The 57,671-nt window shown below is 57.9% G+C and carries 49 protein-coding genes (1 of these 49 running past the window's edge); 14 read left to right on the top strand and 35 right to left on the bottom strand.

All coding sequences use genetic code 11. The annotated features are described in order from the left end of the window. The 3 genes in view from ileS to murJ are tightly spaced (at most 50 nt apart) and all read right to left on the bottom strand, a layout consistent with a single transcriptional unit that may run on beyond the window. Positions 1-365, bottom strand: partial view of an isoleucine--tRNA ligase gene (gene ileS, locus FPL19_RS17335; RefSeq protein WP_150914575.1) — the 5' portion only. Its footprint begins 2,455 nt before the window's first position; 365 of the gene's 2,820 nt are visible here — the first part of the coding sequence; its start codon is at positions 363-365; its stop codon lies beyond the left edge, outside the window. A gap of 16 nt (positions 366-381) precedes the next feature. Further along, positions 382-1,338 (bottom strand): bifunctional riboflavin kinase/FAD synthetase, encoded by a 957-nt coding sequence (gene ribF / locus FPL19_RS17330; RefSeq protein WP_150914573.1) that lies wholly within the window; start codon positions 1,336-1,338, stop codon positions 382-384. Positions 1,339-1,388: 50 nt separating this feature from the next. After that, complete coding sequence (murJ, locus tag FPL19_RS17325; protein ID WP_150914571.1) at positions 1,389-2,969, bottom strand: murein biosynthesis integral membrane protein MurJ; 1,581 nt, start codon at positions 2,967-2,969, stop codon at positions 1,389-1,391. Positions 2,970-3,207: 238 nt separating this feature from the next. Here murJ and rpsT point away from each other — a divergent pair, with 238 nt between their 5' ends. Then, on the top strand, positions 3,208-3,477 hold the full coding sequence (rpsT, locus tag FPL19_RS17320; protein WP_150914569.1) for a 30S ribosomal protein S20: 270 nt from the start codon (positions 3,208-3,210) through the stop codon (positions 3,475-3,477). Positions 3,478-3,568: 91 nt separating this feature from the next. Here rpsT and proB read toward each other — a convergent pair whose 3' ends face one another. The 4 genes from proB to rplU form a co-directional block, all read right to left on the bottom strand. Then, positions 3,569-4,699, bottom strand: coding sequence for a glutamate 5-kinase (proB, locus tag FPL19_RS17315; RefSeq protein ID WP_263656810.1), 1,131 nt, complete (start codon positions 4,697-4,699; stop codon positions 3,569-3,571). Next, positions 4,686-5,876 carry an Obg family GTPase CgtA gene (gene cgtA, locus FPL19_RS17310; RefSeq protein WP_150914567.1) on the bottom strand — a complete coding sequence of 397 codons (1,191 nt, stop codon included), beginning with the start codon at positions 5,874-5,876 and terminating at the stop codon, positions 4,686-4,688. The genes proB and cgtA overlap by 14 nt, the downstream gene beginning before the upstream one ends. Before the next feature lie 136 nt (positions 5,877-6,012). Further along, entirely contained in the window at positions 6,013-6,273 is a 261-nt protein-coding gene (gene rpmA, locus FPL19_RS17305; RefSeq protein WP_150914565.1) for a 50S ribosomal protein L27, read from the bottom strand. 36 nt (positions 6,274-6,309) lie between these two features. Beyond that, complete coding sequence (gene rplU, locus FPL19_RS17300) at positions 6,310-6,621, bottom strand: 50S ribosomal protein L21 (protein WP_150914563.1); 312 nt, start codon at positions 6,619-6,621, stop codon at positions 6,310-6,312. Positions 6,622-6,873: 252 nt separating this feature from the next. Here rplU and ispB point away from each other — a divergent pair, with 252 nt between their 5' ends. After that, positions 6,874-7,842 (top strand): octaprenyl diphosphate synthase, encoded by a 969-nt coding sequence (gene ispB, locus FPL19_RS17295; protein ID WP_150914561.1) that lies wholly within the window; start codon positions 6,874-6,876, stop codon positions 7,840-7,842. On the opposite strand, the gene FPL19_RS17290 is transcribed toward ispB, so the two are convergent. Continuing rightward, positions 7,839-8,831, bottom strand: a complete 993-nt coding sequence (locus FPL19_RS17290) for a glutathione S-transferase family protein (RefSeq protein WP_150914559.1) — start codon at positions 8,829-8,831, stop codon at positions 7,839-7,841. The two genes, ispB and FPL19_RS17290, sit on opposite strands and share 4 nt — an antisense overlap. A 104-nt stretch (positions 8,832-8,935) precedes the next feature. Between FPL19_RS17290 and FPL19_RS17285 the strand changes: the two genes are divergently transcribed. Then, positions 8,936-9,844, top strand: a complete 909-nt coding sequence (locus FPL19_RS17285; RefSeq protein WP_150914557.1) for a LysR substrate-binding domain-containing protein — start codon at positions 8,936-8,938, stop codon at positions 9,842-9,844. Positions 9,845-9,908: 64 nt separating this feature from the next. Beyond that, positions 9,909-11,438: a WS/DGAT/MGAT family O-acyltransferase gene (locus tag FPL19_RS17280; protein ID WP_150914555.1), complete on the top strand. Its 1,530-nt coding sequence runs from the start codon at positions 9,909-9,911 to the stop codon at positions 11,436-11,438. Between the two features lie 31 nt (positions 11,439-11,469). Here FPL19_RS17280 and FPL19_RS17275 read toward each other — a convergent pair whose 3' ends face one another. After that, a complete protein-coding gene (locus FPL19_RS17275; protein ID WP_150914553.1) occupies positions 11,470-12,144 on the bottom strand; it encodes a DUF2057 family protein in 675 nt (224 codons plus the stop codon). 256 nt (positions 12,145-12,400) lie between these two features. On the opposite strand from FPL19_RS17275, the gene FPL19_RS17270 reads away from it, so the two are divergent. Further along, positions 12,401-12,604, top strand: a complete 204-nt coding sequence (locus tag FPL19_RS17270) for a DUF6316 family protein (RefSeq protein ID WP_150914551.1) — start codon at positions 12,401-12,403, stop codon at positions 12,602-12,604. Here FPL19_RS17270 and thiL read toward each other — a convergent pair. The 7 genes from thiL to glyA all read right to left on the bottom strand — a co-directional run bounded on the left by thiL (position 12,598) and on the right by glyA (position 18,699). Further along, complete coding sequence (gene thiL, locus FPL19_RS17265; RefSeq protein ID WP_150914549.1) at positions 12,598-13,551, bottom strand: thiamine-phosphate kinase; 954 nt, start codon at positions 13,549-13,551, stop codon at positions 12,598-12,600. The genes FPL19_RS17270 and thiL overlap by 7 nt on opposite strands. A gap of 3 nt (positions 13,552-13,554) precedes the next feature. Continuing rightward, on the bottom strand, positions 13,555-14,031 hold the full coding sequence (nusB, locus tag FPL19_RS17260; protein ID WP_150914547.1) for a transcription antitermination factor NusB: 477 nt from the start codon (positions 14,029-14,031) through the stop codon (positions 13,555-13,557). Further along, positions 14,031-14,507, bottom strand: a complete 477-nt coding sequence (ribH, locus tag FPL19_RS17255) for a 6,7-dimethyl-8-ribityllumazine synthase (RefSeq protein WP_150914546.1) — start codon at positions 14,505-14,507, stop codon at positions 14,031-14,033. The genes nusB and ribH overlap by 1 nt, the downstream gene beginning before the upstream one ends. Before the next feature lie 54 nt (positions 14,508-14,561). Then, positions 14,562-15,677 (bottom strand): bifunctional 3,4-dihydroxy-2-butanone-4-phosphate synthase/GTP cyclohydrolase II, encoded by a 1,116-nt coding sequence (gene ribBA, locus FPL19_RS17250; protein ID WP_150914544.1) that lies wholly within the window; start codon positions 15,675-15,677, stop codon positions 14,562-14,564. Positions 15,678-15,745: 68 nt separating this feature from the next. Beyond that, the gene (gene ribD / locus FPL19_RS17245; protein ID WP_150914542.1) at positions 15,746-16,861 is read right to left on the bottom strand and encodes a bifunctional diaminohydroxyphosphoribosylaminopyrimidine deaminase/5-amino-6-(5-phosphoribosylamino)uracil reductase RibD; all 1,116 of its coding nucleotides are present in this window, start codon (positions 16,859-16,861) and stop codon (positions 15,746-15,748) included. Beyond that, positions 16,858-17,376: a transcriptional regulator NrdR gene (nrdR, locus tag FPL19_RS17240; RefSeq protein WP_150914540.1), complete on the bottom strand. Its 519-nt coding sequence runs from the start codon at positions 17,374-17,376 to the stop codon at positions 16,858-16,860. The genes ribD and nrdR overlap by 4 nt, the downstream gene beginning before the upstream one ends. 66 nt (positions 17,377-17,442) lie before the next feature. After that, on the bottom strand, positions 17,443-18,699 hold the full coding sequence (gene glyA / locus FPL19_RS17235) for a serine hydroxymethyltransferase (RefSeq protein ID WP_150914538.1): 1,257 nt from the start codon (positions 18,697-18,699) through the stop codon (positions 17,443-17,445). A gap of 243 nt (positions 18,700-18,942) precedes the next feature. Here glyA and ettA point away from each other — a divergent pair, with 243 nt between their 5' ends. Together ettA and radA are read left to right on the top strand one after the other, a co-directional pair. Then, the gene (gene ettA, locus FPL19_RS17230; protein WP_150914536.1) at positions 18,943-20,604 is read left to right on the top strand and encodes an energy-dependent translational throttle protein EttA; all 1,662 of its coding nucleotides are present in this window, start codon (positions 18,943-18,945) and stop codon (positions 20,602-20,604) included. Then, a complete protein-coding gene (radA, locus tag FPL19_RS17225; protein ID WP_150914534.1) occupies positions 20,604-21,980 on the top strand; it encodes a DNA repair protein RadA in 1,377 nt (458 codons plus the stop codon). The genes ettA and radA overlap by 1 nt, the downstream gene beginning before the upstream one ends. 2 nt (positions 21,981-21,982) lie before the next feature. Here the strand turns inward: radA and FPL19_RS17220 are convergent, their stop codons facing one another. The 12 genes from FPL19_RS17220 to FPL19_RS17165 all read right to left on the bottom strand — a co-directional run bounded on the left by FPL19_RS17220 (position 21,983) and on the right by FPL19_RS17165 (position 37,830). Further along, positions 21,983-22,351, bottom strand: coding sequence for a PilZ domain-containing protein (locus tag FPL19_RS17220; protein WP_150914532.1), 369 nt, complete (start codon positions 22,349-22,351; stop codon positions 21,983-21,985). A 71-nt stretch (positions 22,352-22,422) separates the two neighbouring features. Continuing rightward, entirely contained in the window at positions 22,423-23,493 is a 1,071-nt protein-coding gene (gene hemE / locus FPL19_RS17215; protein WP_150914531.1) for a uroporphyrinogen decarboxylase, read from the bottom strand. After that, positions 23,490-24,908: a glutamate synthase subunit beta gene (locus tag FPL19_RS17210; RefSeq protein WP_150914529.1), complete on the bottom strand. Its 1,419-nt coding sequence runs from the start codon at positions 24,906-24,908 to the stop codon at positions 23,490-23,492. The genes hemE and FPL19_RS17210 overlap by 4 nt, the downstream gene beginning before the upstream one ends. Positions 24,909-24,986: 78 nt before the next feature. Then, positions 24,987-29,435, bottom strand: a complete 4,449-nt coding sequence (gene gltB, locus FPL19_RS17205; protein ID WP_150914527.1) for a glutamate synthase large subunit — start codon at positions 29,433-29,435, stop codon at positions 24,987-24,989. A 241-nt stretch (positions 29,436-29,676) separates the two neighbouring features. After that, the gene (locus FPL19_RS17200) at positions 29,677-31,110 is read right to left on the bottom strand and encodes an AAA family ATPase (protein ID WP_225314480.1); all 1,434 of its coding nucleotides are present in this window, start codon (positions 31,108-31,110) and stop codon (positions 29,677-29,679) included. 9 nt (positions 31,111-31,119) lie between these two features. Beyond that, a complete protein-coding gene (aroB, locus tag FPL19_RS17195) occupies positions 31,120-32,211 on the bottom strand; it encodes a 3-dehydroquinate synthase (RefSeq protein ID WP_150914525.1) in 1,092 nt (363 codons plus the stop codon). Next, entirely contained in the window at positions 32,204-32,770 is a 567-nt protein-coding gene (aroK, locus tag FPL19_RS17190; RefSeq protein WP_150914523.1) for a shikimate kinase AroK, read from the bottom strand. Before aroK ends, aroB begins: the two co-directional genes overlap by 8 nt. Positions 32,771-32,896: 126 nt before the next feature. Then, a complete protein-coding gene (gene pilQ / locus FPL19_RS17185) occupies positions 32,897-34,972 on the bottom strand; it encodes a type IV pilus secretin PilQ (RefSeq protein WP_225314479.1) in 2,076 nt (691 codons plus the stop codon). A 65-nt stretch (positions 34,973-35,037) separates the two neighbouring features. Beyond that, entirely contained in the window at positions 35,038-35,589 is a 552-nt protein-coding gene (locus FPL19_RS17180) for a pilus assembly protein PilP (RefSeq protein WP_150914519.1), read from the bottom strand. A 2-nt stretch (positions 35,590-35,591) separates the two neighbouring features. Continuing rightward, the gene (pilO, locus tag FPL19_RS17175; RefSeq protein WP_150914517.1) at positions 35,592-36,203 is read right to left on the bottom strand and encodes a type IV pilus inner membrane component PilO; all 612 of its coding nucleotides are present in this window, start codon (positions 36,201-36,203) and stop codon (positions 35,592-35,594) included. Beyond that, positions 36,200-36,766, bottom strand: coding sequence for a PilN domain-containing protein (locus FPL19_RS17170; RefSeq protein ID WP_150914515.1), 567 nt, complete (start codon positions 36,764-36,766; stop codon positions 36,200-36,202). Before FPL19_RS17170 ends, pilO begins: the two co-directional genes overlap by 4 nt. Beyond that, on the bottom strand, positions 36,766-37,830 hold the full coding sequence (locus tag FPL19_RS17165) for a pilus assembly protein PilM (RefSeq protein WP_150914512.1): 1,065 nt from the start codon (positions 37,828-37,830) through the stop codon (positions 36,766-36,768). Before FPL19_RS17165 ends, FPL19_RS17170 begins: the two co-directional genes overlap by 1 nt. Positions 37,831-38,054: 224 nt before the next feature. Between FPL19_RS17165 and FPL19_RS17160 the strand changes: the two genes are divergently transcribed. Further along, positions 38,055-40,517: a penicillin-binding protein 1A gene (locus tag FPL19_RS17160; protein WP_225314478.1), complete on the top strand. Its 2,463-nt coding sequence runs from the start codon at positions 38,055-38,057 to the stop codon at positions 40,515-40,517. 81 nt (positions 40,518-40,598) lie between these two features. On the opposite strand, the gene FPL19_RS17155 is transcribed toward FPL19_RS17160, so the two are convergent. Together FPL19_RS17155 and rpmE are read right to left on the bottom strand one after the other, a co-directional pair. Then, positions 40,599-41,864 carry a malic enzyme-like NAD(P)-binding protein gene (locus FPL19_RS17155; protein WP_150914508.1) on the bottom strand — a complete coding sequence of 422 codons (1,266 nt, stop codon included), beginning with the start codon at positions 41,862-41,864 and terminating at the stop codon, positions 40,599-40,601. Between the two features lie 226 nt (positions 41,865-42,090). Next, positions 42,091-42,312, bottom strand: a complete 222-nt coding sequence (rpmE, locus tag FPL19_RS17150; protein ID WP_007154619.1) for a 50S ribosomal protein L31 — start codon at positions 42,310-42,312, stop codon at positions 42,091-42,093. 215 nt (positions 42,313-42,527) lie between these two features. Here rpmE and FPL19_RS17145 point away from each other — a divergent pair, with 215 nt between their 5' ends. The 5 genes from FPL19_RS17145 to hslU all read left to right on the top strand — a co-directional run bounded on the left by FPL19_RS17145 (position 42,528) and on the right by hslU (position 49,045). Then, the gene (locus tag FPL19_RS17145; RefSeq protein WP_150914506.1) at positions 42,528-44,693 is read left to right on the top strand and encodes a primosomal protein N'; all 2,166 of its coding nucleotides are present in this window, start codon (positions 42,528-42,530) and stop codon (positions 44,691-44,693) included. A gap of 108 nt (positions 44,694-44,801) precedes the next feature. Next, the gene (gene argS / locus FPL19_RS17140; protein ID WP_150914504.1) at positions 44,802-46,487 is read left to right on the top strand and encodes an arginine--tRNA ligase; all 1,686 of its coding nucleotides are present in this window, start codon (positions 44,802-44,804) and stop codon (positions 46,485-46,487) included. A 2-nt stretch (positions 46,488-46,489) separates the two neighbouring features. Next, positions 46,490-47,086, top strand: coding sequence for an SPOR domain-containing protein (locus tag FPL19_RS17135; RefSeq protein ID WP_150914502.1), 597 nt, complete (start codon positions 46,490-46,492; stop codon positions 47,084-47,086). A gap of 88 nt (positions 47,087-47,174) precedes the next feature. After that, complete coding sequence (hslV, locus tag FPL19_RS17130; protein ID WP_150914500.1) at positions 47,175-47,705, top strand: ATP-dependent protease subunit HslV; 531 nt, start codon at positions 47,175-47,177, stop codon at positions 47,703-47,705. 11 nt (positions 47,706-47,716) lie between these two features. Further along, positions 47,717-49,045 carry an ATP-dependent protease ATPase subunit HslU gene (hslU, locus tag FPL19_RS17125; protein WP_150914498.1) on the top strand — a complete coding sequence of 443 codons (1,329 nt, stop codon included), beginning with the start codon at positions 47,717-47,719 and terminating at the stop codon, positions 49,043-49,045. Between the two features lie 44 nt (positions 49,046-49,089). Here the strand turns inward: hslU and FPL19_RS17120 are convergent, their stop codons facing one another. From FPL19_RS17120 to FPL19_RS17110, 3 genes are all read right to left on the bottom strand, one after another. Further along, the gene (locus FPL19_RS17120; RefSeq protein WP_150914496.1) at positions 49,090-50,334 is read right to left on the bottom strand and encodes a patatin-like phospholipase family protein; all 1,245 of its coding nucleotides are present in this window, start codon (positions 50,332-50,334) and stop codon (positions 49,090-49,092) included. Positions 50,335-50,447: 113 nt separating this feature from the next. Next, positions 50,448-52,772 carry a phosphoenolpyruvate--protein phosphotransferase gene (gene ptsP / locus FPL19_RS17115; protein WP_150914494.1) on the bottom strand — a complete coding sequence of 775 codons (2,325 nt, stop codon included), beginning with the start codon at positions 52,770-52,772 and terminating at the stop codon, positions 50,448-50,450. 15 nt (positions 52,773-52,787) lie between these two features. Next, positions 52,788-53,318, bottom strand: coding sequence for an RNA pyrophosphohydrolase (locus tag FPL19_RS17110; protein WP_150914492.1), 531 nt, complete (start codon positions 53,316-53,318; stop codon positions 52,788-52,790). Positions 53,319-53,488: 170 nt separating this feature from the next. Here FPL19_RS17110 and FPL19_RS17105 point away from each other — a divergent pair, with 170 nt between their 5' ends. Next, positions 53,489-54,145: a histidinol-phosphatase gene (locus FPL19_RS17105; protein ID WP_150914490.1), complete on the top strand. Its 657-nt coding sequence runs from the start codon at positions 53,489-53,491 to the stop codon at positions 54,143-54,145. Positions 54,146-54,216: 71 nt separating this feature from the next. On the opposite strand, the gene FPL19_RS17100 is transcribed toward FPL19_RS17105, so the two are convergent. Then, positions 54,217-55,413, bottom strand: coding sequence for a class I SAM-dependent rRNA methyltransferase (locus FPL19_RS17100; protein WP_150914628.1), 1,197 nt, complete (start codon positions 55,411-55,413; stop codon positions 54,217-54,219). A 79-nt stretch (positions 55,414-55,492) separates the two neighbouring features. Further along, positions 55,493-57,649 carry an acetyl-CoA hydrolase/transferase C-terminal domain-containing protein gene (locus FPL19_RS17095; protein WP_150914488.1) on the bottom strand — a complete coding sequence of 719 codons (2,157 nt, stop codon included), beginning with the start codon at positions 57,647-57,649 and terminating at the stop codon, positions 55,493-55,495. Positions 57,650-57,671: the final 22 nt, after the last annotated feature.

Raw genomic sequence — 57,671 nt, 5'->3', positions numbered from 1 at the left:
AAGGTCTTGAAATCCACTTTAACGCCGGCCTTGCCGATTTCCTGCTCTACCTTGTGCTCAATGGGCAGGCCATGACAGTCCCAGCCGGGCACATAGGGCGCGTCGTACCCCATAAAGCTGTGGGACTTGACGATCATGTCCTTGAGAATCTTGTTGACCGCGTGACCAATGTGAATGCTGCCGTTGGCATAGGGAGGGCCATCGTGCAGGACAAACTTCTCCCGGCCCTTGCGCTGGTCACGGAGCTGACCGTAAACGTTCAGTTCCTGCCAGCGCTTGAGCATGTCCGGCTCGCGCTTGGCAAGATTACCGCGCATCGGGAAGGCGGTTTCGGGCAGATTCAGGGTGTGCTTGTAATCGCTCATGGTCGTTGTGGGTAACTCAGGTTGTAGAATTGTCGATCCAGGCCCGGGCGTTTTCGAAATCCCGGGCAATCTGATGCTTGAGCTCGTCTACGGAATCAAACTTCTCTTCGCCGCGAAGAAAATGACGGAACACGACGTCGATACGCTGGCCGTAAAGTGTGCCAGCAAAATCCAGCAGGTGCACTTCCAGGGAGGGCTGCTTGCCGTCAACCGTGGGCCGCAAACCGATGTTTGCGACGCCATCCAACACACGTCCATCCTCAATTGTCGCGAAGACCACGTAGACACCGCGTAAAGCGGGCATCCGCGGCAACAGTACATTGGCTGTCGGCGCGCCAATCTGGCGACCGAGTTGCTGACCGTAGACTACCCGCCCGCGAATTCGGTATGGATGCCCGAGCAGGGCTTCCGCCTCTTCCAGACGGTTCTCCGTCAGCACCTGACGGATGCGGGTGCTGCTTACCCGGTCGCCGGCCACTTCGACCGTACGGGTGTTTTCAACATCAAAGCCTCTTTCCTCACCCACCCGGCGTAGCAGTGCAAAATCGCCGGCCCGGTCACAGCCAAAACGGAAGTCGTCACCCACCACCAGGTGATGAACGCCGAGACCATCAATAAGGACATCCTCGATAAAGCCCATGCCGGAGTAGCTGCGAAACTTCTCGTCGAAACGAAGGCACAACACGATGTCGATACCGGATTCCATCAGGGCTTCAAACTTCTGGCGGAACGGCATCAGGCGTGGCGGGGCCTCAGCGCCCTGGAAGAACTCACGCGGCTGCGGCTCAAACACCATGACAACGGACGGAACGCCCAGTTCCCTGGATTTCTCACGAACCTGATCAATGATGGTCTGATGCCCCAGATGCACGCCATCAAAGTTGCCGATGGTTGCCACACAGCCATTGGCCAGCGGCGCTTCCGGCTGCTGTGAAAAATGCTTCAGATTGGTCAGGCTCCGGATGAGACGCATGTAACGGCGAACCCTTGATTTCCAGCGGTGAGAAAACGCGCGATTATACCCTACCTGTGGCGGAAATGTCTTACCCGGACCCCGACTGCGGCCAGCGTCGCAAAATACGCCGAAATGCCGACGGCGACCAGAATGGCCATATCCGCTGACCGCTGAAAGCCGTCTGCACTGAGCCATTGTTCCAGGGGTGGTTGGAACCAGAGAATCACGCCCGCCAATGCCGCATTCGCTGCAGCAATGCGCATCAGGAACACCGGCCAGCCGGCCTGCCAACTCCAGGCACCCTCTTTGATCAGCCCGCGCCAGAGCAGCCCCGCGTTTAACCAGGCTGACAGAGACGTAGCCAGCGCTAGCCCCGCGTGGGCAAGGGGAAATACCAGCGCCAGGTTGAACGCCATATTGGCCACCATGGCAATAACACCGATCTTCACCGGTGTTCTGGTGTCCTGACGGGCGAAATACCCTGGCGCCAACACCTTGATCAGCATGAACGCCAACAGTCCAGCAGAGTATGCTTTCAGCGCCTGGCCGGACATCATCACGTCCCGGCTGGTTACCTCGCCATAGTAGAAGAGGGTTGCGATCAGCGGTTCTGCCAACAGCGCCAGTGCCAGCGCGGCAGGAAGCCCGATCAGCAGTACAGCACGCACCGCCCAGTCCAGAGTGGCCGCAAACTGATCACCCGAAGCATCCGCATGCTTGCGCGACAGACTGGGGAGAATCACCGTTCCGATCGCGATCCCGAACACGCCCAGAGGAAGTTCCGACAGCCGATCCGAATAGTAGAGCCATGACACGCTGCCGGTTTGCAGAAACGATGCAAGCACCGTATCCAGCAGCAGGTTGATCTGGCTGACGGAGACGCCGAACAGGGCCGGCAGCATCAGGGTCATGATTCTCCGTACACCCTCGTGCCGGTAATCCACACGGGGCCGGGGCATCAATCCCAGCTGCATCAGAAAGGGAAGCTGGAAAAACAACTGCAGGGCACCGGCAATAAAGACGCCCCAGGCCAGCGCGATAATCGGCGTCTCCATCAGAGGCGAGAGGAAAACCGCCGCGCAGATCATCGACAGATTGAGCAGTACCGGCGTGAAGGCAGGCACCGCAAATCGGTCATAGCTGTTGAGGATGGAGCCGGAAAAGGCAGTCAGCGATATCAGGAACAGGTAGGGAAAGGTAATGCGCAGCATTTCGCTGGCAAGCCCAAATTTCACCTCGTCGCCCACAAATCCGGGCGCGAATACGGCCGTCAGCAAGGGCGAGCCCAACACCGCTACGATGGTGACGCCCAGCACCACCATGCCCAGCACACCGGAAACGGCGTTGACCAGGCGGCGCACCTCGGTTACCGATTCCTTCTGTCGATAGGAAGAGAGTACGGGGACGAACGCCTGGGCGAAGGCCCCCTCCGCAAACAAGCGGCGGAGGAAGTTCGGTATCTTGAAGGCGACAAAGAAGGCATCGGCACCGGCACCGGCGCCAAAATAGCGGGCGATTACCATATCCCGCACCAGGCCAAGCACACGGGACAACATGGTCATCATGCCCACGAGTCCGGATGAGCGAAGCAGCCCCGGTGGCTTTGGGAGTGTTTTCTGCTGATCGGCCTGTTCGGGTTCGGTCGACATGACTGGCTCGTTTCGGTAATTCCGTAGGGTGTTCCGCGGGCGTCCCTGCAGATGTCGGTGGAAAGTGCGCGAGTTTAGCACAGCCCTTGCCGGGACTCGTGCTAAAAAGGTTTTAACCTTGACATTCGGGGGCTGTGGCGGCATAGTTCCGCGTCATTTAATTCGACGCGCTGGTTTAGCGCGCCCGCGATTTTTACGAATCGATTCACAACGAATTTCAGATCTCAGGAGTTTAACGGTGGCAAATTCCCCACAAGCCAAGAAGCGCGCACGTCAGAACGAGAAGAACCGCAAGCACAACGCTAGCCTGCGTTCCATGGCGCGTACTTACATCAAGAAGGTTCAGGCCAACATCGAAGCTGGCAAGCCGGAAGAAGCGAAAGCTGCTTTCGAAAAGGCTCAGCCGATCATGGACAGCATGGTTAACAAGGGCGTGTTCGCCAAGAACAAGGTTGCTCGTCAGAAGAGCCGCCTGAGTGCCCGCATCAAGGCTCTGAAAAGCGCGTAAAGCGTTTTTCGGAAGCTGATTGAAAGAACCGGCCTTATTGGCCGGTTTTTTTATGCCTGATTGTTATTCTGCTTCGGAACTGTGGAGTCGATCAGACAATAACCAGATTATCTCGGTGGACCATCTCTTCGTCGGAGATATAGCCCAGCACTTCAGTGATCTTCTTGCTTGAAAGACCGGCAATAGCCCTTGCTTCGTCGGCGTCGTAGTTGACCAGCCCCCTGGCGACTTCTTTACCGTTTTCATCGATGCAGGAAACCATTTCGCCGCGACGAAACTGGCCGTATATACCTTTAACGCCTACCGGCAAAAGGCTACGGCCGCCCTGGCAAAGGACTTTAACGGCGCCCTGGTCCAGAGTGAGCTTGCCGCGGGTCTGGAGGTGGCTGGCCAGCCATTGTTTGCGGGCTGCAATGCGACCCTGCTCGGGCAAGAGCAGAGTGCCTATTGTGTCGCCTTCTCGCAGGCGGGTGATCACCTGCTCTATTTTACCGCCGACAATAACGGTGAAAGCACCAGAGCGAGCGGCGAGGCGGGCGGCGCGGACTTTGGTCTGCATGCCGCCGCGGCCGAGGGCGCCCATTCCGGTACCGGCCATTATGTCAAGTTCGGGGTCATTTGCCTGTCGCTGCTCAACCAGTGCGGCATCCGGGTTCTTGCGGGGGTCTTTGTCGAAGAGGCCGACCTGGTCGGTAAGAATGATCAGGCCATCGGCTTCAACCAGATTCGCAACCAACGCTCCCAGGGTGTCGTTATCGCCGAAGCGGATTTCGTCGGTCACCACGGTGTCGTTTTCATTGACGATGGGGACGACGCCAAAATCCAGTAGTGCTCGCAGTGTGCTGCGGGCGTTCAGGTAGCGCTTGCGGTCGGACAAATCATCGTGAGTCAGCAGGATCTGCGCTGTATGCAGGTCATGGCGCTTGAACTGGGCTTCCCAGGTCTGCACCAGGCCCATCTGGCCGACGGCCGCAGCGGCCTGCAGTTCGTGCAACTGCTCCGGGCGAACGGTCCAGCCCAGGCGGCTCATGCCTTCAGCGACTGAGCCGGAAGACACGATGACAACCTCAACACCACTGCCAACCAGATCCGCGATCTGATCCACCCACAAACCAAGGGCGGCCACGTCCAGCCCCCGGCCGTCGTTGGTCAGTAGTGCGCTTCCGATTTTTACCACCAGGCGGCGGGCCTGGTGTAGTTGGGTGCGTTTACTCAGGGGCATAGACCACTTCTACGTCATAATCATCGTCGTCGAAGTCATCGTCATCATCCTGACGGGCCTCCCGACGTATTTGGCGCTCCGCCTCGATTCTTGCGCGGGCCTCTTCATCCATCTGGCGGCGACGGGCGGCTTCGCGCTCGGCAAATTCAGGGTTTTCCGCTTCTTCCCTCGCCTGATCCTCAATCCAGCGCATGACGGCCTGGGTCAGTGGCTTGGTGCCTTCGCCGCTAAGCGCGGAAATCCAGAACACCGGACCCTGCCAGCCAAGTTCATCCACAATGGCCTGGCAGTGCGCATCGCGATCTTCTTCAGACAGCATGTCCACTTTATTCAGCACCAGCCAGCGCTCACGATTGGCCAGGGTTTCGCTGAATTTCTCCAGCTCGTGCTCAATGGCGCGAACACTGTCCGCTGGCGAGGACTGATCGAAGGGCGCGACATCCACCAGATGCAAAAGCAAACGGGTGCGAACCAGGTGCTTCAGGAACCGAATACCAAGGCCCGCGCCTTCCGCAGCGCCTTCAATCAAACCGGGGATATCGGCGATCACAAAGCTCTGGTGGGCCTGAACGCTGACCACACCCAGGTTCGGCACCAGCGTGGTGAACGGATAGTCCGCCACTTTGGGCTTTGCCGCCGAGACCGAGCGGATAAAGGTGGACTTGCCGGCATTGGGCATGCCCAGCAGGCCGACGTCCGCCAATACTTTCAGCTCCAGGCGCAGATTACGAAGCTCACCCTCGGAACCTTTGGTGGTCTGTCGCGGCGCCCGGTTTACCGAGGACTTAAAGCGGGTATTGCCCAATCCGTGAAAGCCGGCCTGAGCCACTTTCAGTCGGTCACCCGCATGGGTCAGATCACCCAGTACTTCGTGGGTATCCATGTCGACAACGGTTGTTCCCACAGGCACCGGCAGAACCAGATCCTGGCCCTGGATACCTGTGCAGTTTCGCCCCGCACCCGGCTGTCCATTCTCGGCCTTGTGCTTGCGCTGGAAGCGGTAGTCAATCAGCGTGTTGAGCGCGCTGTCCGCTTCCAGATAGACAGATCCGCCGTCGCCACCGTCACCACCATCGGGGCCGCCTTTGGGCACGTACTTTTCGCGGCGGAAACTCAGGCAACCGTGGCCGCCTTTGCCTGCCTCAACAATGATGGTGGCTTCGTCTACAAATTTCATGTTCAACCCTTTGCGCATGGCGCATAAACGAAAAAGCCCCGCAGCCTCTGGGAAGCTATGCGGGGCTCCGGGCAGCTCTGACAGATTATCCTATCAGGGCCACCCAAGGTTCGACAGAACCTGAGATCGCCGCGGCTTACGCCGCTGGAACGATGCTCACAAACTTGCGGTTGTCGGGACCTTTCACTTCGAACTTGACCTGACCTGTCGCGGTTGCGAACAGAGTGTGGTCTTTGCCCAGGCCAACGTTATGGCCGGCGTGGAAACGGGTGCCACGCTGACGAACGATGATGCTGCCTGCAGGCACAGTTTCGCCGCCATAGCGCTTCACACCAAGTCGTTTCGACTCGGAATCGCGACCGTTACGGGTACTACCTGCTGCTTTTTTGTGAGCCATTACAAGCCTCCTTCAATAAGGGGTTATTCCAGAGCTTTAGCCCTTGATACCCGTGATCTTGACTTCAGTAAACCACTGGCGGTGGCCCTGACGCTTCATAGAATGCTTCCGACGACGGAACTTGATGATCTGGATCTTGTCGTGACGGCCGTGGTTAACCACTTCAGCGGTCACTTTGGCGCCGTCTACTACCGGTGAGCCAACCTGAACCTTGTCACCATCGGCAACCAGCAGAACGCGATCAAACTCAACGCTGCCACCAGTTTCCACTTCAAGCTTTTCCAGCTTCAGCGTTTCGCCTTCCTTTACCCGGTGCTGCTTGCCACCGCTAACAATAACTGCGTACATTAATCTTCTCCGCGATTGACCCATCCCTGCTCTTATCCACCTGGTTCTAAGGGAAGCGCTCTGGCGACCCTATAGCAGGGAGCGCAGGTTGGGATGAGTTGGGCGCGTGATTGTACGAAAAGACGAACGGCAACACAAGCCAAGTTGACACTGATCTGTCCAATACCTAGCATTGCGCGACCTGCCGGATTTAAGAACCAGTGTTACCAGCATCGCAATCCGCATGACCAGACAAGGAACCGGATCAGCCCCATGACAGCCCAGCGTATTTACGACACCGTCGCGGACGACTTCAGCCGGGTCAATGATCTGATCATAAAGCGACTTGCCTCAGACGTTCCACTGGTTGAAAAAATTGCCCAGTACATTATTGAAAGTGGCGGCAAACGGTTACGCCCCCTGCTGGTGCTGCTGTCCAGCCAGGCGGTGCGTTATAAGGGGGATGACCACCTGAAACTGGCCGCCGTCATTGAATTCCTCCATACCGCCACCCTGCTTCATGATGACGTTGTCGACACCTCGGACCTTCGCCGTGGGCGCAGCACTGCCAATGCCCGGTGGGGCAACGCGCCCAGCGTTCTTGTGGGTGATTTCCTCTACGCCCGGGCATTCGAGATGATGGTGGAGCTGCAAAACCTGCGAATCATGGATGTTCTGTCCCACGCCACGGCGGTTATCGCCGAGGGCGAAGTGCTTCAACTGATGAACGTGAAAAATCCGGATGTATCCGAAGACAAGTACATGGAGGTCATCCACAACAAGACCGCCATGCTGTTTGAAGCAGCGTCCCACACCGGCGCTCTTCTTGCCGGCGCGGATACTGACCAGGAGCGGGCATTGCGGGATTACGGCAAGCACCTGGGCCTGGCCTTCCAGCTGGTGGATGACCTTCTGGACTACCAGGGTAATGCAGATGAAATGGGCAAGAACGTCGGGGACGACCTGGCGGAAGGCAAGCCCACCCTGCCTCTGATCTACGCCATGACCAAAAGCTCGGAAGACGAAAAGCAGCTTATTCGCAAGGCTATCCGCAAAGGCGGACTGGATGACCTGCCGGCCATCCTGGACATTGTGAAACGCTCCGGCGCCCTGGAGTACACCATGGACCAGGCAAAAGCCCAGGCCCAGTCAGCACTGGATTGCCTGGAGCATCTGCCAGATTCCGATCACCGCAACGCCTTGGCGCTGCTTACAGAAGTAGCCGTGGCCCGGGTGAGCTAGCCTGGGCCCAGTGAATCCCGTTTGTGGGGAGCATCAAAATCCAGATCCGGCCCCACCGGCACAATTTGTGTCGGATTGATCGTGCGCTGACTGACGTAGTAATGACGCTTTATCTGCGAAATATCCACTGTCTCCGCAACGCCTGGCACCTGATACAGGTCCCGCACATAGCCTGATAATGCCGGAAAGTCCGAAATCCTCTGGCGATTGCACTTGAAGTGGCTGTAGTACACCGCATCGAATCGAATCAGAGTGGTGAACAGCCGCCAGTCGGCTTCCGTCAACCGGTTGCCCGCCAGATAGCGCTGACCTTCAAGGCGCGCTTCCAGCCAGTCAAGGGAATCAAATAACGCTCCGTAGGCTTCCTCGTACTTATCTTGCGCGGTGGCGAAGCCCGCCTTGTAAACGCCGTTGTTCACCGTGTGATAGACCCGCTCGTTCACTTCTTCGATCTCGCCTTGAAGCGCTTCGGGATAGAAGTCCAGATCTGACCGCACCCCGTCCAGCCCATCAAAAGCGGAGTTGAACATCCGGATAATATCCGCTGACTCGTTGCTGACAATGGTCTGCTTCTTCTTGTCCCAGAGCGTCGGCACCGTCACCCGGCCGGAATAATCCGGCGCGGCCTCCAGGTAGACCTCGTACATGAACCGCTTCCCGTTCACATCATCCCGGTGGGCGGGATCATCCGGTCGGAACTCCCAGCCGTTTTCCACCATATCCGGATGCACCACAGACACGGAAATATGCTTTTCCAGCCCCTTGAGGGCCCGGAAAATAAGCGTCCGGTGTGCCCAGGGGCAGGCCATGGACACATACAGGTGATACCGTCCTGACTCAGCAGCAAAGCCGCCCTCCCCGTCCGGCCCGGTTGAGCCGTCGGCGGTTACCCAATTGCGAAAGCGGGCCGCCTCGCGCTCGAACTTGCCGCCGGTCTTTGAGGTGTCGTACCACTGATCGTGCCATTGTCCGTCAACGAGAAGTCCCATAAAGCCCCCAGAATCTGATCGTAAGAAAGTGGAAGCAGAATACCGGCGACCCTGCTACGCTCTCAAACAATCAATTCTGGCCAACACAATCAGATAATTCGAACATGCACACAGCCATCACCATTGACGCCCTGAAAGTTCTCGACGCCATTGATCGCAAAGGCAGTTTTGCCGGCGCAGCCGGCGAGCTCTTCCGCGTGCCGTCAGCCATCAGCTACACCGTGCAGAAGCTGGAAGAAGACCTGAACGTGGTCATCTTCGACCGCACCGGGCACCGGGCCGCACTGACTCCGGCAGGGCGCTACCTGCTTCAGGAAGGCCGCAGCCTGCTGGAAGCGGCGGAAACCCTTGCTCACACCACCCAGCAGGTGGCAAAAGGCTGGGAAACACGGCTGCGCATCGGGTTTAACTCCCTTTTACCCGCCGAGTGCCTGTTCGATGCCGTCCGTGAGTTTTACGAACTTGGGGTACCGGTTGAGGTGCAACTAGTCGAGGAGGTGTTCGCCGGCTCCTGGGATGCGCTCCAAAGCCGAAGAATTGACATGATCGTCGGCGCCGACCAGATGAGCAAACCGGCCGGAGCCTTTACCACCAGCCCACTGGGCCGAATGTCCTTTGTTTACGCCGTAGCGCCGGACCACCCGTTGACCCAGGCCCAGCAACCGTTGTCGGAAGCGGCGATTGCAGCCTTTCCCGCGGCCGTGGCGGCAGACACCTCACGGTCTCTGCCTCCGGGTAATGCGGGTATTTTCCGTCGGCAGCGCACCCTGACCGTCGCCAACATCGACCAGAAAGTTGCCATACAGAAAGCCGGCCTGGCCGTTGGCTGGTTGCCGGAACCACGGGTTCGGGGGTTGCTTGAGACAGGCGAACTGGTCGCGCTGACGGTCCACGAACCACGCCAGCCCATCATGCTTCACCTCGCTCGCCATGCCGAAGACCAGGGCAAGGCACTGATGTGGTTCTGGGAAAGGCTGACCAGCTCCCCGGCAATGTCCGACTGGCTTAACTAGTGTCCCTCACGGCGCGTCGTTTATACTGCCCCGACGCGCATTATCTGAATGGAGCTCTCAAACCATGCGGCAGCTGTCGGAACTGGACGCCTCTTTTCTATATCTGGAATCCGAAACCGCCCCCATGCACATTGGCGGCATCTATCTTTTCGACGCTTCCGATCGCGACACCCCGCTGGCCTTCAGCACCTTCGTCGCCTATCTGCGAAGCCGACTTCACGTGGTTCCACTGTTCCGCCAGCGCCTGAAGGAAATTCCATTCAGGCTGGGGCGCCCCTACTGGATCGACGATTCCGATTTCAGCATTGAACGCCACCTCGCCTACGTAAATCTTGGCGAAAATGGCGATCAATCAAATCTGATGAAGCTGGCGTCGCGAATTCTGGAGCAACCCTTAAAGCGCGATCGGCCGCTGTGGCATATCACCTTCGTGGACGGTTTCCGCGCCTCGGAAGACGCTGACTCCCAGACCGGCTTCGCGCTGATTATCAAGCTTCACCATGCCGCCATCGACGCCTTCAGCGGCGAGGAAATCATTGCAAAGCTGCTTGAATACGGCCCGGAGCCGCGCCGCATTGACCCACCACGCAGCTGGGCGCCCGCCCCGGCACCATCCGATGAGCGGGTGATGCTGCAGGCGGGGGCCAACCTGGTACGCAAGCCCCTACAGATCACTTCCGTGGCCTTCAGCGCTGCAGAAGCAACCGCCCGCGGGGTCATCCAGAAGCAACTGCGCAAACTGCCCCTGCCATTTCCGTTTTTCTCTGCTCCGCACAGCCCCTTTAACCGGCAGATTACGGCGAATCGTCAGATTGTGGCAGGCAGCGTCGATCTGTCACGTTTGAAGGCGATAAAGGCCACGCTCGGCAATGTCACCCTCAATGATGTGGTGTTGGGGCTGTGCGCGGAAACCCTCAGGCGCTATATGCTGGCACAGGGAATGGAAACTGATCGCTCACTGGTGGCCATGACGCCCATTTCGGTGCGCTCGAGCAGCCTCCGCAAGGCAACGGGTAACCAGATGTCGGCGATGCTGCTGGATCTGGCCACCCAGGAAGCCTGCCCGGCCAGACGCATCCGCCGGATTCACTGGAACGCGGTGGAATCGGAGCCTTACCGGGAAGCGATTGCCGCCGATCGGTTGACCGAGCTATTGCCCTCAACCATGCTGGCGCTGTCCGCCAGGCTCTACTCTGAGCTGCAGATCGCCCAGCGCTACCAGCCGGTGTTCAACCTGCCCATTACTAATGTGCCGGGGCCCCAGGTTCCGCTTTATCTGCAGGGGGCGAGGCTGATCAGCCAGTTTAATACCGGCCCACTGTTCGACAGCATGGGACTGGTGATTGTAGCGGTGAGCTATCAGGGAAAGCTGACGGTCAATTTCACGCTTTGTCCGGACGTGGTCGCGGACGGGGAATCACTGGCTACCCTGCTTGCAGATAGCCTGGACGCCATTGAGGCAGCCGCCGCAGGCCTCACGGAGGAAGCCGCCGATACGGACTTTGATCCCGAGGTCCACCCTACGTTGATGGATGACGCCCTGACGCTGGTGGAAGGGGCGCTGCGAAAGACGGTTGCCCGCTTCCGCAGCTAGACTCGCGCTCTCTCGCGCGCTCTGAAGGGGGTCAGTCAAAGGCCCAGCCCAGGAACTTGCGCTTCTCTTCCTCCGACGCTTTCCCCCAAAGGGCTTTGAGCTGCTCAAGCGTGGTACCGGCATCAGAAGCGGCTGGCGCCGTGTAGGACGGTGACTCTGGCACTGGTGTTTTCGTCGCCGCTACCTGGGTGCTGGCAGCAGTCCAGGGCGAAGAGGTTGCAACGGTCTGTCCACTGGCGTTAACCAGGTCCACAGAGAAATTCTCTACCAGGGCCAGAGCCTCCTGACGATCCTCTGGTTTTGGAGCGTCGAAACGGTATACGGCGCCAGGCTCGGCATCAATAGTGACAACCTGACGGGGCGTTTCCACCACGTGTACTTTGGATTCGCCATCCTGCACGTTCTGGGCCTTGGACCATATGGTCTTGTAGGTAAACACAATCTGGTTTTTGCCCGGCAGTAGCTCATATTCAACGTTCAGATCGTCTATCAGGAAGCTGGTCATCGATTTACCGTTAACCTCACCCACCTTGATGGCGCCTGGCGCTGAAAGCACGGCTACCTGGTCTGCATTTTCAGCGTTGCCGTCCCAAGTCTGTACCCGGGACGTGGTCGAACTGCATCCTGACAGAACAATCAGACCGGCTATGGCCAGAAGACCGACTCGTAAATGCCGAAACGACGAAATAATTCCTTGCCCTTTCATGGTTTGCCCCTATCCGATTATCAGCCAAGCGGCTGGACTAAGTACTTATCGAAACAGCATTTTGACCAGACATACCTGCCAGAGCAAGGCCCGAGCGCTTTCTCACGGATTCGATGGCTGATACATCAGGTTCGTTGAACAAAGAAATGTAAAAAAATGTTGAATTCGGCAGGAATTGATTTAATTTTAAACAGTCGAACAGTGAAATTTCGCGATGCCCGACATCAGATGTTTGAGGGCGGGCCCAGGAGTAAACATGGATATCCAGCGTCGAACCGGTGAACAAGGCCCGGCCCCATTCCGCAGCAGCCGTTATTTCTGTGTCGGTGGCAAATGGTACTTCACAACCAGAGAAGGTTTTGACAGTGGACCATTCGCTTCACGGGAGCGTGCCGAAGTGGGCCTGAAACGGTTTCTGCACGTGGTGAAATTGCTACCGGAAGAACAGCAGGTTCACTGACCCGCATCCTCGCCGAAGTGGTCGTACCCCTGCCGCTGACCGGCTGTTTTTTGTCCATCGAAAAACAGCCCAGTGCCCTCCTTGACTCGACCAATCACCGTGATCTGGTCACGAATAAGCCGCGGCAATCCTTCCAGCGCTGGCTCTGACAGGGTCAGGCAAAGCTCGTAATCGTCTCCGCCATAGAGCGCAAGATCAATCGCATCCTCCCGCAGCGCCTTCAGATGATCAGACAGCGGCAGGCAATGGATGTCGATCTCGCCGCTTACCCCAGAAGCTTCCAGCAAATGACCGAGATCAGCCGACAGACCATCGGAGATGTCCACGGCGGCAGACGCCTGTCCTCTCAGGGCCACTCCAAGCGCCAGCCGGGGCTCAGGCGCGTGGTAATGTGCCAGAACGGCTGACTGAGCCGGTGTCGGTGAATCCATCTGGAGGTAATCAAGGGCAGCGGCCGCATTGCCCAGGGTGCCGGAGACACAGATCAGGTCACCCGGTTTTGCGCCGGATCGCAATATCGCCTTACCTTCCGGCACGGTACCGTGAACCTGCACCGTCACTGTGAGTGGGCCACTGGTGGTATCGCCTCCGGCCAGGTTCAGACCGAACTGACGGGACGCCTCTGCCAGCCCGGCACTGAAGTCTCCAAGCCAGTCAGCACGAGCCTCGGGAAGGGCAATAGCCAGGGTAAAGCACACCGGGTCGGCTCCCATCGCAGCAAGATCACTGGCTGCAACCGCCAGACTCCGCCAGCCAAGCTTTCGCGGTGAATAGTCTTTCGGGAAATGAACCCCTTCCACCAGTGTGTCTACAGAGAAGACCAGGTCCCGGTTCTGGCCGACCCGCTGAATGGCACAGTCATCACCGGGCCCCAGAAGAACGTCAGGGTGCCTGCCCGCACTGGAAAGGGGAAAAAAGTACCGGCGGATCAGTTCAAACTCACCCATCGATCACCGCGGACGGGTCTCGGCCAGGCGTAGGCGATGACCCAGCTTATCGAGAACGCTGTTGACAAACTTATGGCCTTCGGTACCTCCGAACTTCTTGGCCATTTCGATACCTTCGTTGATCACCACCCGGTAAGGCACGTCCAGACGATATTTGAGCTCGTAGGTGCCCAGGCGGACGATAGCGAGTTCGATGGCGTCCACTTCATGAATCGGGCGATCCAGAAACGGCTCAATCAGGCGATCGAGTACTTCCTGCTCGCGATGCACGCCACGCAGCAGATCACGAAAATAGGCCCCGTCGACCTTGGTCATATCGTTGTCTACAATGAATTCGGACTCAATGTCAGTAATCGCGCCTTTCGTGAAATGGCGCTGATACAGACCCTGCATGGCCAGAGCGCGGGCACGGCGTCGATCACCGGCTTTGGGTTGCCCTGTTGGGGCAGGCTGGGCAGCGCTTTCGTCAGATGTACTCATCACTCACCCAGCTTGTTGAACAGGCTGACCATTTCCAGCGCGGTAATGGCCGCTTCGGCGCCCTTGTTGCCCGCTTTGGTTCCGGCGCGCTCGATCGCCTGTTCGATAGAGTCCACTGTCAGAACGCCAAAGGTCACCGGCACGTCGCTATCAAGGCTGACCGCACCCAGCCCGCTCGAGGCTTCCCCCGCCACATACTCGAAATGCGGGGTTCCACCACGAATAACGGCCCCCAGGGCAATAATCGCGTCGAAATTTCCCGTTTCCGCCACACGCTTGACCGCCAGCGGCATTTCGTATGCCCCGGGTACGCGAACAATGGTGATGTCGGAATCGGCAATTCCATGCCTGCGCAGCGTATCCAGCGCGCCTTGCACCAGGCTTTCCACAACAAAACCGTTAAAACGGCCAACAACCAGGGCGTAACGGCCGCTGCAGTTTCTGAAATCACCTTCTATTACTTTTACGTCTGCCATGCATGGCTCCTTCATTGCGGCGTCGTCAGTAATCACGGACGCCGCAGGGTTAAATCATTGGGGTGTGTAGGGCACGTATTCCACAACTTCCAGATCAAAGCCGGAAATGGCGGAGAATTTGATCGGCGGGCTCAGCAAGCGCATTTTACTCACTCCCAGGTCTCTCAGAATCTGGGACCCGGTACCCACGGTGAAGTACACGCCGGAACTGCCCTTGGCTGCGGATTTCTGGTCTGATTCAAAAAATTCGCGGATCCGGTCTTCAAGGTTATAGCTGTCTTCAGCGCTATTGAGAAGCACCACAACGCCCCGGCCTTCGTTGGCCACCTTCTCCAGGGCCCGATGCAGCGGCCAGCTCCGCGAGTCTGCACGGCGGGCTCCAAGAAGGTCACGGAAGGTATCGGTAATATGAACCCGGACCAGCGCAGGTTCATCGGGGGTGATGTCACCCATGACCATCGCCAGGTGGGTCGACCCCTGAATGGTATCCCGGTACGTCCGCAGACTGAAAACACCATATTCGGTGTCAAGATCGTTCTGCTCGACACACTCAATAGTACGCTCGTTCATGGTGCGGTAGTGAATCAGATCGGCGATGGTGCCGATCTTCAGGTCATGATGCTCGGCGAATCGCTCCAGATCCTCACGGCGGGCCATGGAACCATCGTCGTTCATGATTTCACAGATCACCCCGGCCGGTTCGCATCCGGCCAGTGCGGCCAGGTCACAGGATGCTTCGGTGTGGCCGGCGCGGCTGAGTACGCCGCCGGGATCCGACATCAAGGGGAAAATATGGCCCGGCTGCACCAGGTCCGTAGCTTTGGCATCACGCGCCACCGCCGCCTGAACCGTCCGGGCACGATCCGCCGCGGAAATTCCGGTGGTCACGCCTTCGGTGGCCTCGATAGACAGGGTGAACTTGGTACCGAACCCGGAGGCATTACGCTGCACCATCAAAGGCAAACCGAGCTGCTCGCAACGGTCCCGCGTCATCGGCATGCAGATCAGCCCACGCCCGAAGCGCGCCATGAAGTTGATAGCTTCTGGCGTGCAGTGCTCTGCAGCCATCACCAGGTCGCCTTCGTTCTCCCGATCTTCGTCGTCCATCAGGATCACCATTTTGCCCTGACGGATATCCTCGATCATGTCTTCAATGCTGTTCAGTGCCATACTGTTTGAATACCTTTGTGGCCCGCCTGCCCGAAATCAGGGCGAAGGCAACCATGAATGTAGTGGCGTCAGGCCGGGGCGAGAATCAGCCGCTGGTCCGCACCGATCTGGCGACGATCCTGCACCGTCCATTGCACTTTGTCGGCCATTGAATCCAGCGGTAAATGCGCCGTCGGCCTGCCGGTGCTGCCCAGAAATACTGGCGCCTGGTAAAGCCAGAGTTCGTCCACCAGGCGCTCACTGATAAAGGTTCCGGCCAGCGTAGGTCCTGCCTCAACCAATAGTTCATTGATTCCCAGCTCGCCAAGGCTGTCCAGCAACTCGCCTACATCAATGCCGTTGTCCCGCCAGGCCACACCGCTGAGACTGATACCCAGAGCCGCCAGATCCTGGGCAGGGCCGGTATCCAGTGTGGGAGAGGCGCAGAAAACCTGCACATTACCGCCCCTGAGTATTACTGCGTCTGCCGGCGTACGAGCGTCCCGGTCCGCAATCACCCGCAGTGGCTGCCTGGAAGGCTCGGTGGCGTCACCGATATCGCCCAGCTCTTCCCGGCGGACAGTCAGGGACGGGTTATCCGCAAGCACCGTGCCCACCCCCGTCAATATTGCATCGCTGATGGCCCGCAAACGCTGGACGTCCTGCCTTGCCGGGGCCCCGGTAATCCATTGGCTTTCGCCCGAGGCCATGGCGGTTCGGCCATCCAGACTTGCCGCCATTTTCAGGCGCACATAGGGTCTTCCAGTGTTCATCCGTTTCATGAAGCCCGGGTTCAGACGCATAGCCTCATCCGCCAGCAACCCCTGGGTCACCCGGATACCTGCATCCCGCAACATGGCCAGGCCACGGCCGGACACCGACGGATTCGGGTCTTCCGTAGCCGCATGAACATGGGCCACGCCCGCTTCCACTAGCGCCTTGGCACAGGGCGGTGTGCGGCCAAAGTGACTGCACGGCTCAAGGGTCACGTAGGCAGTCGCTCCCCGCGCGTCGGGGCCCGCCTGGCTCAGGGCCCGGATTTCTGCATGGGCTTCTCCGGCGCGTTCGTGCCAGCCTTCACCCAGAATACGGTCGCCCCGGGCAATCACGCATCCCACCCGCGGGTTGGGATGGGTCGAGTAGCGACCGCGCCAGGCCAGCTGCACAGCGCGGGCCATCATTGCCGTATCCAACCGATCGGTCATGCCTTGCCCTTTGACGGCGGTGTGTCCGCCAGCGCTTTGGCTACATCAACCGGATCTTCCCCGGAGGTTGCAGAAAGCCGCTCAATCTCTTCCTTGAATTCGTTGATATCCTGGAAACTTCGATACACCGAGGCGAAACGGACATAGGCAACCTTGTCCAGTTGCCGCAGCTCTACCATCACTTCTTCACCCAGGTGCATGGACTTGATTTCACGCTCGCCGGTTGCCCGCAGGCGGAATTTGATCCGGTTGAGGGATGCCTCGATCTGTTCAATACTGACAGGCCGCTTTTCAAGCGCCTTCATCAGTCCCGACCGGAGCTTTTCTTCATCAAACGGCTGACGGGTTCCGTCCTGTTTGACGACCCGGGGCATCACCAGCTCGGCAGATTCAAAGGTGGTGAATCGTTCCCGGCACGACAGACACTCCCGGCGACGACGTACCTGATCCCCCTCGGCCACCAGCCGGGAGTCGATCACCTTGGTATCCGCTTCACCACAGAATGGACAATGCATAAGTCGGAACTCCGGAAGGCCGCCGCATCGGCATTGCGGCCGATACGGTAGCGGGCTCAGGCCTGATTAGCCGGCATAGACCGGGAAACGCTTGCACAGGGCTTCCACCTGCTCGCGAACCCGGTTGTTAACGGCGTCGTCTTCAAGGTTGTCCAGCACATCACACATCCAGCCGGCCAGGTCCCGACACTCGGACTCGCCAAAGCCACGGGTGGTCACGGCGGGCGTACCAATGCGCAGGCCGGACGTGACAAACGGCGAGCGCGGATCGTTGGGGACCGCGTTCTTGTTAACGGTGATGTGCGCCTTACCCAGAGCTGCATCGGCGTCTTTACCGGTAATGTCCTGCTTGATCAGGCTGACCAGGAACAGGTGGTTCTCTGTACCGCCGGAAATCACGTCAAATCCGCGGGAAACAAACACGTCCGCCATCGCCTTGGCATTCTTGATCACCTGACGCTGGTAAGCCTTGAAATCATCACCCATGGCTTCCTTGAAGCAGACCGCCTTGGCGGCAATCACGTGCATCAGCGGGCCACCCTGGCCACCGGGGAACACGGAGGAATTCAGCTTCTTCTGCAGATCCGCATCGTCACAGGCCAGAATCAGGCCGCCACGGGGGCCACGCAGCGTCTTGTGGGTAGTGGTGGCGATCACGTGGGCGTGGGGCACCGGGTCCGGATAGACGCCAGCGGCAACCAGACCAGCCACGTGAGCCATATCGACGAACAGGTAGGCGTCCACCTTGTCTGCAATGGCGCGGAAACGGGCAAAATCCAGAGCCTGGGAGTAAGCCGAGAAGCCGGCAATGATCATCTTCGGCTTGTGTTCGAGGGCCAGACGCTCGACGTCGTCATAGTCGATCAGGCCGGTATCAGTATCGATGCCGTACTGAACGGCGTTGTAGATCTTGCCCGAGAAGTTCACGCTGGCACCGTGGGTCAGGTGACCGCCATGGGCCAGGCTCATACCCAGCACGGTATCACCCGGCTTCAGCAACGCCATGAACACCGCAGAGTTGGCCTGCGAGCCGGAATGGGGCTGCACGTTGGCATAGGCGGCGCCAAACAGCTCTTTGGCGCGGCTGATTGCCAGGTCCTCGGCGATGTCGACAAACTCACAACCACCGTAGTAACGCTTGCCGGGGTAACCTTCGGCGTACTTGTTGGTCAGCACACTGCCCTGCGCTTCCATAACCCGCGGGCTGGTGTAGTTCTCCGAGGCGATCAGCTCAATGTGAGCCTCCTGCCGCTCGGTTTCCGCCTGCATGGCGTTCCAGAGTTCGTCGTCGTAGCCGGCGATTTTCATATCACGATTAAACATGGATGCGCTGCCTCTATGTGCTTAGCTGCCCGGAAAAATGGGCGCCTATTCTAGCTTACAAACGGGTGCAAAATCATCCTTTGGGCTTTCCGTAGATACCGACACATGCGTCATCCGGCGGCAAGACGTGCAAAAGACACCAATTGCCATAGCCGGGCGGTTTCGCTACGGTACTCAGTTATTCAAAAGATCCGTTTCAGAGCTCCTGATTCGAACGCGAATTCAAAAGAGGAAGCCGCCTTTATGGCCCAGTACGTTTACACCATGAACCGCGTTGGCAAGGTTGTTCCGCCCAAACGCGAAATTCTTAAAGATATTTCCCTGAGTTTCTTCCCCGGCGCCAAGATCGGCGTTCTCGGCCTGAACGGCTCGGGTAAGTCCACCCTCCTGCGCATTATGGCTGGCATCGACGAAGATTACATTGGCGAAGCCCGCCCGCAGCCCGGCATCAACGTGGGCTACCTGCCCCAGGAACCGGAGCTGGACGACACCAAGACCGTCAAGGAAATCGTCGATGAAGCGGTTGCCAGCGTCCACAATGCTCTGGCCGAACTCGATCAGGTCTACGCCGATTACGCCGAACCGGATGCCGACTTTGATGCTCTGGCCAAGCGCCAGGGTGAGCTGGAAGCCCTGATTCAGGCCACCGACGGCCACGACATCGAAAGGAAGATGGAAGTGGCCGCCGACGCCCTGCGGCTACCTGCCTGGGACGCACCGGTGAAGAACCTGTCCGGGGGTGAGCGCCGCCGTGTAGCACTGTGCCGACTCCTTTTGTCGGCGCCGGATATGCTGCTATTGGACGAGCCCACCAACCATCTGGACGCCGAATCCGTGGCCTGGCTGGAGAGATTCCTCCACGATTTCACGGGCACTGTGGTTGCCATTACCCACGACCGCTATTTCCTGGACAACGTCGCGGGCTGGATTCTGGAGCTGGACCGCGGCCAGGGCATTCCGTTTGAGGGCAACTACAGCCAGTGGCTGGAGAACAAGGAAAAGCGCCTGGAGATGGAATCCAAGCAGGAAGCCTCTCACCAGAAGGCCGTAAAACAGGAACTGGAGTGGGTCCGCAGCAATGCCAAGGGGCGCCAGTCCAAGAGCAAGGCTCGTCTGGCCCGATTTGAGGAAATGAGCTCCCAGGAATTCCAGAAGCGCAACGAAACCAACGAAATCTACATCCCGCCCGGTCCCCGCCTGGGCGACAAGGTGATCGAGGTTGACGGCATCAGCAAGTCCTTCGATGACCGTCTGCTTTATGAAGACGTGTCCTTCAGCGTGCCACCGGGCGCTATCGTCGGCATTATCGGCGGTAACGGCGCGGGCAAGTCCACCTTGTTCCGGATGATTGCTGGCAAGGACGAACCGGATTCCGGTGACATTACTGTCGGTGAAACGGTCGAGCTTGCCTATGTCGACCAGATGCGCGACCTGAACGATGACAACACCGTCTGGGAAGAGTTGAGCGACGGCAACGACATCATCAAGATCGGCAACTACGAGACACCTTCCCGCGCCTACGTGGGGCGCTTCAACTTCAAGGGCTCTGACCAGCAGAAGCGGGTTGGCGACCTGTCCGGCGGCGAACGCAACCGGTTGCACCTGGCCAAACTGCTAAAGGAAGGCGGCAACGTTTTGCTGCTGGACGAACCCACCAACGATCTGGACGTGGAAACTCTCCGCGCCCTGGAAGAAGCCCTGCTGAACTTCCCGGGCTCTGCCCTGGTGATCTCTCACGACCGCTGGTTCCTGGACCGGGTGGCGACTCACATTCTGGCATTCGAAGATGACGGCGAAGTGGTGTACTTCGAGGGCAACTTCACCGAGTACGATGAAGACCACAAGAAGCGCAAAGGGGACTCCGCCATGGTGCCCCAGCGCATGAAGTACAAGAAGCTGGCCTGATGGCAAAAGCCAGAACGGCCTTTGTCTGCACCGAATGTGGCGCAGACTATTCCAAATGGCAGGGCCAGTGTACGGCCTGCCAGGCCTGGAACACCATCAACGAGGTTCGCGGTGTCGGCGGCAGCGCCAAGGGCAACCGTGGCCAGCGATTTGAGGGCTTTGCCGGCAGCCTGGCAGAGGTCCAGAGCCTGGACGACGTCAGTCTGGCGGAGCAGCCACGCATCAGCTCCGGCATGGCAGAATTTGACCGCGTGCTGGGCGGCGGACTGGTAGAGGGGTCCGCCATTCTGATGGGCGGTCACCCGGGCGCGGGCAAAAGTACCCTGCTACTGCAGGCGGTCTGCCATCTGGCCGCCAGCACCCCCGCTCTCTACGTGACCGGCGAGGAATCCCTGCAGCAGGTGGCCATGCGCGCCAAACGCCTGGGCCTGCCCACCCGGGATCTGAAAATGCTGTCGGAAACCAGCGTTGAGCGGGTAATGCAGATTGCCGAAACGGAAAAGCCTCGCATCCTGGTGGTGGATAGTATCCAGGTGATGCACGTGGCGGACTCCGAATCAGCACCGGGCAGCGTATCCCAGGTACGGGAGAGTGCCGCTTACCTTACCCGCTTTGCCAAGCAGACCGGCACCATCCTGTTTCTTGTTGGCCATGTCACCAAGGACGGCAGCCTGGCCGGGCCGAAGGTTCTGGAGCATATGATCGACTGCTCCATTCTGCTGGAAGGCTCAAGCGACAGCCGCTACCGCACCCTGCGGGGCATCAAGAACCGCTTTGGCGCGGTGAATGAGCTGGGGGTGTTTGCCATGCTTGAACAGGGCCTGAAAGAGGTAAAGAATCCCAGTGCCATTTTCCTGAACCGGGGCGAGGAAGCGGCACCGGGCAGCGTGGTGATGGTGGTCTGGGAAGGCACCCGGCCCATGCTGGTGGAAATCCAGGCGCTGGTGGATACGGCCCAGGGCGGCTATCCGCGCCGGGTTGCCGTGGGTCTGGACCAGAACCGGCTGGCGATGCTTCTGGCGGTACTGCACCGCCATGGGGGCATGCATGTGTCGGATCAGGATGTGTTTGTGAATGTGGTCGGTGGCGTAAAGGTAAATGAAACCAGTGCCGATCTGGCCCTGCTGGCAGCCATTGTTTCCTCTTTTCGGGACCGGGCGTTGCCTCAGGATCTGGTGATTTTCGGCGAGGTGGGCCTGTCCGGGGAAATCCGGCCGGTCCCCAGCGGCCAGGAGCGCATTTACGAGGCCTCCAAGCACGGTTTTACCCGGGCACTGGTGCCCAAGGCAAACGCACCACGCAAGGCAATTGAAGGAATGAAGGTTATTCCAGTTGCCAAGCTAAGTGACGCACTCTCTGCTCTGGAAGACCTCTAGGTTCATTCGATCAGGTGGGCGAATTCCCGCTCGAGCAGCGTCTGGTCACCAAGATTGAGCTCCACCAGCCGTTTCAAATGAGTCGCACTTTCCAGGTCGATGTACTGACATTTGAAACCCAAACGGTGGGGCTCGATGTGGCGAAGCTCAACGGCCATAACGATGCCGGTTTCATGATCGTCCAGCAGAATGATCACCTCACAAGGCTCTTTCAGCGGCACGTCCCAGTTCGGTGGACGCTTGACGAGCACGCCTTTCAGCGAAATATCCAGCACTTCGCTCGCCCAAACAGCGTCACGACAATGGAGTTCGCACTCCGCGTCAAAGGAGATTCGGTGAAAACGTCGCTTTTCAGAGGGTTTTGCAGGCAAGAGGCTGCTCCGGCTGTTGTCATTGACTTACGGGGACTATAGACCCCGCAGGTCAATGTTTCTAGCCAGGATCAGCTTTCGTTGTGGTAGTTGGGGCTGAGTTCGGTCACGGCGCGGATGAAGGCTCCGGCATGTTCCGGATCAACATCCGGGGTTATGCCGTGGCCCAGGTTGAAGATGTGGCCCGGGCCATTGCCGTAGCGGGCCAGGATGTCGGCCACTTCCTCGCGGATCCGTTCAGGCGGCGCGAACAGCATGGCCGGGTCCATGTTGCCCTGCAGAGCAACGCGGTCGCCGATGCGTTTGCGGGCTTCGCCGATGTCGGTGGTCCAGTCCAGGCCGACGGCGTCGGCGCCGGAGTCTGCAATGGTTTCCAGCCACTGGCCGCCGTTTTTGGTGAACAGAATCACCGGCACACGGCGTCCGTCGTTCTCACGGATCAGGCCGTCTACAATTTTCTTCATGTAGCGCAGGGAGAACTCTTCGTAGGCCCAGCTACTCAGCACCCCACCCCAGGTATCGAAAATCTGCACGGCCTGGGCGCCGGCGCGGATCTGGCTGTTCAGGTAATCGATAACCGAGAGAGCCAGATGGTCCAGCAGGCGATGCATGACGTCGGGCTGGCCGTACATCAGTTTCTTCGCCTCGCGGAAGTCCTTGGACGAGCTGCCTTCGATCATGTAGGTGGCCAGGGTCCAGGGGCTTCCGGAAAAACCGATCAGGGGAACGGAACCGTTCAGCGCGCCGCGTATGGTGGACACGGCATTCATCACGTAATCCAGATCCACTTCCGCCTTGATGGTTGGCAGGGCATCCACATCCGCCGCAGACCGGACGGTGTTGCGGAATTTCGGGCCTTCGCCGGTTTCGAAATACAGGCCCAGTCCCAGCGCGTCGGGGATGGTCAGTATGTCCGAAAACAGGATGGCGGCATCCAGCGGGTAACGCTTGAGTGGCTGCAGGGTAACTTCGCAGGCCAGGGGCGTATTCTTGCAAAGGCTCAGGAAGTCACCGGCCTTGGCGCGGGTGGCCCGGTATTCGGGCAGGTAACGCCCGGCCTGGCGCATCATCCAGACCGGGGTGCGGTCAACGGGCTGGCGCATCAGGGCGCGCAGCAAACGGTCGTTCTTCAGTTCGGTCATATGTCCAGGTAATCCATAATGCCCTCGGCGGCCTGACGGCCTTCCCAGATTGCGGTGACGACCAGATCCGAGCCCCTTACCATATCGCCACCGGCAAAGATTTTCGGGTTGCTGGTCTGGAAAGGAAACTCCACTTCCTCGGCCGCGGTCACGCGGCCGGACTCGTCGGTGGAGACCTTCTGCTCGTCGAACCAGTCGGCGGGACTGGGACGGAAACCGAATGCTACGAGCACCGCATCGGCCGGGATCACCTCTTCACTGCCGGGAACCACTTCCGGGCGCTGACGTCCGTTTTCATCCGGCTCGCCGAGTTGGGTACGCACTACCTTGACGCCTTCCACCTTGTCCTCGCCAATGACGGCGATGGGCTGGCGGTTGAACATGAACTTCACGCCTTCTTCCTTGGCGTTGGACACTTCCCTGCGTGAGCCAGGCATGTTGCTTTCATCGCGACGATAGGCGCAGGTCACGCTGGCCGCCTGCTGACGGATCGAGGTGCGGTTACAGTCCATGGCGGTGTCACCGCCACCGAGCACCACCACACGCTTGCCCTTCATATCGATAAAGTCACCGGCCTCTTTCTCGAAGCCGAGGCGACGATTGACGTTGGATACCAGGAACGGCAGCGCATCGTGTACGCCATCCAGGTCTTCGCCAGGGAAGCCGCCCTTCATATAGGTGTAGGTGCCCATGCCCATGAAGACAGCGTCGTACTCTTCCAGAATATCCGCCATCTGGACGTCCTTGCCCACTTCCGTGGACAGGCGGAATTCCACGCCCATTTCCTCGAACACCTTGCGGCGACGGGTCATGACCGACTTTTCCAGCTTGAATTCGGGAATACCGAAGGTCAGCAGGCCGCCGATTTCCGGATAGATATCAAACACCACCGGCTTCACGCCGTTGCGCACCAGCACGTCGGCGCAGCCCAGGCCCGCCGGGCCGGCACCAATCACGGCAACCTTCCGGTCAGTCCACTTCACGGCGGACATATCGGGCTTCCAGCCCAGCGCAAACGCGGTGTCTGTTATGTATTTTTCGACAGAGCCGATGGTGACCGCACCGTAACCGTCGTTAAGGGTACAGGCGCCTTCACAAAGCCGGTCCTGAGGACAGACACGGCCACAGACTTCCGGTAGCGAGTTGGTCTGGTGGCAAAGCTCTACCGCTTTCATGATGTTGCCTTCCGACACCAGCTTGAGCCAGTTCGGAATATAGTTATGGACCGGGCACTTCCACTCACAATAGGGGTTGCCACACTCCAGGCAGCGGTGGGACTGGGAAGCGGCATGATCTTGGGTGAAGGGGTGGTAAATCTCACCAAATTCTTTTTTGCGCTTCTTTGCCGGTACTTTCTTCGGGTCAATACGCCCGACCTCGACAAACTGGAAGTCGTTACTCAGTCTTTCTTTCATTATGAAGCTCTCATCAAACTCAATTTCGACGGCAGCGCTGCACATCGTGCAGCGCTCTTTCCCTGAATTTCCGGCTGCTTATTCCGGGCGGGCCCGGGTACTGGCCAACAGGCTGCGCAGGTTGGCGGCCTTTGGCTTCACCAGCCAGAAGCGGCCAATGTAGTCGTCGAAATTGTTCAGAATGTGCTCTGCCCACTCGCTGGACGTTTCAGAGATATGCTCGCGAATCACACCGCGGAGATGGTTCCGGTAGGACTCCATTTCCTCGCTGGAAATCCGCTGTATTTCCACCAGCTCGTGGTTGTACTTGTCCACAAAGGTGTTGTTCACGTCCAGTACGTAGGCGAAACCACCGGTCATGCCGGCACCGAAGTTGTGGCCGGTTGTGCCGAGGACGGTCACCAGTCCGCCGGTCATATACTCGCAGCAGTGGTCGCCCACGCCCTCAACAACCGCATGGGCACCGGAGTTCCGCACCCCGAAACGCTCGCCGGCAGTGCCTGCTGCAAAGAGCTTGCCGCCCGTTGCGCCATACAGGCAAGTGTTACCGACAATGGACGTCTCCTGTGACTTGAAACTACTGCCTGTCGGCGGGCGCACCACCAGCTTGCCGCCGGTCATGCCCTTGCCCACGTAATCGTTGGCATCGCCTTCCAGAATCAGATTCAGGCCGCCCACGTTCCACACGCCAAAGCTCTGACCCGCTGTGCCAGTCAGGTTAAGCGTGATCGGCGCAGACACCATGCCCTGGTTGCCGTGCTGTTCGGCAATTTCGCCGGACAGCCGCGCGCCGATAGAACGGTCGCAGTTGGTTACCCGGTAAGCGAACTCACCGCCCTTCTTGTCGGCGATAGTCGCGGCGATGTCCCGAACCATCTCTTCCGCCAGGTTGCCCGGGTCAAACGGGTGGTTGCGTTCAACCTGACAGGTATTGGGCTTGTCTGCCGGAATATGGTCATTACTCAGCAGACGCGAGAGATCGAGCTTCTGCTGACGGGGCGTGTCACCCGGCAGGCGTTCAAGCAAATCAACACGTCCTACCAGCTCTTCCAGGCTCCGAACTCCCAGTTGCGCCAACCAGCCACGGGTTTCTTCCGCCACAAAGCGGAAGAAATTCATAGCCATTTCCACGGTGCCGTTGAAGTGCTCTTGCCGCAGGTGCTCATTCTGCGTGGCCACACCGGTTGCGCAATTGTTCAGGTGACAGATGCGCAGGTATTTACAGCCCAACGCCACCATGGGCGTGGTGCCGAAGCCGAAGCTCTCGGCACCGAGAATGGCGCCCTTAACCACGTCCAGTCCGGTCTTAATGCCACCGTCCGTCTGCAGGCGAATCTTGCCTCGCAGGTCGTTGGCCCGCAGCGCCTGCTGGGTTTCGCTCAGCCCGAGCTCCCAGGGCGAACCGGCATAACGGATGGAGGTCAGCGGGCTGGCCGCCGTTCCGCCGTCGTAACCGGATACCGTGATCAGGTCGGCATAGGCTTTCGCCACACCAGCGGCAATCGTACCCACGCCCGGCTCGGAGACCAGTTTCACGGACACCAGGGCCTTCGGGTTTACCTGCTTGAGGTCAAAAATCAGCTGCGCGAGATCCTCGATGGAATAGATATCGTGGTGCGGCGGCGGCGAGATCAGGGTCACGCCCGGCACCGAATAACGCAAACGGGCGATCAGGTCATTGACCTTGCCACCGGGCAGCTGGCCACCCTCACCGGGCTTGGCGCCCTGGGCGACCTTGATCTGCATGACATCGGCACTGCGCAGATATTCCGCGGTCACGCCGAAACGTCCGGAGGCAACCTGCTTGATCTTCGAGCGTTTGTCTGTGCCGTAGCGGGCGGGATCTTCACCCCCCTCACCGGAGTTCGAGCGCCCACCCAGGGTGTTCATGGCCATGGCCAGCGCCTCGTGGGCCTCCGGCGATAGCGCACCCAGAGACATCGCCGCCGAGTCGAAGCGGGGGAAGATGTTCTCAACCGGTTCTACTTCAGACAGGTCAATGGATTTCAGATCCTTGCGGAATACCAGCAGATCTCGAAGTGTGGAAACCGGGCGCTCGTTCACCAGCCCGGCATACTCCATATAATGACCGTAATCGCCGCTGGTCACCGCTTCCTGGAGCTTGGCGACCACATCCGGATTGAAGGCATGGTATTCCTGGCCGTGCACATATTTCAGCAGACCACCCTGGGAAATCGGTTTGCGGGGTTTCCACGCCACCTTCGCCAGCTCTTCCTGATCCTGCTGGAATTCATAGAAGCCTGCGCCCTGGATGCGGTTAGGCACGCCCTTGAAACACAGATCGACCAGCTCATCCGCAAGACCGATCGCCTCGAACAGCTGGGCACCACGGTAGGATGTAATGGTCGATATGCCCATCTTGGACAGGATTTTTAGCAGGCCCTTGTTGATGCCCTTGCGATAATTATTCTTCGCATCAATCGGGTCCATCATGATCTCACCGGTGCGAATCAGATCATTCAGCACCTGGAAGGCCAGGTATGGATAAACGGCGGTGGCGCCAAACCCGAAAAGTACAGCAAAGTGGTGCGGATCCCTGGCCCAGCCAGTTTCAACCAGAATATTGGAATCGCAACGCAGACCATTTTTGACCAGGTGATGGTGAACCGCGCCGGTCGCCATCATGGCGTTGGCGGGCAACTCGCCCTCTTTCAGATCCTTATCGCTCAGTATCAGAATGACCTTGCCGTCACGAACCGCCTGCTCGGCGCTCTGACAGATCGCCTCAATGGCCTTTTCCAGGCCCATTTCCGGGCTGTAACCCATGGGAATGCGGGCGACCTCGAAACCGGGCCGTTCATTATTTTCGATTTTCAGGAACTTGGCTGGCGACAGCACCGGCGTCGTCAAAATGATCCGGTTTGCGTGTTCCGGGGTTTCCTCGAACACGTTGCGCTCGGCACCAATGCAAGTCTCGAGGGACATAACGATGGATTCCCGCAGCGGGTCGATCGCAGGGTTGGTGACCTGTGCAAACTTCTGACGGAAGTAATCCGCGACGTGGCGTACACGGCTGGAAAGCACCGCCATGGGCGTATCATCGCCCATTGAGCCGACGGCTTCCTGGCCATTTTCCGCCAGCGGACGCAGGACCTGGTCCCGCTCCTCGTAGGACACCATGAACATCTTCTGATGAACCTGGAGATCTTCCGATTTCATCAGTTTGAAGTCCGGGGTTTCCTGGTTGAGGGTGGCTTCCACCCTCAGGGAATTATCCCGCAGCCACTGCTTGTACGGCTGGGCCTTCTTAAGACGCTGATCCACATCCTTGGTATGCAGAACTTCACCGGACTCGGTATCGATTGCCAGCATCTGGCCGGGTCCGACACGGCCTTTGGCCACCACATCCTCGGGCTTGTAGCCGTAGGTTCCGATTTCAGATGCCAGGGTGATGAAATCGTCCTTGGTAATAACCCAGCGTGCCGGGCGCAAGCCGTTGCGATCGAGCATACAGACCGCATAACGGCCATCGGAAAGCACCAGTCCGGCCGGACCATCCCAGGGTTCCATGTGCATGGAGTTGTATTCATAGAAGGCACGCAACTCGGAATCCATGGTATCCACATTCTGCCAGGCCGGCGGAATCATCATCCGCACGGCACGGAACAGATCCACACCACCTGCGAGTAGCACCTCCAGCATGTTGTCCATGCTGGAAGAGTCCGAACCGGTCAGGTTGACCAGCGGCTGCAAGGTCTGGAGGTCCGGCAGTGATGGCGAGCTGAACTTGGCGGCCCGGGCAATGGCCCAGTTCCGGTTGCCATCGACAGTGTTGATCTCACCATTGTGTGCCAGGTAGCGGAACGGCTGGGCCAACGGCCACTTGGGCATGGTGTTGGTGGAAAAACGCTGGTGAAACACGCAGATAGCCGTCTGCAGATCAGGGTCACCCAGATCCTTGTAAAAGTTGGCAAGATCGGCGGGCATCATCAGGCCTTTATAGGCCAGAGTGCGATGCGAAAGGCTGCAGATGTAGAACTCTGAATCCTCCGCCATATCCCGCTCTGCGTGGCGACGGCCAACGAATAGCGCGATCGCGAACTCCTGCTCTGTCTGCTTGTTCGGCACAACAAAGACCTGCTCGATCCAGGGCATGCAATCCAGCGCCATGGGGCCGAGACAGCTGTCATCGGTGGGCACCTTGCGCCATCCCATGACTTCCAGACCCTGCTCGGTCAGGCGCTTTTCAATGGCGGCTCGGCCCGCACTGGCCCTGGATTCATCCGGGCTCAGAAACACCTGGCCTACCGCAAACTGGCCCTCCGGCGCTTTGCCAAAGCATTCCCTGGCAGCCTTGCGCAGAAAAGCATCCGGGCTCTGAATCAACAGCCCGCAACCATCACCGGTCTTGCCGTCTGCCGCGATACCACCTCGGTGGGTCATGCAGGTCAGCGACTCAATGGCAGTTTGCAACAACTTGTGGCTGGCCTCGCCCTTCATATGGGCGATCAGGCCAAAGCCGCAGTTGTCCCTGAATTCATCGGGATGATACAAACCTGTCATCATAAGCGTTCTCTCGCGTAGAAATGCTTTTCAATCAAAGATTTAACCAAGAAAAGCCCGGTTATGCATTCTTTGACACTGAAAATGGGGGCTGGCTATTTTACACGCGTACAAATACGTACTCAAACCAAAGAGGTTTAATATTAGGGCGCCCAGACGTCAGTTACGAGGGTCACCTAAAGGGAAAGGGAGGCAAAACCTGTTGTTTTTAAAGCAGAATCCCGGCCGTGCGAATTTCAGAGGATCAAAACCCACTCAATTTTCTGATCCACGGAGACCGGCCTCTTAGCGCCCTTGGCAACTGACTTATAGCGTCTCTTGCCGCTGCTTTGGTTGCGAAATTGCCGAAAAACCCGACAAACCAGTCTTTTCCCTGACGCTGGGTGACAGTATAGCGAATACTGAGCACAGATTCGTGCTGCTCGATAACATTGACCACGGTTTGCTCCTGATTGCCGGCAATCACCTGAATAGTCCAGCCGTTCCATGCGCGCACCTCCTCCACCGGCAGGAACGCAGCCGGCTTCTGGGGAGCAAATGAAGGCTCAGGCTCAGGTTCAGGCTCGGGCTCAGGTTCAGACTCAGGTTCAGGCTCAGGTTCAGACTCAGGTTCAGGCTCAGGTTCAGGCTCGGGTTCAGGCTCAGGCTCAGGCTCAGGCTCGGGCTCAGGTTCAGGCATCACGGTTTCGGGCGCCTCAGGGGTTTCAATGGCTGGATTACCAGGCCCGATAGTCACGCTTTTGCGGACCGGCTCGGGCAGCGGCTCGATGTTCTCCCTCGCCACCGACGCATCGTACTGCTCTGACACAAGCCACCATGACGCTGCCAGCAATATGAGCGCGAGGGCTGGCCAGCGCGCATTCAGGGTCCAACGGAAGCGCGGGGCATTATCCTTCTGGACCGGCAGCCTACCCAGCCAGACGGCCGGGGCAACGCGCCGGAGCCTGGTGAAACTGCCGCGACTCAACCGGGACAGATCTTCCAACCTGGCGGGTGATAACAGCGCTTTGACGTCACCGCCGGCCTTGTGAATCCGAGGTTCCAGGTAAGCAGCAATCTCCTCGCTGGAGAGTGGGCGCAGGTGAATCTGATAAACTCCTGAGCTATCTTCCGTCAGCCCCAGCAGGTTCAACAGCTCGTCGCTGCCACTGAACACAAGAGCAGCCGCCGACGCCCGATCGGATGCCTGGTAGGCAGCGAGCAAAAGCCGCAGCACGTCGGGGGGGACACGCTGGGCGTCATCGATCAGCAGCACCATCCGCCGCCCTTTTCTGGCTCGCGTCTCAGACCAGCGGAAGAAACCATAGATGGCATCCCTGGCACCTTCGGACGATTCCAGCCCACGATAGGCCAATCCAATCAACCCATTGGCCAGCGCCTGGGCACTGACCAGGGATTCGGCGCCAATCGCATGGAAATCAAGTCGGGACGATTCACTGCGTACAAGCTCGGCGAGCAGGCGGCTTTTGCCAACACCTTCACCACCGGTCAGCACCAGGGCAAGATCACCAAAACCACAAAGATGTCGAAGGGTTTCCAGCGCGTGATGGCGCGAAGCGTCAGGGAAAAACGGCACTTCCATCGCCAGAGGGTTCTCGCTCAGGCCGAACCTGGCCTGTAGCTCCGGAACCAGACTCTCTCCCGCCGGAATATTCAGCTCATCGTCCGTTGCGCTCATTCCCTGCTCTCAATTCAGACAATAGGTGGTCAGCGTGCTGCTGAGATGCTGCGAGTTTATTTCACCGGTAACCACTGCATCACCCAGTGCGCGCAGAGCTACAAGCCTCAGAGTGCCGTCGACATTTTTTTTATCCACGGCCATCAACCTGAGAAAATCGTCAGGCGTCATGCCCGCCGGCGCACGGTTCGGCAGCCTGGCGCTTTCAATCAGACGAATGGCACGGTCCCGATCCTGATCTGTAATCCAGCCCTGCCTTGCGGAAAGGTCCGCCGCCATCATCATCCCGGTGCCAACTGCCTCGCCGTGCAGCACCTTGCCGTAGCCGGCGAATGTTTCAATGGCGTGGCCAAAGGTATGACCCAGGTTCAGGATCGCCCGCAGCCCCCCTTCTCTCTCGTCAAGGGCCACAACCTCTGCTTTGCAGGCACAGGATCGGTAGATGGCCTCAGCCAGCGCCTCCTGCTCTAGATCCAGCAATGCGGAGACGTTGCGCTCGAGCCAGGCCAGAAATTCCGGCGCCCGGATCAGGCCGTATTTGATCACCTCGGCCAGGCCCGCGGAAACTTCGCGCGCTGGCAGGGATTTCAGGCTTTCCGTATCAATCAGTACCATTTCCGGCTGATGGAACGCACCGATCATGTTCTTACCCAGCGGATGGTTAATGCCGGTCTTGCCCCCAACGGATGAGTCCACCTGAGACAGCAGCGTGGTCGGGATCTGCACAAAAGCCACCCCGCGCTGGTAAGAGGCTGCTGCAAATCCGGTCATATCCCCGACGACACCGCCACCCAGCGCCACCAGGGTAGTTTTACGGGAATGACGCTTCTCCAACAGGCCATCAAAAATCAGGTTCAGGGTCTGCCAGTCTTTGTACTGCTCACCATCCGGCAGAATCAAGGTATCCACCTGTTTGCCTGGAAAACAGGCTTTGGCGGATTCGAGATACAGGGGCGCCACTGTTTCGTTGGTCACAATCATAACCTGGGCGCCTACAACCCAGGGTGTCAGGTCCATGGTTCCCAATAATGCCTGGCCGATAATGATCGGGTAACTTCGATCCCCCAGCTCAACATTCAGCTCTTTGGTTGTCTCAAGCATGATTTCTGCCTTCTTTACCAACTTTTCTTCGGTGCCGGGGTGATTTCGGGTTCATTCGGTTTACCAGTTGACGCACCACCAGTCGCGGGCTTTTGCGGTCCGTGTACATAACGATGTCAGCGAGCCCGGTATAAATGGGATCCCTCAATGCAAACAGTCGCCTCAGAACACCTTCCGGGTCGTCGTTCTGAAGGAGGGGGCGATTCTTATCCTTGCGGGTTCGCTCCACCTGTTGCTCGATGGAGGTTTTCAGATAGATAACCATGGAGTCCCGCTTCAGATGGGCATGGTTCTCCTCACGCATGACCGCTCCGCCACCAGTTGCAAGCACGGTCTGGGGTTGCTCCGACAGCTCACTGAGCATTGCGGTTTCCCGCTGCCGGAAGCCATCCTCGCCTTCCACGTCAAAGATCCACGGTATGTTGGCACCACACCGCTCTTCAATAATCCGGTCGGAATCCAGAAATCGATAGCCCAGCTCCTTGGCCAGCATTCGGCCAATGGTGCTTTTGCCGGCCCCCATTGGGCCAACCAGGACAACTCGTTTGGGCAACGACATAACTTCCGCTCACGTGTGTTCAGGCGAGTGAGAATATCACAGGGTCGGTCTTTCCATAAGTTCCCACAAATCAGCCGCAAAAAAAAACCGCCGTAGAAACGGCGGCTTTTTGCAGCGAACAACCGATTATTGAATCAGGTCACTCTTGATGATCTTCGGAGTGATGAAGATCAGCAATTCACTGCGCTCGTCAATGTGCTCTGTCCGCTTAAAAAGGCGTCCGAGGTAAGGAATATCACCAAGGAAGGGTGTCTTGGTCGTGGTCGTCGCCACCTCTGACTGGAAGATGCCGCCAAGTACCACCGTTTCACCGTTACCGACCAGCACCTGGGTCGTAACCTCGTTGGTGTTAATAGACGGAATGCCGCCTGTTACTTCACCTCGAGAATCCTGATTCACCACCAGATCCATGATGATCTTGTCGTCCGGAGTGATCTGAGGTGTGACTTCCAGTGAAAGCACGGCTTCCTTGAAAGATACCGATGTTGCACCGCTGGAAGACGCTTCCTGATAAGGAATCTCTTCACCAGCCTTAATAGAGGCGGTCTGGCGATCGGCGGTAACAACCCTGGGCTGGGAAACCACTTCTGCCTGGCCGTCGCTTTCAAGGGCGGACAGCTCGAGATCAACCAGATAATCGTCACTACCCCAGCCAAGGGCGAAGGACGAAGCGCCCTGACCGGTCACACCCAGATCTACAGCCAGTGCGCCCGGGAAGGTGGTTGCAAAGCCAACGCCCGGCGCAGAAGAGTCGCGAGCATCCTGAACGCCGGAGAGTGAGCCGCCCACAGACACGACACTACCATCACCCCGAACATCGTAGGCTGCGCCGCCCCAACGAACACCCAGATCTTCCGCCACGTTGGTCTGGGCGCGGACGATCCGTGCTTCAATCGATACCTGCCGCACCGGAACGTCCCAAGTGGACACCAGACGACGGATCTGAGCAAGCTTCTCCGTGGTTTCACGAACGCTGATGGTGTTGGTCCGGGCATCAGAAGACACAAAACCGCGATCCGAAATCAGCTCTTCATCAGCCTTGATCAGAGAGACAATATCTGCGGCCTTGGCATAGTTCACCTGGACAATATCCAGCCGGACCGGCGCAAGCTCGGCGATCTGCTTCTCGGTCTCGAGCTCCAGTCTTTCGCGGGCCGCAATTTCATCAGCCGGCGCCACGAGCAGTACGTTACCGATCTGACGCTTGTCCAGACCCTTGGTTTTGAGAATCAGATCCAGCGCCTGGTCCCAGGGCACGTTTTGCAGGCGCAGCGTGATGCTGCCGCTCACGGTGTCACTGGCCACCAGATTCAGGCCGGTAAAGTCAGCAATAAGCTGGAGCACTGAGCGAACTTCGATGTCCTGGAAATTAAGGGACAGTTTCTCGCCGGTGTAAGGGAATTTCTCCTCGCGGCGCTCCTCAGCTTCCTGCTCCGTTAGCCGTTCAACACTGACGGTGAACTCAGAACCAGACTGGTAGGCGATGTAGTCGTAATTGCCATCGGGCTGGATCTCTACGACTGCGTTGCCATCTTCGATATAGGTGTCAATACGGTTGACGGGCGTTGCAAAATCAGTAACGTCGAGCCTGCGACGCAGATCTTCCGGTACGTTCAGGTCTTCCATGGTCAGGCGGATCTTGCCCCCGAGCTCGGAGAGATCAACCGGAACGTCAGACCTACCAAGATCAACAATGATGCGACCCTCGCCGTCTTCGCCACGACGGAAGTCAACGCCGGCCAGCGCATTGTCGGAGGCGCCGGACTGGCTGCCACCGGAACTCGCTGAAGGCGCAGTCATGGCCGGAGCGGCGGCTGAAACCGCTGGCTCACCAATGGTCATCACCAAACGACTGCCATCCCTGATTGTCCGGTAGGACACCAGTTCCGAAAGATTGAAAATCAGTCGGGTGCGGTCATCGGTTTCGACCACGGTCATGCTCTGGGCATTACCCGAACCGAGTGAAATATTTCTGGAATCAAGGGCGCTCTTCGTATCCCGAAGATCCACCGCAATCCGGGCCGGTCGTTCGATCGTGTAGCCGGTCGGTTCCGGCGGCGTTCCGTCAAACGACAGAACGACTTCGGTCCGATCGCCGGCCAGCGACGAAAACGACACGTCTTCCAGCGTGACCGCGTTGGCCAGGCCAGACAACAACCCAAGAGCAATCATGCTGACGTATACATTGAGTTTTCTAAACATCGCTAGCCTCGACCCTAAACTTTTTTGTTCGTACATGGTTCTTTCACTGTTCATAATGCCGCTCCTTAGCCTTCTGCTTCGCCGTTCAGCGTAAGCGAGCGAGGACGCTCAACCCATCCGCCGCTGCCATTGGGAACGATCTCGATTAACTCGACCCGGGTTTCGTTCACACCGATAATACGACCGTAGTTCTGGCCCATGTAATTACCGGTTGTCACCCGGTGAATACCGCCGGTGTTATCTCTGATCAACGCAAACAGATTGTCGGAGGAGCCACTTAGAGTGCCGACCATGGTCAGTTCACTCAGCGAGAAATTCTCAAGAACTTCTCTCGGGCGATCCAGATCCGGCTCAATCGTGCTGGCTGGTTGCTGATCAATCATGGTCAACTGAACGTCGACGGGCGGTTCAAACGGTGCCCGGCGATCCGCCGCTGAGTAGGTAAATGCTTCGTAGGACTTGAACTCCGGCAGCGGTTCAACGAACCCCCGGGGCTTCGCCCGCGTCTCGGCCATAAACTGATCCAGATCAGAAAATCCACTGCTCTGGGAACACGCCGTCAGCAGAGTCACAAGACCAATCCCGAAACAGGCTTTAACTGCATGCTTCAAACTCATGCTCACTCCCCATCCCTGTAACGATAGGTCCGTGCAAGAACCTGCATATTCAACTGATCACCACCACCGCCAACCGGCGATATTTTCAGATCGTGCAGTGTCACGATCCGGGGCAGCCCGGCAACACTGCTAACGAACGTTGCCAGCTCGTGGTAAGAGCCTGTGACGCGGATGTTGATCGGCAATTCGGAGTAGAAGTCCCGGCGAACCTCGCTCTGGAGCTTTACTTCCTCGAGGTCGAGACCGCTACCCAGAGCAGTGTTGGTAATATCCTCCAACAGCCCGGGAACTTCGGTCTCGCTCGGCAGTTGCCGTACCAGAGCCCCGAAGGTCTCTTCCATTTCCTGCATCTGAGCCTTGAAAACCTCGAGGTTCGCGACCCGATAAGCTTTGCTTTCGTAACGCTGCCGAAGCTCCTGCTCTTTCTGCTCAACCTGTTTCAGTTCCGCATACTGATCCTTGATAAAGAACCAGTAGCCGCCACCGAGAATCAGGCCGAAGACGATCAGAACAACGATGCCCTTGACCGGCGCAGGCCATATTCCCGCGTTGTTGACATCAAGATCATTGATATCGAATTCGTTCAGCTTCTTCATGGAGTCCGCGAGGCTCATTTTTCACCCTCCGCTTCCGGCTCTGGCGTCTTCTGCTTAACCGTCAGATTGAACTGACTGTATCCCGCCCTGCGATTCTCCGCTGATGCCACGTTCGACAGATTCGGATCAGTAAACCACTGAGACTCTTCGAAACGGCGCATCAATGAAGCAATACGGCTGTTCGATTCAGACATACCCACAATACTCAGCAGGTCGTTCTGTTTGGTCAGCTCCGTGTAGAAAAGCCCATCCGGAAGCGTTCTTACCAACTCGTCGAAAACTCTCACGATAACCGGACGCTTACCCTGAAGATCCTGAATCACCTTCATGCGGGCAAGGAGCTCGTCCCGCTTGCGCTTGAGATCCTCAATTTCCTTGATCTGCTCATCGAGCTGCTTGGTGGCAGTTTCAATGTAGGCGTTGCGCGATTCCTGATAGGCGATGCGGCTGTCCATATCGCTTTTCCAAAGGAACGCCAGGCCGCCGGCAATAATCGCGGCGCCAAGGATCATCACAACGAACTGTTTCTGTTTTTCCGCCCTAAGCTCTTCGCGCCAGGGCCTGAGGTTAATCTTTGCCATCAGTCAAAGCTCCTCATTGCCAGGCCACATGCAATCATCAGCGAAGGGGCGTCATTACTCAGTGAGGAAGCATTCACTCGCGATCCTACAGCCATATCCGCAAACGGATTCGCCACCAGTGTCGGCGTACCCGTCTTCTCTTCAACCATTTCAGTCAGACCCTGAATCGAGGCGGTGCCACCGGCAAGGACGACGTAATCCACGGCATTGTACTGGCTTGCTCCAAAGAAGAACTGAAGCGCCCTGGCAACCTGCTGAACCACTGCCTCACGGAAGGGAGTCAACACTTCGGAATCGTAGTCGTCAGGAAGGCCACCCTGCTTTTTGGCAAGCCCGGCTTCTTCCAGCGACAGACCGTAGCGGCGCTGGATTTCTTCGGTAAGTTGCTTGCCGCCGAAAATCTGTTCCCGGGTATAGACTGTCTTGCCCTCGGCCAGAACACTCAGAGTAGTCATGGTTGCGCCCACATCCACAATGGCAACAACCAGCTCCTCACCCTGGGAATCCAGTTGCGGCTCAATCAGTGAGTAGGCACGTTCGAGGGCGTAGGCTTCAACGTCAACCACTTTGGTTGAGAGGGAGGCAATCTCGAGCGCGTCCTCCCGGATGTCGACATTCTCCTTCCGGCACGCAGCCAGAAGAACATCAACCTGATCGGGATTTGTCTCGGACGGACCCTGAACCTCGAAATCGATAGCCACTTCATCCAATGGGTAAGGGATGTACTGGTCGGCTTCCAGAGTAATCTGGTCTTCCATTTCAAATTCGTTGAGACCGCCATCCATCTGGATCAGCTTGGTGATCACCGCCGACCCCGAAACAGCCACGGCTGCCTGCTTGACGCCGGTGCGGGCTTTCGAGGCCACGCGTTTGAGCACTTCGCCAACCGCTTCGACATCGGTAATGTTTTTTTCTACGACAGCGTTGGCCGGTAACGGCTCCACCGCATAGCTCTCGACCTTATAGCGGTCGCCCTGCTTTGATAATTCCAGGAGCTTCACCGAGCTGGAGCTTATATCCAACCCAAGGACCGCACTGGATTTTTTTCCTAGAAATCCGAACACTGGCTCACCCTATACCTGGTTCCATGCACCGGGTCATGAATCGTCTATTAAGACCGTTTCATATGTGTTTTTTATTTAAGAGAATTTCTTTAAGTTTCCGTCTACAATGCCAGTTCTTCTTTTCTTGGGAAGATTGTGGCGTGGGAGAAACGTTTCCTACCTAAAGCAATTTCTCAAATGATAGACCTATATCCAACAGTTGTCAGAAAAAAATGTCTCATTTGTTGCGCACATCTCGCCTCCTCGCCTGGTTTTTTGTCGTCGGTCTCAGTTCGGCCACCATTCTGACCAGTGCCTTTTACCTTTACCTTCGACCCGGGCTTCCAGCGGTGGATCAACTTCTGGACATCAAGCTGCAGACGCCTCTGCGGGTCTACAGCGCTGACGACAGATTAATAGCAGAATTCGGTGAAAAGAGAAGGGCACCAGTCACAATCGAACAGATCCCTACAATTCAGTTACATGCCTTTCTGGCCGCGGAAGACGCCCGTTTTTACGAGCACTTCGGGGTCGACATCAAAGGCCTGATGCGGGCTGCAATCGAACTGATCTCTACCGGCGAAATCCAATCCGGCGGTAGCACCATCACAATGCAGGTTGCAAAAAATTACTTTTTGTCACGCGACAGGACCTTTATTCGCAAGTTCAATGAGATACTACTTGCTCTTCAGATTGAACGTGAACTGGATAAAAAACGGATTCTCGAGCTCTATCTGAACAAGATTTATCTCGGCAATCGCGCCTATGGAATTCAGGCCGCTGCCCAGGTTTATTACGATAAACCGGTGGCGGAATTGTCCCTGCCACAAATGGCCATGCTCGCCGGCCTGCCCAAGGCACCCTCTGCTTATAATCCACTGGCAAACCCCCAGCGGGCGCTTGTCCGTCGCAACTGGATTCTCAGCCGCATGCGTGATCTGGGCTACATTACTCCGAATGGCTATGAACTGGCTTCTGAAGCCCCGATTACCGCCAGTTACCACGCACCTTCCAATGAAGTGGATGCGGATCACATTGCCGAAATGGCTCGCAAGGAGATGGTCGAGCGCTTTGGAGATGCAGCCTATACCGAGGGCTATACCGTCACCCTGACCGTCAATAGCGAAAAGCAGCAGGCGGCGACAGAGGCCTTGCGGGCAGGACTGGAAGCTTACGACCGCCGCCACGGTTTTCGCGGCCCAATCGGGCAGGTATCTGGCGATGCGCTGGAACCAGACAACCTCCCGGGACTGATGGCCGGCTATCCGGAGATCGCTGATCTGATACCCGCCGTGGTCACCGGAGTTCGTGATGACGCGATGGTTGCGGACGTTTACGCACGCGCGCTGGGTAAAGCAGTCATCCCATTTGAAACCATGACCTGGGCGCGCCGGTACAAGACCGAGGACCTGACAGGCCCCGAGCCAGAGAAACCATCCGAGGTGCTCGCGGTCGGCGACATTGTCTATGTCGAACCCATAGAGCCCGAGACCCCCGAGGCTGAGATGGCACAGACGCCGGTTTCAGATTCCGAAACGGTTACCCGACCGAAACTGGCACTTGCCCAGGAACCCAAAGCCCAGGGCGCGTTAATATCACTTGAAGCAGACACCGGTGCTGTTGAAGCCCTTGTGGGCGGCTACAGTTTCGGACGCACGAAATATAACCGGGCGGTTCAGGCCCAACGTCAGCCCGGCTCGAATTTCAAACCGTTTCTGTACCTTAGCGCTCTCGAGAGAGGGCGCACGCCAGCAACCATCTACAACGACGCCCCTATTGTCTTTGATGATTCCGAGCTGGAAACCGCCTGGCGCCCCCAGAACTCCTCCGGACAGTTCTACGGGCCGACCCGACTGCGCAAAGCGCTCTACCAGTCACGAAACCTGGTGTCCGTTCGCCTGCTTCGCGACCTCGGCATCGAGCCCACGGTCGAATACCTGAAGCAACTCAAGATACCCACGGACGACATGCAGAAAGACCTCTCGCTGTCATTGGGCAGTGGATTGCTGACACCAATGGAAGTGGCACGGGGCTTTGCGGTCATTGCGAACGGCGGCTATGACGTCACGCCATTCTTCATTCAGCGCATCTCTGACGTCAGTGGTGAAGCAATCTACAAGGCACCCAAGGTCATCCTGTGCGAGACGGAATGTGACCAGAAAGAGGCAGAGGCAGAGACAGAAGAGAGTGGAGCTGACGTAAGGATCGCCAGAAGGCTGGCCGATGAGCGTGCGGTGTACATCCTTCATTCCATGCTACGGGATGTCATTGAACGGGGAACCGGGCGCCGAGCTCTGGCATTGGACCGTAAAGATGTCAGCGGCAAAACCGGAACAACCAACGAACAACGGGATACCTGGTTCAGCGGATTCAACCACAAGATTGCAACCACCGTCTGGGTCGGCTTTGACCAGCCCGCCCCGCTGGGTCGTGGTGAATACGGCGCCAGCACGGCACTTCCGATCTGGATCGACTACATGGAGGTTGCACTGAAGGGCGAGCCCCCTGCCTTCATGCCGCGCCCGAACGGCATTGTAAACGTTCGCATTGATCCGGAAACCGGCAAACGTGCCCGACCCGGACAGGAAGGAGCCATTTTCGAAATCTTCCGGGAGGAAGAGGCGCCGCCGCCCCTTGATCCGGAGGAAAATTCCGCCGACACAAATGAGAACGGCGGGAGCAATGATTTTTCCAGGCAGATTTTCTAAGCCCCACTTGGTCCGGGCCCATAAAAAAACCGACGGCGTGACCGTCGGTTTTTTCTTTCCGGTTTTCTACTGCTGAAACGGTTAGATGATGTCTTCCATCGACTTCAGCGGATAGTGAGCCGGATACGGGTTGCGGGCAACCCCGGAGTCCACTGCAGCACGCGCTACGGCTGCCGGAACAACCTCAAGCAGACGAACGTCCATCGGCTTGGGAATGATGTATTCGCGTCCGAACTCGAAGCTGGATACGCCGTAGGCCTCGCAGATATCTGCAGGAACAGGCTCTTTCGCCAGTTCGCGTATAGCATGCACTGCCGCAACCTTCATTTCTTCGTTGATGGCGGTTGCGCGAACGTCCAGGGCACCACGGAAGATGAACGGAAAGCCCAGTACGTTGTTTACCTGGTTCGGGTAGTCCGACCGACCGGTTGCCATGATCAGGTCGTCACGGGTTGCCAGGGCAACTTCCGGGCTGATCTCTGGGTCGGGGTTGGAACAGGCGAACACGATTGGATTCGGCGCCATCTTTTTCAGTTGATCCGCGGTGAGAAGATCCGGGCCGGACAGGCCGAGAAAAACGTCGGCACCGTCGATCGCATCATCCAGAGTTCGGCGATCGGTGTCATTGGCAAACATTGCCTTGTACTGGTTCAGATCATCACGCCCTGAATGGATCACACCCTTCCGGTCCAGCATAAAGATGTTTTCAGAACTGACGCCACAGCTGACCAGTAGCTTCATGCAGGCGATCGCGGCAGCACCGGCACCAAGACAGACGATCCTGGCTTCCTCAATCTTCTTGCCCTGAAGCTCAAGGGCGTTGATCATGCCAGCGGCGGTCACAATAGCTGTGCCATGCTGATCATCGTGAAAAATCGGCACGCTGCATTTTTCAATCAGGGCGCGCTCAATTTCAAAGCACTCGGGCGCCTTGATGTCTTCCAGGTTAATCCCACCGAAGGTGTCGGCAATACGCTCAACGGTCTCAATGAACGCCTGGGGGCTCTCGGAATTCACTTCGATGTCGAATACATCAATGCCGGCGAAGCGCTTGAACAGTACGCCCTTGCCTTCCATGACCGGCTTGCTGGCCAATGGCCCGAGATTTCCAAGGCCGAGAATCGCGGTTCCGTCGGAAATAACGGCTACCAGATTGCCCTTGCCTGTATATTTATAGGCATTTTCCGGGTCTTTTGCGATCTCGCGGACCGGCTCGGCAACCCCGGGGCTGTACGCCAGAGAGAGGTCGCGGGATGTCTTGGTGGGCTTGGTGATTTCAACACTCAGCTTACCAGGCCGCGGCTTGGCGTGATATTCAAGGGCTGCTTCTTTCAGATCTTGAGACATTGCCACTGTTCCGTTTTATAACGTTTATTGAAGGAGGACCGCTGAGCCAACTCAGCAGAGCGCGCCATTATGGCGCGAAGACCAAACGCAGACAAGGCCCCGCTGCGCATTTCCTGATCAGTCAATAAGCCATACTGCGTATACGCCTATTCGACAGCTCCGAGTGATTTTTGTCCGGGCATAAAAAAAGCGCCCGCAGGCGCTTTTTCTGGTCCGGTTACGGGAATCAGGCCTTCTTGCCACCGATTCTGCCACCGAAACGCTTCTGGAAGCGGTCGATACGGCCACCAGTGTCCATCACCTTCTGCTTGCCGGTGTAGAACGGGTGACACTGCGAGCACACATCCAGGGTCAGATCCTGGGTAAATGTTGAACGTGTCTTCAGAACATTACCGCATGAACATGTCGCGGTGATTTCTGCATACTTGGGATGGATACCTTCTTTCATGGCGAACCTCGGTCGGTCATGCCGCTACCAGATCGCGGGATCGGGATTGATCCTGGCGTCAGGCACCGCATGTTTGAATCAAATGACGAGACGGGGCACAATCATGCCCAGCCGAAAACAGACCGCGAATCTTACTGACAAAAAGAGCCGCAGGCAAGCCCTTATCACCGCTGTCAAGCATTGTTATCGATCTCTTTTCTCCATTGGAGCCAAATGTGGCCCGTACAGCGCGCATCGCCCTGAACCGTCCCCTCAGACGGCTGTTCGATTACCGGGTGCCGGAGGGTATGGATCTGGCCTGCGGCCAGAGGGTAACCATTCCGTTTGGCCGCACCACAGCCACCGGGCTGGTTGCCGCCCTTGATGCTCCGCCGCCCGAAGGCATCACGCTTAAAGCCATCCAGGGATGCTGCGAGGACTGGCAGGCTCTGCCAGAGGAAACCTTTCGCCTGCTGAGCTGGGCGTCTGACTACTACCAGCATCCGCTTGGTGAATGCCTGTTCACCGCCCTACCCCCGGCCCTGCGGCGAGGCCAACCGGCAAAAGCGCGCACCGAGGCCTACTGGAAGGCGACCGGCAGCCCGGACAATCTCGCGGCCAATGCCACAAAACAGAGAGCGCTTTTGGCATGGCTGGCGCAATATCCCGAGGGTGCCGCAACCCGACGCATTACTCAGGCGGGCTTCTCCAGCGCCCAAATCCGTACCTTGCGTGACAGGAACCTGATTGTCGAAGCCGATCCTCCCCAGGCTGAGTTAGATTCCGAGCCGACAACAGACGGACCACACCTGTCTGATGCCCAAAGTCAAGCGGCCGCGCAACTGCCAAAGCCCGCTGACGGCTTTTCAACATCACTTCTGTACGGCATTACCGGCAGCGGCAAGACTGAAATATACCTGGACTACCTGAAACAGCATCTGTCGCCGACTGACCAGGCTCTGGTCCTTGTTCCGGAGATCAACCTGACACCCCAGACGGTGGCTCGTTTTGAGCGTTATTTCGGGGCACGGGTTGCCGTGTGGCATTCCGCTCTGAATGACGCTCAGCGCCTCGATGCCTGGCTGAAAGTGAGAAACGGAGACCCGGTCATTCTGATTGGCACCCGTTCTGCGGTGCTTCTGCCCTTTACCCGACTGCGCACCATCATTGTGGATGAGGAGCACGACAGTTCTTTCAAGCAGGGTGAGGGATTCCGCTATTCAGGGCGGGATACAGCGGTTTACCGGGGCCACCTCAATGATTGCCCGGTCATCCTGGGCTCTGCGACGCCATCGCTGGAATCCATTCACAATGCCCAAACGGGAAAATACACGCTGATAAAGCTGGAAGAACGTGCCGGAAAATCCAGACCACCGACGATCAAACTGCTGGACATCCGCAGTCGTCCGCTTCAGGCGGGCCTGTCCCGGCCAACTCTCGACGCCATCCGCCGCACCCTGGACAGCGGCCGGCAGGTTCTGGTTTACGTCAACCGCCGGGGATTCGCCCCCGTGATGATGTGCTTCGACTGCGGTCACATGGTGGAATGCCCCCGTTGCGATACCCGCCTCACTTACCACCGCCGTGATCGCGCCATGCGCTGCCACCACTGCGATTATCAGGTGGCCGCCACGGAGATATGCCCGAAATGTGAGAGTGACGCGTTCAAGCCGGTCGGCCAGGGCACCGAAAGAGCGGAAGATTTCCTTGCCGAACAGTTCCCGGAAACCCCCATCGTACGTGTCGATCGCGACAGCACCCAGCGCAAGGGCAGCATCCAGAGCATTCTCAAGCAGGTCAACAGCGGCAGCCCCTGCATTTTGGTCGGCACCCAGATGCTGGCAAAAGGCCACGACTTCCCTGGCGTCACCCTTGTGGTGGTGATCAACGCCGACGGCGGGCTATTCAGCGTCGACTTCCGGGCACCGGAACAGCTGATCCAGACCCTGATCCAGGTTAGCGGACGCGCCGGCCGAGGCGAACATCCCGGTGATGTTCTGGTTCAGACCTGTCACAGCGATCATCCCCTACTTCAGTCCCTGGCGCAGGGCGACTACCTCCCGGTTGCCGACCAGCTGCTCGCGGAACGGGAAACCGGCGCCCTGCCCCCGTTCAGAGCCATGGCCATTTTCCGCGCCGAGGCAGACACCATGGAAAACAGCCTCAAGATTCTGGACCGGATCAAACCCCTCGCCAGAGGCGATAGACTGGAGATCTGGGGACCACTGCCAGCACTGATCGCCAGGCGAGCCGACAGGCACCGGGCGCAACTGGTGCTTTTGTGTGATCAACGTAAGCACCTGAACCGCACGCTTACCGGAATCTGCCAGGTGCTGGACGAAACCAGACTGCCTGGCGGCCTTAAATGGATGATCGATGTAGACCCCCAGGAAACCGGCTAGACCTTTTGCTTGCCGCGGCTGTTTCCGCGATAATACCCGGCTTCATTTGCGGGCGGCGATACTGGCTGCCACTGATCCATTCTCTTGCAAACCGAGTTACCCGACAGCATGAAAGAGACCGTAACCGAGCTGCTTCAGTCATCACTGGCCAAGCTTCAAACCGAAGGTGTTCTTCCCGCCGACCAGACCTTCACGCCACAGGTCGGTAACACCAAGGACAAGGCCCACGGCGACTACGCCTGCAACATTGCACTGGTGGCCTCGAAAGCCGCAGGCTACGCACCGCGCAAGCTGGCAGAAGCACTGGTGGAAAGGCTTCCGGAAAGCGCAGCCGTTGCCAAGGTCGAGATCGCCGGTCCGGGCTTTATCAACTTTTTCATGAGTACTGTCAGCGCCTTCGAGGTGGTCGATACTATTCTGGAGCAGGCGGACCAGTACGGACGCAACCAGAACGGTCAGGGCCAGAAAGTGCAGGTAGAGTTCGTCTCTGCCAATCCCACCGGCCCGCTGCACGTGGGCCACGGGCGCGGTGCGGCTATCGGCGATTGCCTCAGCCGGTTGCTGGAAGCCAACGGCTACAGCGTCACCCGCGAGTTTTACTACAACGACGCCGGCGCGCAAATCAACAATCTGGCGCTATCCGTGCAGGCCCGTGTGAAAGGCCTGACGCCGGACGACGCCAGCTGGCCGACGGATGGCTATCGGGGCGACTACATTGTCGATGTCGCCAGGGCCTATCTTGCCGGCGAAACGGTAAAAGCCGACGACCGTGAAGTTACCGCGAAAGCGGACCCTGAAGATCAGGCCGCAATCCAGGAGTTTGCCGTGGCCTACCTGCGGCGCGAGCAAGATCTGGACCTCAAGGCATTTGGCGTTCAGTTCGATGTGTATTTCCTGGAATCCTCCCTATACGAGGAAGGCAAGGTTGAAGCCACCGTCAAGCAGTTGCAGGCCAATGGCTACACCTATGAGCAGGATGGCGCCCTGTGGCTGAAAACCACAGAGTTCGGCGACGACAAGGACCGGGTCATGCGCAAACAGGATGGAGGCTACACCTACTTCCTGCCAGACGTGGCCTACCATCTGGACAAATGGCAACGGGGCTTTACCACCGTTATCAACGAGCAGGGGGCGGACCACCACTCAACGGTCACTCGTGTGCGCGCCGGCCTGCAGGCACTCAAGGCCGGAATCCCTGAGGGCTGGCCGGATTATGTGCTGCACCAGATGGTGATGGTGACCCGCTCCGGACAGGAAGTAAAAATCTCCAAGCGTGCGGGCAGTTACGTCACCGTGCGGGACCTGATCGACGAAGTAGGCCGCGACGCCACCCGGTTCTTCCTGGCAGCCCGACGGGTGGATTCTCAACTGACGTTCGATATTGACCTGGCCCGCTCCCAGACCAACGAAAACCCGGTCTACTACATCCAGTATGCTCACGCCCGGATCTGCAGCGTGTTGCGCAAGCTTGAGCAAGAAGGCACCACACGGGGCAGGAATGAAAGCCTCGGAGACCTGTCACTGCTAACCCTGGATGAGGAAAAAGATCTGGCCAACCAGCTGGCCCGCTACCCGGAACTGATCGAAAACTCGGCCAGGCAGCGCGAGCCTCATCACCTGACCCATTATCTGCGTGAACTGGCCGGCCAGTTCCACACCTATTACAACGCCCACAAAGTACTGATCGAAGATACCGCGGTGCGGGACGCAAGACTGTCACTCTATCTGGCCATACGCCAGGTTATCGCCAACGGCCTTGACCTGCTGGGTGTCAGTGCGCCGGAAGAGATGTAACCATGGCCAAGGATTATGCCCGCAAACCCGAGCGAAAGAGTGAGGCCCGTCCCAAGCGCCAGTCGGTAGCGAAATCCCAGCGTGGCGGACTTTCCCTGAAATGGATCCTCTCACTGGCCACAGTGGGAGGCTTCATCGGGTTTATCGTCTACCTGAATTCCCTGCCTGCACCTGACCAGGCTCGCGCGCCGGCGCAGGAAAATCAGGCAAAGACAGAAACAGAGTCAAAAACGAAGGCACCGACCGAGAAAAAGCCCGGCTTCAAGTTCTACGACATGCTGCCGGATTCGGAAGTGGTCCCGCCCAAGGTCAATGAATACACCCCCGGCCCGGCGCAGACCACCTTTGACTACCTGGTCCAGACCGGCTCCTTCAGAACCCAGGCGGACGCCGAACGACAGCGCGCACAGATCGCTTTCCAGGGATTGCGTGCCTACGTCAGCCGCATTGACCTGGAAAGCGGCAGCACCTGGTACCGGGTCAACGTCGGGCCGTTCGACTCCCGCAGCCAGATGAATTCGGCGGTTGACAGGCTCGTGTCGATAAACATCGAACCCCTGGTCAAAAAGATCCCCAAAGACACTCCCAAGTCAGAGTGAGCGGCCCGCCCTGCCCCGGACCCTTGAAAACCCGAAGCCTGCCTCCATTACCTGAGGATACGTTCTAAATCAGGCAAGTGGAGCCAGAATGACTACCATACTTTCTGTTCGACGCGGTGATGACGTCGCCATGGGCGGCGACGGCCAGGTATCCCTTGGCAATACCGTCATGAAAGGCAACGCCCGCAAGGTTCGCCGTCTCTATAACGGCCAGGTGCTGGCCGGGTTTGCTGGCGGCACTGCTGACGCCTTCACATTGTTCGAACGCTTCGAAGCGCAGCTGGAGAAGCATCAGGGCAACCTGACCAGAGCCGCCGTTGAACTGGCCAAGGAATGGCGGACCGACCGGGCATTGCGACGACTCGAAGCCCTGCTGGCCGTCGCCGACAAGACGGCCTCATTGATCATTACCGGTAACGGTGACGTGATCGAGCCCGAGCAGGGTCTGATCGCCATCGGTTCTGGCGGCCCCTTTGCGCAAGCCTCGGCCAGGGCGCTGCTGGAAAATACCGAGCTGGGCGCCACGGAGATTGTGGAGAAAGGCCTGGATATCGCGGCTGACATTTGTATCTATACAAACCACAACCGCACCCTCGAATCGCTCTCTGCCAACGAATAACCGGAGCCCCCATGTCTGCTATGACCCCCCGTGAAATTGTTCACGAGCTCAACAAACACATCGTCGGCCAGGAAGAGGCAAAACGCTCGGTCGCCATCGCCCTTAGAAACCGCTGGCGCCGGATGCAGCTGGATTCCGATCTGCGGGACGAGATCACCCCCAAAAATATCCTGATGATCGGCCCCACTGGTGTTGGTAAAACCGAAATTGCCCGGCGGCTGGCCAAACTGGCCGACGCGCCGTTTCTGAAAGTGGAAGCCACCAAGTTCACCGAGGTGGGCTATGTCGGCCGCGACGTGGAATCCATTATTCGTGATCTGGCGGATATGGCCATCAAGATGCTGCGAGAAAAGGAAATGAAGCGGCACGAATACCAGGCAATGGATGCCGCGGAAGAGCGCATTCTGGACGCCCTGCTGCCGCCGCCACGGGATTTGAAAGAAGACAGCCAGCGCACGGATGGTTCGACCACCCGCCAGCTTTTCCGGAAAAAACTCCGTGAAGGCGAACTGGACGACAAGGAAATCGAGATTGACCTGCGCAACTCCGGCGCCGGTGTCGAGATCATGGCGCCTCCCGGCATGGAAGAGATGACCAGCCAGTTGCAGAACATGTTTTCCAGCATGTCGGCGGACAAGCGCAAGACCCGCAAAATGAAAGTGGCAGACGCATTCAAGCAGGTGCGCGAAGAAGAAGCCGCCAAGCTTGTAAACGAAGAAGAGATCAAGCAAAAAGCCATCACCACCGTGGAACAGAATGGCATTGTCTTTATCGACGAGATAGACAAGGTAGCCAAACGCTCGGAGAACACCTCTTCAGACGTGTCACGGGAAGGCGTTCAACGTGACCTTCTGCCCTTGATCGAAGGCAGCACGGTAAGCACGAAGTACGGCTCGGTGCGGACCGATCACATCCTGTTCATTGCCTCTGGAGCCTTCCATCTGTCCAAGCCCTCGGACCTGATTCCGGAGCTGCAGGGCCGGCTGCCCATTCGCGTTGAGCTGCATGCGCTGACGCCCGAGGATTTCAAGCGCATTCTAACCGAACCGAGTGCCTCACTGGTTCAGCAGTACGTGGCCCTGATGGGCACAGAAGGCGTCAAACTGAACTTTTCGGACGAGGCCATCACGCGGATTGCCGAAGTGGCCTACAAGGTCAACGAAACCACCGAGAACATCGGTGCTCGGCGCCTGCACACCGTGCTGGAGCGGCTGCTGGAGAGCCTGTCCTATGAGGCCGGCGACCAGGTCACCGAGGCGTTTGAAGTAACAGCAGAGTTCGTTGACGAGAAACTGGGTGAACTGGCCGAAGATGAAGATCTGAGCCGGTATATCCTTTGATATGACGATGTGGATGCTCCGGGTCAGCCATGGCCCGGAGTCTTTCAGAGCGCTTTACTGAACAGATCAGTGACGTTTTCCAGCCCCGACGCAATCCTGCCCCGCTGTGCCCGCTTCTTGCGACCCTTGGCCACATACAGTGGCAGCATCTCACCATAGAGACTGGTACTGATGGTGCGCTGCTCGTCTTCCAGGCGATCACGGCGTAACCGGATACCATATTTCGCCAGCTTCGGCTCCAGCTCGTCCGCGCGATTGAGCAGATCCCGGCGGGTCATCTGATAGGCGTGCTCACACACCATGCGCCGCGACTGGAAACTGAACACGTTCGAAAAGAACAGCTTGGCATCATCGCGAGTCGGCTCGAACAACAGAATGTCCTTATCCGGATAATCCCGCGCGTACTGGGCGATACCGGACTGCATCCGCGAATAGACCATGGTGCGGAACATCTGCGACAGCAGGTTGGGCATGCCGGAGCGGGTCAGATCGCCCGGCGCCATGCTGCCGGCGCGCACGGCGGCGCTGGCATCGATAGGCACCTGAGGATTTACCGCAAACACCAGATCAGCACCATCCTCGAAAGCCACCGACGCATGCAGCCCCTTGCGCAGGGTGCCGTCCACATAATAGCGACCGTCCACGTTCACTGGCACATAGAGCCCGGGCGAGGAGGTGCTGGCCTGGATCGCTTTTGATATGGGAACGTGGTCGAAGCCGGGCGCGCCGAAACAGACCGCTTCAGTGCTTTCGACATCCGCAGCCACGATATAGAGGCTGCGACGCAACTGTCTGAAGTCGTTGGTGCGGCCAAGCATGTTAAAGGCCCGGTGCAGATATTCGTGCAGCCCTTCATTATCGAAAAAGCCGGCAGGAGCCGCCTGGGCCAGAATGGTCATGGCCTCCAGAAAGCTCTGGTCATAAGGGTTATTTATGAACCGGCGCAGGGCCGTGGACACCAGGCCGGGTACCGCCAACAGGCGCCCGCCGATTTCGCGGAAGGCCGGCCGATAGAAAACCTCAGGGTGGAACGGATGAACCTCGGCCTCGTTGCGGACAAATATCCGGCACAACTGGGCAGTGGTCATCTGGTTTGCCAGATTGGCAGCGACAAAGGAACCGGCGTTGACGCCCACATAGACATCAATATTATTGAAATCCAGGCCATCCAGCGCCTCATCAAGCGCCCGCAAGGCACCGATCTCATAGATGCCGCCGAGCGGGCCGCCGCCACCGAGGGCGAGGCCGATTCGGGGGCCGGGCTTGATTGCCGTGGTCGTTGCCGTCATTCAGTCTTCCCTTCCGGGTAATGGTCCGGGTTCTGGTTGATCATAACTTTACGTTAGCAGCCGGATTTAGAGTTCACACCCTACATTCAGGTTAATCCCCTTAATCAGGCCCGCTAGACAACAGGTGCGTTGGCTGTAGTTGCCTTTTCGCCGCGAATCACGCTGGCAGATTTGGAAGGCCTCAGGTAACGCCCGAAACCGGCATTGCGCAACGCCAGATCCACGCAGCTTTTGATAACATGGGGAGAATCCAGCAGTAACACGTCTTCCAGCAGCTGCATGGCCCATTCCCGGCTGACGCTACGAATAACAGATTTCACTTTCGGCAGACTCGCGGCGTTCATGGACAACGAATCATAGCCCATGGCCATCAACAGCAGCGCGCCGCCCGGGTCCCCCGCCAGCTCGCCACAGATGCCAATGGGCTTGCCAACCGAGTGGGCGTCCTGTGCCACTCTGACCAGCGCCTGCAGAACCGCCGGGTGATAGGAATGATAGAGCTGGGCTACACGGGGATTGTTTCGGTCCACCGCCAGCAAGTACTGGGTCAGGTCGTTGGAACCCACGGACAGAAAATCTACCCGATCCGCCAGCTCCCTTATCTGATAGACCGCGGCGGGAATCTCTATCATCACCCCGACCTTGGGCATGTGGATATTGAAACCCTCTTCCCGAACTTCGTGATACACGCGATAAACCAGATGGAGGGATTCTTCTACCTCCGAAATATTGCTGATCATGGGCAGCATGATCTGCAAGTTGTTCAGCCCCTCACTGGCTTTCAGCATGGCCCGGACCTGAACCAGAAAGATCTCCGGATGATCCAATGTTACGCGAATCCCACGCCATCCCAGAAACGGATTCTCTTCCTGGATCGGAAAATAGCTCAGCGCCTTGTCCCCGCCAATGTCCAGGGTACGCATGGTCACCGGATTGGGGGCGAAGGCCTCGAGCTGCTCGCGGTAATATTCCCGCTGCTCCTGCTCTGACGGAAACCGGTCCTTGATCATGAACGGCACTTCGGTGCGATAAAGCCCGATACCCTCGGCACCATGAGTAAGGGAGCGAACAACATCGGTCATCAGTCCGGTGTTAACCAGCAGCGAGACCCGGTGATTGTCTGTGGTCTCGCAGGGAAGATCCCGCAGCGCTTCCAGGCCACGGACCAACTCGTCCTCTTCGTCACAGATTTCCTGGTAATACGCCAACAGTTCCACGGACGGAGACGCAAAGATCTGCCCCTCGAAACCATCCACAATCAGGTCACGGCCATCAAGCTGGTTGACCGGAATATCCACCATTCCCATAACCGTGGGCACGCCCATGGCCCGGGCAAGAATGGCGACGTGAGAGTTGCTGGACCCTTTGACAGACACCAACCCAACCAGTTGCCCCTTGGGCACCTCACCCAGCATGGCAGGGGTGAGCTCTTCACTGACCAGTACCGTTCGCTCCGGGTAGACCAGATCCTTCTGTTCACCTTCCTGCAGATGGGACAGCAGTCGGCGACCGAGATCGCGGATATCCACCGCCCGTTCCTGCAGGTAGTGGTCGTCCATCATTTCAAAGTGGCGGATGTACTGCTGGACGACCTGCTTCAACGCACCCTGGGCCCAGAAGCCCTCTCGAATGCGGTTGGAAACCTCGCCCGGCATGGCGTCATCGCCCAGCATGCGCAAATAGACATCAAACAACGCCTGCTCTTCCGGGCGAAGCTGCGAGGCCAGCCGCTCCGCCACCCGTTCGATGTCTTCGCGAACAGCCGTCACCGCACCACCGAACAGGGCCAGCTCACCCTCAATATCCTCCGTGGGCTTTTCCGGAACCACATCCAGATCTGCCGCCGGGTAGACCACCACGCCCTTGCCAATAGCCACACCCGGGGAGCCGGGCACGCCGCTGAAGCTGACGTCTTTCGCCTCTTCACCCGTGAGCGAAAGACCGCTGATGGCCCCCGTGGCCTCACTGTGGGCAATGACCCCGGCAAGTTGCGCCGATACGGTTACCAGGAACGCCTCTTCGCCCTCATTGAAACAGCGCGAACTCTCCCGCTGTTGTACAACGAGCACACCCAAGACCCTGCGATGGTGAATAATCGGGACACCCAGGAATGAACTGAAACGTTCTTCACCGGTTTCCGGGAAATAACGGTAGCGCGGATGGGAGGGGGCATCTTCAAGATTGATCGGCTCTTCGCGGGAGCCAACCAGGCCAATCAGACCTTCGGAATAACCCAGGCTCACCTGACCGACGGCCTGCTGATACAGTCCCTCGGTGGCCATCAGAATATAGCGGTTAGTAGCCGGATCCAGCAGATAAACAGAGCATACTTCTGTGTCCATCGCCTTCTGGACACGAGAAACGATAACGTCCAGCGCCTCCTGCAAATCACGGGCGCTGTTCACTTCTTGTACGATATTTCGCAGTATGCTCAGCATGGTGGCTTCAATCCGTCACCTCTGTTGGTCGCTTGTGCGCCCTGATTTTTCGACCCGGTGCCACTGCTCCATGTTATGGAACAATCGCGGGGCCAGTTCTCTCAGCGCCCGTCGATAGACTTCCCGCTTGAAAGAAACAACCTGACCCAACGGGTACCAGTAGCTGACCCACTGCCAGCCGTCGAATTCCGGTGAATCCGTGCCGTCTACGCGAACCTGCGCGTCCGGCGATAACATCCTCAGAAGGAACCATTTTTGTTTCTGTCCCACGCAAACCGGATGCGAGTTATGCCGCACCATCCTGCGAGGGAGGCGATAACGCAACCAGCCGCGGGTACAGCTGACGATTTCCACGTCGCTGGCCACAAGACCAATTTCTTCTCCCAGCTCTCTGTAAAGCGCCTCTTCCGGTGATTCATCCTGCTTTATGCCACCTTGAGGAAACTGCCAGGAGTCTTGCCCTATTCGCCTTGCCCAGAGGACTTCCCCCCTGTGATTGGCCAGAATGATTCCGACGTTGGGTCTGAAACCGTCTGAGTCGATCACGGCACAGTCCTTATATGTCGGTTGGCCGGTACGTAATCGACCGGCCAGAATTGTCCAAGTTGCCTTCATTCTTACAGAAACCCAAGGGTACGGCAAACGGAGCCGATGGCGGCATGTCGTGGTAGAATGTGGCCTTTTATTTCCGGCGCAGGCCATCGGAGGGACAGACGTTGACGCTCGCACTATTCGATCTTGATAACACCCTGTTAGCAGGGGACAGCGATCACGCCTGGGGCGAATTCCTGGTGGAAGAAGCCATCGTGGATGCCGGGGAATATCAACGGGCCAATGATCGCTTCTATCAGGAGTATCTGAATGGCGAGCTGGATATCATGCGGTACCTGAATTTTGCCCTGCAGCCCCTCGCCCGCCACGATATGAACGAACTACTGCTCTGGCGCGACCAGTTTCTGGAGCAAAAGATTCGCCCCATGTTGCAGCGCAAGGCCACGGACCTGCTGGACTATCACCGGGAGCAGCGACACACGCTCATGATCATCACTGCAACCAATCGGTTTGTGACCGAGCCGATTGCAGAACTGCTGGGCGTCGAGCATCTGATTGCAACCGAGCCCGAGCTGGTAAATGGCCGTTTTACCGGCGGAATTGCAGGGATCCCAAGCTTTCAGAACGGAAAGGTGGAGCGCCTGGACGACTGGCTGGCAAGCACCGGCGAATCCCTGGAAGGCGCCTGGTTCTATAGCGACTCCCATAACGATTTGCCGCTACTGCGCCAAGTTGACCACCCGGTTGCCGTGGACCCGGACCCGAATCTGGAAGCCGTTGCCAGGGAAAACGGTTGGCCTGTAATGAGCCTCCGAGGCTGAGTCTTTGTTACCTGTAGGTCGGATTTACCGGTGAACGGCACAATGAGCAAAGCGTAATCCGACAACCCAGCTCACAGAAACCCAGTCAAAGACCTCACAAAGCAGCTTTTAATGTAATCCGTCTCCGGAATCCCCGGCACAACCGGATGATCCGGCGCCTGATGGCCCTGCTCCAGAAGCTGCACAAACCGGTCAATCTTCCGCCCACTGCTGCGAATAATGTCCGTCAATTTTTCCTGTGACAGATGCATGGAGCAGGAAGCGGACACCAGCAGACCATCCCGATCCAGCAGCCGCAAGCCAAGCTGATTCAACCGCGCATAAGCCTCTTCTCCGGCCTTCTGATCCCGACGCCGGGGAATCAGCGCCGGCGGATCCAGCACCACAATGTCGAACTTTTCCTTTTCTTCTGCCAGAGCCTTGAGCGCGTCAAACGCATCGCCTTCAATGGTCTCGATGTTGTCGAGCCCGTTGATCCTGGCGTTGTGATGAACCGATTCGATGGCCCCTGCGGAACTGTCCACGCATGTCACCTGCGTTGCCCCGGCGCAGGCTGACTGGATACCCCAGCCACCTACATAGCTGAACACATCCAGCACCCGCTTGCCGGGCGAATAGGCCTGAAGACGCTGGCGGTTCATGCGGTGATCGTAGAACCAGCCGGTTTTCTGGCCACCATCCATGGGCACCTCAAAACGCACCCCGTTCTCTTCCACCGTCAGTAGATCAATCTCCGGGCCGTGGGCCTGCTCGACATAGGTCTCCAGCCCCTCAACCTTCCGCATCTTGCCGTCGTTCTTCAGAATGATCGCCCGCGGATGCGCCAGCCGCTGAACCGCCCGGACGACTGATTCTTTCATCTGCTCCATGCCCGCGGTAGAAATCTGAACCACGACCACATCATCAAACCGGTCAACCACAAGCCCGGATAGCCCGTCGCTGTCACCGAACACCCAGCGATAGAACGGCTTGTCGAACAACCGCTCCCTGAGCGCCAGAGCTGTTTCCATACGTTCGGTCAGACGCTGTGGTGTCATGCCATGGGCGGCGTTACGGCTGATCAGGCGGCCGCAGATCAATGCATGGGGATTCACGAACACCGTGCCCATGGGCTTGTCGTTAGATGCACGCAATTCCGCCTGCACACCGGCTTCGAAATCGGTGAGCGGTGAGCGGCGGATGTCTACTTCATTGCTGTAAACCCACAAATGACCTGCCCTGAGCCTGCGCTCGGCGCCTTTGCGGAGGTATAGAACCGGGAAATCCATAAAAATAACCGTCTGAAGAAACGCCAAAGGGTATCGCCTTGCGCTTTCTCCGGCAACGACTTCAGAGATTATGGATTGGCTACATCGGCTTCAGGTAACCGTTTTCTTCAAGTTCCAGCAGAAGCAGATGCTGCAGGATCTTGTCCCGGGGTGTGTCAGGATGTTCCAGGCTCAGCCGTTCCAGGAAGGGATGAGCCTCCTTTGCATCGACTTTGTGCACAAAAGATCGTATCAGCGCACGGATCATTTCCTTGGGCCTTTCCATCAGTGCCTTAATGTCCTTCAGGCTTTTGCCCAGTGCAATTTCTTCGTCAGTGAAGTCCGTCCCCAACGGGAATGGCGGGAAGAAGCCCTCATCACGCAAGGCCTTGATGCGGCCTGCCAGTTTTTCCGGGTAATTTTCCCGATACTGCTGGGGGATCTGGTAGCTCTGCCTTACCTTGCCGACTTTTTTGACTTCCACAAGCAGTTCTTCCTGGAACCGGGAATCTGTGACTTTCAGCAGCGCAATGGCAATCTGCTCATCTGTTTTGCCTCGAAGGTCGGCAATGCCGTATTCAGTCACGATGATATCCCGAAGGTGGCGCGGGATGGTGATATGCCCGTAGTGCATGACAACATTGGACCTGAGATTTTTGCCGCTGCCCCGGGTGCTTCGCACACACAGGATGGAGCGGGCGTCGGGCAGTTCATGGGCCATGGAAACGAAGTTGTACTGGCCGCCAACACCACTGATGACCGTGCCGTCTTCCAGTCCGTCCGATACCACCGCGCCGCTGACCGTGACCATCATGCCGGTGTTGATAAAGCGGGCATGCCGTCGCTGGGCACTGAGCAGATCACGATTGTAGGCCAGTTGATTGATGAGGCCGACGCTGGACATGCAGATTTTCTCACTTTCTGCCCGGGTCATATCGCGCAGGGCCTGATAGAAGTCCCGGGGGCCGAGGAAAAACCCACCGTGCATGTAGCCACCTTTAAGCTTGTCACCCAGGCACAGTTCCGCAACGCGGGCCAGATTCTCCGGGTTTTCCAGATCCGCACTCAGGAGTTCGCCATTCACCAGCAGCCCGTCATCGGTCCAGCTCACTGAGTCTTTAAAAATGCCCCAGCGCTTCAGGTACGTGACAACAGAACCATTCAGTCGTGGCTGGATGACGGATTCTTCCAACAGACATTCCAGGGTCTGGCGGGAAACCTCTTCCCCGATCCGCCCGGCATTCAGCAAGCGCTGGAGATTCAGGTCGTCATAGACGCAGCGTTTGACGATGCCACTTTTAATAAGGTGCATAAAGCCGTTTACGAACATTTCGCTGGAGCCATAAAGCCCCTCGCTGAACACATCCGTTCCGCCGTATTCACGTATCAGGCTTTTGTCTGCGCCCATCTGCTCAACAAGCTGTCGATAAAGGTCGTTGTGCTGATGCCTCAGCTGGCAGGCGTATACGATAGCATCGCCCAGCGAACCAATACCGATCTGCAGGGTTCCGCCATCCTTGATCAGCGTACTGGCATAGAATCCCGCCATATAATCCGCATTCGGCACCGACATGTTAGGCGGCGCGAACAGAGTGGTGGCGTAGGCGCTGTTTTTCACCACCATGTCAAAATAATCCGGCGAAACCATGGCCTTGTTGTACATGAACGGAAGGTCTTCATGAACCTGGGCAAGGGTGACGACAGTGCGCCCTTTTCTGCGCTCCTGCTCGATAATGGGCATGACATCCAGGGTGACATCGGTGTTGCTGCTGAGGCTTAGCTTCCGTACACCGTCCACCTCTTTTTCGCTGACCAACTGAGCCAGAACATTGACACCGTTAAGCATAAGATCCCGGGCAACGAAGGTATAGTTACTCGATATATAGTTGCGCTGGGCGCTGCCGACCTTTTTCATGGCACCGGCCTTGAAATAGAACTCGGATACCGTGATGTTGTCCGGCAGGGTGTTGTTGCGAATTGCCGAGGTATACCGTAGCTCTTCGTAGTCCCCGAAAAGTCGCTCCACGAAGGGCCCCAGGAACCTGGCTTCGGTCTCGTTCTGTGGGGTGGGCTTTTCCAGGGAAAGTGCGGTAATGATGCGCAATGACAGACCGGGGTCGGCAACTGCCCGGTCGTAAAACGCGTTGACCAGCTGGTTGGGTTTACCCAACCCCAGGGGCAGCCCGAGCACGATATTCTTGCCGACGGTGTCGATTACCCGGTCGACACACACTTCCACTTCGTGAAATTGCTCCATGGGTGCCCCGCTCGCGGTTTGT

Origin of the sequence: Marinobacter halotolerans, assembly GCF_008795985.1 — a bacterium.
Classification (GTDB): Bacteria; Pseudomonadota; Gammaproteobacteria; order Pseudomonadales; family Oleiphilaceae; genus Marinobacter; species Marinobacter halotolerans.
Note: the sequence above shows the minus strand (reverse complement) of the source record. Positions and strands in the feature narration are given on the sequence as shown.

Coding starts and splice junctions, on each gene's coding strand:
- hemE (WP_150914531.1), bottom strand. CDS start 23,493: ATGACCGAACTGAAGAACGACCGTTTGCTGCGCGCCCTGATGCGCCAG.
- FPL19_RS17155 (WP_150914508.1), bottom strand. CDS start 41,864: ATGTCTCAAGATCTGAAAGAAGCAGCCCTTGAATATCACGCCAAGCCG.
- FPL19_RS17275 (WP_150914553.1), bottom strand. CDS start 12,144: ATGAAAGGGCAAGGAATTATTTCGTCGTTTCGGCATTTACGAGTCGGT.
- FPL19_RS17120 (WP_150914496.1), bottom strand. CDS start 50,334: ATGACGGCAACGACCACGGCAATCAAGCCCGGCCCCCGAATCGGCCTC.
- rpmA (WP_150914565.1), bottom strand. CDS start 6,273: ATGGCTCACAAAAAAGCAGCAGGTAGTACCCGTAACGGTCGCGATTCC.
- FPL19_RS17270 (WP_150914551.1), top strand. CDS start 12,401: ATGGATATCCAGCGTCGAACCGGTGAACAAGGCCCGGCCCCATTCCGC.
- ptsP (WP_150914494.1), bottom strand. CDS start 52,772: ATGCTGAGCATACTGCGAAATATCGTACAAGAAGTGAACAGCGCCCGT.
- FPL19_RS17170 (WP_150914515.1), bottom strand. CDS start 36,766: ATGGCAAAGATTAACCTCAGGCCCTGGCGCGAAGAGCTTAGGGCGGAA.
- FPL19_RS17135 (WP_150914502.1), top strand. CDS start 46,490: ATGGCCAAGGATTATGCCCGCAAACCCGAGCGAAAGAGTGAGGCCCGT.
- FPL19_RS17180 (WP_150914519.1), bottom strand. CDS start 35,589: ATGAGTTTGAAGCATGCAGTTAAAGCCTGTTTCGGGATTGGTCTTGTG.
- FPL19_RS17100 (WP_150914628.1), bottom strand. CDS start 55,413: ATGGATTTCCCGGTTCTATACCTCCGCAAAGGCGCCGAGCGCAGGCTC.
- FPL19_RS17210 (WP_150914529.1), bottom strand. CDS start 24,908: ATGAAAGAAAGACTGAGTAACGACTTCCAGTTTGTCGAGGTCGGGCGT.
- pilO (WP_150914517.1), bottom strand. CDS start 36,203: ATGAGCCTCGCGGACTCCATGAAGAAGCTGAACGAATTCGATATCAAT.
- rpmE (WP_007154619.1), bottom strand. CDS start 42,312: ATGAAAGAAGGTATCCATCCCAAGTATGCAGAAATCACCGCGACATGT.
- ribH (WP_150914546.1), bottom strand. CDS start 14,507: ATGGCAGACGTAAAAGTAATAGAAGGTGATTTCAGAAACTGCAGCGGC.
- rplU (WP_150914563.1), bottom strand. CDS start 6,621: ATGTACGCAGTTATTGTTAGCGGTGGCAAGCAGCACCGGGTAAAGGAA.
- ribD (WP_150914542.1), bottom strand. CDS start 16,861: ATGACCGATCGGTTGGATACGGCAATGATGGCCCGCGCTGTGCAGCTG.
- proB (WP_263656810.1), bottom strand. CDS start 4,699: ATGCCCCTGAGTAAACGCACCCAACTACACCAGGCCCGCCGCCTGGTG.
- ribBA (WP_150914544.1), bottom strand. CDS start 15,677: ATGGCACTGAACAGCATTGAAGACATGATCGAGGATATCCGTCAGGGC.
- nrdR (WP_150914540.1), bottom strand. CDS start 17,376: ATGCATTGTCCATTCTGTGGTGAAGCGGATACCAAGGTGATCGACTCC.
- cgtA (WP_150914567.1), bottom strand. CDS start 5,876: ATGAAATTTGTAGACGAAGCCACCATCATTGTTGAGGCAGGCAAAGGC.
- murJ (WP_150914571.1), bottom strand. CDS start 2,969: ATGTCGACCGAACCCGAACAGGCCGATCAGCAGAAAACACTCCCAAAG.
- gltB (WP_150914527.1), bottom strand. CDS start 29,435: ATGATGACAGGTTTGTATCATCCCGATGAATTCAGGGACAACTGCGGC.
- FPL19_RS17095 (WP_150914488.1), bottom strand. CDS start 57,649: ATGGAGCAATTTCACGAAGTGGAAGTGTGTGTCGACCGGGTAATCGAC.
- thiL (WP_150914549.1), bottom strand. CDS start 13,551: ATGGGTGAGTTTGAACTGATCCGCCGGTACTTTTTTCCCCTTTCCAGT.
- hslV (WP_150914500.1), top strand. CDS start 47,175: ATGACTACCATACTTTCTGTTCGACGCGGTGATGACGTCGCCATGGGC.
- FPL19_RS17280 (WP_150914555.1), top strand. CDS start 9,909: ATGCGGCAGCTGTCGGAACTGGACGCCTCTTTTCTATATCTGGAATCC.
- ispB (WP_150914561.1), top strand. CDS start 6,874: ATGACAGCCCAGCGTATTTACGACACCGTCGCGGACGACTTCAGCCGG.
- aroB (WP_150914525.1), bottom strand. CDS start 32,211: ATGCTTGAGACAACCAAAGAGCTGAATGTTGAGCTGGGGGATCGAAGT.
- pilQ (WP_225314479.1), bottom strand. CDS start 34,972: ATGTTTAGAAAACTCAATGTATACGTCAGCATGATTGCTCTTGGGTTG.
- argS (WP_150914504.1), top strand. CDS start 44,802: ATGAAAGAGACCGTAACCGAGCTGCTTCAGTCATCACTGGCCAAGCTT.
- FPL19_RS17285 (WP_150914557.1), top strand. CDS start 8,936: ATGCACACAGCCATCACCATTGACGCCCTGAAAGTTCTCGACGCCATT.
- glyA (WP_150914538.1), bottom strand. CDS start 18,699: ATGTTTAATCGTGATATGAAAATCGCCGGCTACGACGACGAACTCTGG.
- radA (WP_150914534.1), top strand. CDS start 20,604: ATGGCAAAAGCCAGAACGGCCTTTGTCTGCACCGAATGTGGCGCAGAC.
- ribF (WP_150914573.1), bottom strand. CDS start 1,338: ATGCGTCTCATCCGGAGCCTGACCAATCTGAAGCATTTTTCACAGCAG.
- aroK (WP_150914523.1), bottom strand. CDS start 32,770: ATGTCGTTGCCCAAACGAGTTGTCCTGGTTGGCCCAATGGGGGCCGGC.
- hslU (WP_150914498.1), top strand. CDS start 47,717: ATGTCTGCTATGACCCCCCGTGAAATTGTTCACGAGCTCAACAAACAC.
- FPL19_RS17290 (WP_150914559.1), bottom strand. CDS start 8,831: ATGGGACTTCTCGTTGACGGACAATGGCACGATCAGTGGTACGACACC.
- nusB (WP_150914547.1), bottom strand. CDS start 14,031: ATGAGTACATCTGACGAAAGCGCTGCCCAGCCTGCCCCAACAGGGCAA.
- FPL19_RS17200 (WP_225314480.1), bottom strand. CDS start 31,110: ATGAGCGCAACGGACGATGAGCTGAATATTCCGGCGGGAGAGAGTCTG.
- ettA (WP_150914536.1), top strand. CDS start 18,943: ATGGCCCAGTACGTTTACACCATGAACCGCGTTGGCAAGGTTGTTCCG.